We start from the raw sequence: 57,671 nt of genomic DNA on the forward strand, positions 1-57,671 counted from the left end.
TTTCGATTGCTACCACCAGCAAAGGCTCCACCAGGACGGATTTCCGCTCCATCCATGGTTACCATACGCACTTGAAACTTGGTTACCCGCGCTGCCTGATTGGCATGGTCAATGGTATCAAAAATTGCGATAGTGCCTAGCAAATTTTGGAAAATCGCATCTAAATTTGGCTGATAAGTCACCAAATCACTTGCAAGCCCCAAAAATCCATCGGAAGATTCTAGTAAAGAGATTTGCTGTCCAGAAAGCTGACGTGGCTTGATAGTTGTCAGAGGTAAGAAGGTTGCCCGCCCTTGCCGTTTTTCTTTCAAAAATGCGATAGCTCGTTTAGCAGTCGCTTCATCTTCAACGATGACGTTTTGACTTGCTCCGCCCAGAGCAATTTCCAGGGCTGTCTGGTAGCGAGTATCGAAGGTCAGTTGTTCACTGACTGCTCCAATAATTCCTCCTAAGCTTGGTGCCGCCTGTAAGACAGCCTTAACCCCCGCGTAGAAATTGGAGTGATTTTTCAAGATAGCTTCTAAACTAGATTGGCGAGCCTGTTTGCCTTTCAACTGATCCAGCAAATCAAACAAGCGACCTTGCTCAGCTTGATAAGCAGTCTGGGCTTGATCCAATTCTGTTTTTTGGGTCTGATAGCTCTCAAGTAACTGGCGTAAAACCTGATCAGCTTCTTCTAAACTTTTCCGACTCTTATCAAGTACTTCTTGAGCTGTTTGTTTTTCCGTCTGCAAGCGTGCCAAGTCTTCAGATTTACTCTCAGAAAGACTGATTTGATTGGCAATATCCTGCTGAATCTTGGTCAGACGGTTTGAAGCATCTGCCTCTTCCTGCATCAGAGCAACATACTGTTCCCGCAGATGATCTAAAACCTGATCAGGATCTTCTGAAAAGTAGGAAATTTCTTTGTCTACCACAGCAATATCTTCTTTCAAGCTAGACAAGGAACTATCTAATTGCGCAAGTGTTTCTTGCTTTTGCTCAATCTGTTCTGCCAACTGCTCTCGTCTAGTCAACAAGTTTTCCAAACGCGCCTGCGCTTCTTGACGACTTGATTCGTTTTGACTAGATTCCAGTTTATGGACCTCAATTTTTCGCTCCAAATCACTGATTAACTTGGTCAAATCCAGCAGAACTGCCTGTTCACGCTCCAATTGTTCTGACAGGCGGTGGCGCTTCTCTTTCAAGTTCTGATTTTCTTGCTCCAGCTCAGAACGTTGTTTGTAGTAGCTAGTCAATTCAGTTTTGACAGACTCTAGTTCGGCTTCTTTTTCCGATAACTTTTCCTTACCAAGCGACAACTGAGCCACCAAAACATCTAAGTATAATTCCTTACGTTGACCATCTAATTCTAGAAATTTCTTAGCAGTTTGTGCCTGTTTCTCCAATGGCTTGACCTGATTATCCAGTTCATAGATAATATCATCCAAGCGGTCCAAATTCCCTTGAGCCTGAGCCAGCTTACTTTCTGTTTCTTTCTTACGAGTCTTGTATTTTAAGACCCCTGCCGCCTCTTCAAAAATTGCACGGCGTTCCTCAGGTTTGGAATTAAAAATGGCTTCAACCCGCCCTTGAGAAATAATAGAGAAAGAATCCCGACCCAAGCCAGTATCCATGAAAAGGTCATGAATATCCCGTAGGCGAACCTTTTTCCCATCAATCAGGTACTCGCTATCACCAGATCGATAAATGTGGCGTTCAACCTTAATTTCCTTAGCCTTATCCGCGATAAATCCGCTAGAATTATCCAAGGTTACGACAACCAAGGCATAGTTAAGAGCCTTGCGGCTTTCCGTTCCTGCAAAGATAACATCGGGCATCTTGCCTCCACGTAAGCTTTTAGCAGACGACTCTCCCAAGGCCCAACGTAGACTTTCTGTAATATTGGACTTGCCAGAACCATTCGGCCCTACAACAGCAGTCACTCCACGGTCAAAGACGACTTTGGTCTTATCCGCAAAGGACTTAAAGCCCTGCATTTCAATTGATTTTAGATACATACCTATCCTCTAGCCTCCACAGCATTTTTGGCGGCGGCTTGTTCAGCTAATTTCTTAGAGCGACCACGACCACGACCAATCACACGCTGATCAGCAGATACCTCCACTTCAAAGGTCTTATCATGGGCAGGACCAGACTCAGCTATTACTTGATACGAAATAGCAATCTCACCATTGACCTGCAAAATTTCCTGCAAAGCAGTCTTATAGTCGGTCACGCGCTCAAAGTTTCCTTTTTCCAAGCGAGGAATCATGACCTTATGGATAAATTCCTCCACGGTCTTTTCACCCTTGTCCAATAGCAGAGCTCCTAAGAATGCCTCGAAAGCATCTCCTAAAATAGTATCGCGATTTCGCCCTCCAGACTTCTCTTCCCCCTTACCAAGACGAAGAAACCGATCAAAGCCACAGGCTCGAGAAAAACCAGCCAAAGACTCCTCACGTACAAAGGTCGAACGCAACTTGGACATCTCACCTTCGGGTCTATCAGGATATTTTTGATAGAGATATTTGGAAATCATCAACTGGAGAACAGCGTCTCCTAAAAATTCCAAGCGCTCATTATGTGAAATTTTTAGAAGGCGATGCTCATTGGCATAAGAAGTATGGGTAAAAGCCGTTTCTAATAAATTCAAATCCGAAAAATCAATCCCAAAATCAGCCAATAATTTTGCATGTAAATCTTTCATCTATATGCTCCTTTCTAACTTAAACGAAATAGATGGTTTACATTTACTCCGTCCTAACATTATACCATATTTTCCACTGGACTTCTCTTGTCAACTAAGTTTCAGCCAGCACCTCTCCACATCTTTTTGCAAACATTTACATATTCATCAGATTTCGATAAAATGGAAGAAAAAAGAAAAATATTAACATGCAAAATAAGACAAAACCACTCAATACATCACTGCTCTCCCTCATCCAGTTCATCGGAGCTATTTTAGTCATCGCCCTCCATTGTCGCAGACTATTTGAAGCAGATCCGCTCCACTTCATCCAAAAATCCATCTTTAGCCGCATGGTCGTTCCCTACTTCATGGTCACAGCCAGCTTCTTCCTCCGACGCAACTACCCCAGCCTCTCCAAACAATACCTGATCCGCTACAGCAAACAATACCTGACCTGGTCCATCCTCTACCTCCCCTTCTACCTCATCTACCTAACACTCCAAGAAATCCCCTTCCCCTACTATCCCCTCGCACTCCTAGTCGGACTGACCTACACCGGCACCAGCTACCAACTCTGGTACATGCCCGCTTTCTTTCTAGGTCTTGTCCTCGTTCATTTTTCCTTGGAGAAATGGGGCTGGCGCATCACAGGTTGTCTAGCCTGCCTTCTCTATCTCCTAGGCTCAGTCGAAACCTACTCCTCCTACCTGGCAGAATCGATTTTCCTGACCGCATTTGACAGCTACAAAACCTTCTTTTTCACCAGCCGCAACGGCCTCTTCTACGCACCGATTTTTGTCCTGACAGGCTTTTATCTAGCCGACAAACTCAATCAACCCATTTTCCAATACCGACAAAAGACCAAACTACTTGTCTGCATAGCTCTTTTAACTGTTGAGGCTACAATCATCTATCTCAATCAGGGCTACGATAAGAACTTTCTATTTAGCCTGATTCCATTCACAGCCTATCTAGTCGCCTGGACCCTGACCACAGACCTCTTCCGCCAGAAAAAATTCCAATTTCTCAAAGAATATGCCAGCTATTATTATTTTATCCATGTTATCCCAGTCGAAATCAGCTTTTTCTTCCTAGAAACTAGTGCCCTGACCAAAATACAGCAAGGTTGGTTAGTCTTCCTTATCACCATCATCACTTGCCAACTGCTCAGCTGGTTAATCATTAATACTCAATGAAAATCAAAAACAGACTAGCTCCAACAGTCTGGGAATAGACTGTTGGAGGTCGGAAATTAGACGAACTTGGTTCGTGACCGTAAGATGCGGATAGAACTGAAGTTCATCAAATCAAGTCAACAACGTCTGATTTTGATTTTCGAAGAGTATAAGCACAAAAGAACCTTGTAAGACTTAACTTACAAGGCTTTTTTACAAATCAAAATCCTCTTTCAACTTATCAATCACCTGTTGGAGTAAATCCCGATTGACACTGTATTTGACATTCTTGTCTTTGGCATTAAAGAGAAGCAGGTCGCCGTTAATCAGTTTCTGGGTGTGGAAGGATACTGCCGCCCCTGTAATAGCCAGACGTTCTGCGATATCCTTGCTCTTGGCATGGGGCTTGGTCAACTCCACCAAGACCTGATAACGCGTGCTATCACTGATGACTTTAAGAGCCGTTGTCAAATCATCCAGATCCAGCTCGTCATTTGAGAGCATAATCTGGTCAATTCGACAGGAAGCTAAAAGAGCGACTTTCATATGGTCAAATTCTTCGTTTCCATAATAAGCAAACCAAAAGCACCATGGACTGAGCACGAAGAATGGGGCATTTTCAACACCCAGAGTATCCAGGCTGGTCATGGCTAATTGCTTGGATTCTCGATAGAGTTTTTCAATATCAAACTCTTGTGCAAAGGCTTCACGCTCCGCCCTTGCCTCTTCAAAGTAAGGCTGATAGATAGGAAGCAGCTTGTCTAAGAGAGCGACAGACCGCTCAACAGTTTCCAAAGGATTGCGAATAGCCAGTGACCAATACCATTTATCAGCTGGCTTTTTACCCGTATTCTCCAAGAGCTCCATGAGGCTGAGGTCCTTCTCACGATGTCCGTCATTTTCAGACGCCAACATGGTCCGCATGGCATCTTCGACTTCATCTTGGGACAGCTTTAAAATCATTTGACAGGCTTCCTCAACCGTCTTTGGATCCTGTCCTTGATCCAAGAGGTAGAAATACAAGGTGTGCAAGATTGTAAAGATATGGCCCCAAACAAAGACCTCATTGACTTCCTGACGATAATCCGCCAGCTTTTCCTCTATTTCATCTCGAATGTCCAAAGCATCTTTGAGAATGTCTCTTTCTTTCTGTGACAAATCCGCCTCAAACGGCTCTTCACGTTCTGTGATAATTAAAGGAATAAAGAACTTTTCGACAATCTCGCTTCTATAATCTCGGTAATCTAATTTCATAGTTTTCTTTCTAAATATTCACTAATGACTTTTCAGGTTTAGATCCTGTAAGAACAGTATAGCCCAACAACCCCACAGAAAGCAAGAGGAAGATAAGGGAGATGCTTGTGACAGACAAAAGTGTCACAAGCAGAGCTACCAAGGCTTGACCTGCTACCATACCAATCTGACAGAAGGCATCAATCCCTCCACCAACTGTCGCCAATTTATCTTCAGGTAGTTCGTTCAACACAAGGGCATTCATTTTAGGATTGAAAACGCCCAAGGTCATTGCCGTTACGAAGAGAACTGCTAGCACCATATAGATATTGTGAAGAAAAATCCCTAAAAAAAGTAAGACTGGCATAAGAGTAGAGAACTTGAGCAGGTTGATTAGGCTGACATTTTTAAAGGCTGCCATACCCAAGCTTGAACCCAAAATACTACCAACTGAGAAGAGAATGGAAATCAAAGCCACCGTTGTCCCCGCATTGACAATGACAAAATCTGAAAACTCCTTCATATTTAAAACCACCAAGGGAGAGAGGGCTGTAAAGATGGCATTCAAGCTTGCAATGGTAATGATTGACGCTTTAAGTACGGGAATATTCTGCACAGCTTGGTAAGATTCTTTGATACTCTGACCAATTCCTTTAACAATACCAGCTTCCGTTTCTACTTGCTCGGCCTGCTGGATAGGATTTTCCTTCAATAGTTTAGCGATAGCAGGACGAATCACTAGCATAATAGCAAGACTAGCCAAGAAGGTCCCAGCGTTTAAGAAGGCAAGTTGTTGATAGGACATAAAACCAATCAGGATGGCTCCGCTAGCTTGAAAGGCAATTTGCAAGAGCGATTTGACTGTCATTTTGAAGGCCATGGCTGTTTCGCGATCCTCTGCTGCCACAACCCGCAGGCTGACAGGCAGATAAAGACCATTTTCATATTGACCTGCCAAATCAGACAAGAAGTTGATGACACATACGACTGCTACAATCCAAAGGGCTGGGGAAAAGCCCATTAAGAGACCAACAAGGGCATAAAGACCAACACGAACCAGCAGTGTTGCAAGAATGGTATCCAATTTATTTTTCATCTTATCTGCCCAAATCCCGATAAAGAGACCTGCCAAAATCGGCAAAGTTTCAGAAGCCGTAATCATAGCCAAGGCAAACTTGGTATCTGGTAGAAACAGGACATAGTTCATCAAAGCCAGATAGTAAAGCGTATCTCCAAAGTTAGAAATCAAGTCTGCCACAAAGCTAGATAGAAATAATTTATTGTTGACTAGTTTTTTCATAAACATCTCCTTAAACGTAGATTAAATATTTGTTTAATGTTATTTTACACTTTATTTTAATAAAGTCAATACTTAATTTTATAAAAATTAAATATTTTTTAAGTATTTGTTTAATTTTTGTTACATCTGACTTTTTCTTGACAAGATTAGCACAGTTTGTTATAGTATTGTTCGGGCACCTCTTTTGAGAGGTCAGAGAAAAGGCTCCCTAGTTTTAGGGAGCTATTTTTGTTTTTCCCAGAGAAAATTACACATTTGGAGGACTTATTGGATGAAGAAAATCGCATTTGATTCAAATAAATATTTGAATTTGCAACGTGACCATATTTTAGAACGAATTGCTCAGTTTGAAGGCAAGCTCTATATGGAATTTGGCGGAAAAATGCTGGAAGATTTCCACGCAGCTCGTGTTTTACCTGGCTATGAACCAGATAACAAAATCAAACTCCTCCAAGAGTTGAAAGACCAAGTAGAAATCGTCATCGCCATCAATGCTAGCAACATCGAACATTCTAAGGCACGTGGTGACTTGGGTATTTCTTACGACCAAGAAGTCTTCCGCTTGATTGACACCTTCAATGATATTGATATTTATGTTGGTTCTGTCGTCATTACCCAATACCGCAACCAACCAGCCGCAGACGCCTTCCGCAAGCAGTTGGAAAAACATGGTATCAAGTCCTATCTCCACTACCCAATCAAAGGCTATCCTTCTGATATTGACCACATCATCTCACCAGAAGGTATGGGCAAAAATGACTACATCGAAACCAGTCGCAATCTCGTCGTTGTTACCGCACCTGGACCTGGTTCAGGTAAATTGGCGACTTGTATCTCCCAACTTTACCACGACCAGCTGCACGGCGTAACATCAGGCTATGCTAAGTTTGAAACCTTCCCTGTCTGGAACTTGCCTCTCCACCACCCAGTCAACCTGGCCTATGAGGCTGCAACTGCCGACCTGGACGACCTCAACATGATCGACCCCTTCCACCTGCAAACCTACGGCAAAACTGCGGTCAACTACAACCGTGACATCGAGGTCTTCCCTGTCCTCAACCGTACCTTTGAACGTATTTTGAACAAATCACCATACGCCTCACCGACAGACATGGGCGTTAACATGGTGGGTTATTCCATCGTTGATGAGGAAGCGGCTATCGAAGCATCCAAGCAAGAAATCATCCGCCGCTACTACCAGACCTTGGTTGATTTCAAGGCAGAGCGGGTGAGCGAGCAAGCAGTTAAAAAGATTGAACTCCTCATGAATGAAGTCGGTGTGACACCAGCAGATCGTAAGGTTGTTATCGCTGCACGCGAAAAAGCAGAGCTGACAACTAGCCCTGCCCTTGCTATTCAGTTGCCAACTGGAGAGATTGTAACAGGTAAAACATCAGACCTCCTCAAACCAACTGCAACTGTTCTTCTCAATGCCATCAAGCAAATCGTACAAATCGATGATGAAACACTTCTCATCGAACCAAATTACATCCGCCCAATTCAAGAATTGAAGGCAGATTATCTGGATAAAACCAATACACGACTCGATGCAAGTGAGATTCTTAACGCCCTTGCCATCACTGCACAAGATAGCCCTCTTGCTGCAAGTGCCATGAAAGAATTGGGTCAATTAAATGGTAGCGAAGCTCATTCGACTGTTATCCTATCCGATGAAGATAAGAGTGTTCTTCGTAAATTAGGTATCAATCTTACCTTTGACCCTATCTATCAATACAACAAGTTTTATCAGAAAAACTAAGCACACAAAAAGACTTGCTCCGACAAGTCTTTTTGTGAACAGTAAAAAAGCAAGGATTCAATTCCCTGCTTTTTTCAATGATTAATCAAAATCAACATACTCTTTTTGAAGTTCAAGAACTTCTTCTGCCGTTGCACATTCTGTCAAGGCACGGTGAGCATATTCTTCCATCTTAGCTGTATCAAGTTTCTTCATAAGGCTACGTGTACGAAGTACAGATGTTGCACTCATAGAGAACTCATCCAAGCCCATACCTACAAGAAGTGGAACAGCTTGTTGGTCACCAGCCATCTCACCACACATACCAGCCCATTTGCCTTCTGCATGCGCAGCCTTGATAACGTTGTTGATCAAGCGAAGGATTGATGGGTTGTATGGTTGGTAGAGGTATGAAACTTGCTCGTTCATACGGTCTGCAGCCATTGTGTACTGGATAAGGTCGTTCGTACCGATTGAGAAGAAGTCAACTTCTTTGGCAAATTGATCTGCAAGCATTGCTGCAGCAGGGATTTCAATCATGATACCAACTTGGATATCATCTGCAACTGCTACACCTTCAGCCAACAAGTTTGCTTTTTCTTCATCAAGGATTGCTTTTGCTGCACGGAATTCAGTCAACAAGGCAACCATTGGGAACATGATACGAAGTTTACCATGTACAGATGAACGAAGAAGAGCGCGCAACTGAGTACGGAACATTTGGTTACCAGTCTCAGAGATAGAGATACGAAGGGCACGGAAACCAAGGAATGGGTTCATTTCGTGTGGAAGATCGAAGTAAGGAAGCTCCTTATCACCACCAATATCCATTGTACGAACCACAACAGGCTTGCCGTTCATACCTTCAAGAACAGCCTTGTAAGCTTCGTATTGCTCGTCTTCTGTTGGGAAGTCTTGTGAGTCCATGTACAAGAATTCTGTACGGTAAAGACCAACAGCTTCTGCACCGTTATCATTTACACCTTCAACGTCTTTTGGTGTACCGATGTTTGCTGCCAATTCAAAGTGTTTGCCATCAGCTGTAACTGTTTGAGCATCTTTCAAAAGTGCCCATTCCGCTTTTTGTTTAGCATAGGCTTCACCAGCTGCTTTAAATTCTGCAATCACTTCTTCAGAAGGGTTAATCACTACATCACCTGTGATACCGTTAACAGCCAATACATCACCGTCTTTAACGATTTCAGTAATGTTATTTGTACCCAAAACAGCAGCAATTTCAAGTGTACGAGCCATGATAGCTGAGTGACTTGTACGACCACCAATGTTCGTTACAAAAGCTTTTACAAACTGTTTGTTTAATTGCGCTGTATCTGAAGGTGTCAAGTCATGCGCGATAACGATTGACTCTTCGTCGATAGTTGCTGGGTTTGGCAGGCGAACACCAAGCAAGTGTGCCAACACACGTTTTGCTACGTCACGAATATCTGCGGCACGCTCTTGCATGTATGGATTATCTTCCATACCTTCAAAGATAGCGATAAACATATCCGTAACTTCTTTCAAACCAGTCTCAGCATTTGTTTTCTTCGCACGAATTGTTTCCTTAATCTGACCAATCATTTCTGGGTCAGCAAGAACCATCAAGTGTGCATCAAATACGGCTGCGGCCTCTTCACCTAGGCTAGCTACTGCGTTCTCACGAATAACAGAAAGCTCGTTTTGAGATGCTTCTAGAGCAGCATCCAAACGAGCTTCCTCTGCATTTGTATCTTCAACTGTAACAGTTTCGAAGGACAAATCTGGCTGAACGAGTAGATATGCCTTAGCAACAGCAACACCATCTGATGCTGCGATTCCTTTAAGCATTTCTGTCATATTCTTATGCCAATCCTTCTTTTTCCATTGTTTCAGTGATAGCTGCGATTGCGTCGTCAGCATCAGCACCTTCAGCAGAGATTGTTACGTCAGCGCCTTGACCAACACCAAGACTCATAACACCCATGATAGATTTAAGGTTAACAGACTTTTCTTTGTAGTTCAAAGTGATGTCTGAAGCAAACTTACTAGCTGTTTGCACAAGCAAAGTTGCCGGACGTGCGTGGATACCTGTTTCTGCCACAATGTGGAAGTCTTTTGAAGCCATATTTGGATTCTCCTTTATTTTTACAAAATTGTGAGTTATTTGTGATAACCCTTACAAAGGACATTATACCACTTTTTGAAATCATTTTCAAGATTTTTTTACCTTTCTTTCATGTTTCTGTCATAAAAAGAGAGGTTCATTTTACTTTTTCTTCATTAAATAGAATCTAGTAGAACTTCTGAAAATTGACTAGTAGATAGATGAGCAACGTCCAAAATTTTAGCAAAATCAAGCGTAACATTTTTATTTATAAAAGCATCTTCCAAGGCCTGAATAATTAAAGTTGCCGCTTCTTTCCAGCCTATATATTCCAACATCATACAAGCCGAAAGCAAGAGGGAACATGGATTAGCCAAATCCTTTCCTGTAATATCAGGAGCAGTTCCATGTGTCGCTTCAAAGATAGCATGACCTGTCTGATAATTAATGTTAGCACCTGGTGAGATGCCTATTCCTCCGACCTGTGCCGCAAGAGCATCTGATGCATAATCTCCATTTAGATTTGTAAGAGCAACCACTTGGAAGTTTTCCGGCGCCAATAAAATCTGCTGCAGAAAGTTATCCGCAATAATGTCATTTACTACCAAAGTCCCCTCTGCAAGCTCTGTAGCAAATTCTTCTTTCGCCAATTCATAACCCCATTTGCGGAAACCGCCTTCTGTAAACTTTTGAATATTTCCCTTATGAACTAAGGTCACTATCTTCAGTTGATGTTCTAAGGCATATTCTATTGCAGAGCGAATGAGGCGTTTACTCCCTTCTTCCGAAATCGGTTTGATACCAATACTTGAAGATTCTGGAAAACGAATATTTACCACTCCCATTTCTTCTTGCAGAAAGGAAATGACTTTGGCAACTTCATCTGAACCATCCTCCCATTCAATACCTGCATAAATATCTTCTGTATTTTCACGAAAAATAGTAATATCTGTCTTTTCAGGCTCTTTCAGCGGACTTGGCACTCCCTTAAAATAGCGAATCGGGCGCACACAGGCATACAAATCTAATTCTTGACGAAGTGCAACATTAAGAGAACGATGACCTTTCCCAATCGGCGTCCCCAAGGGACCTTTGATTGCAACTAAATACTCACGGATTATTGACAATGTCTCATTCGGCAAAGAAGTTCCCGTTAATTCATAAGCCTTTTCTCCTGCAAAAACCTCCCTCCACTGAATAGAACGTTGACCTGCATAGGCTTTTTTCACTGCAGCATCAATAACTTTTTGACTGACTGACCAAATATCCCTGCCAATACCATCTCCTTCAATATAAGGAATAACGGGACGATCCGGGATAATTAACCGTCCCTCTCTCATCAGGATTTTTTCTGCCATATTTACCTCTTTCCAATCGGGATGTAAACCAAATTCCTACCACCTAAGTAGGAAGAGCGCGGACGAATCAATTTATTATTTTTCCGTTGTTCCTGGACATGTGCAATCCACCCCGCCATACGGCTCATTGCAAAAATCAATGTAAAAATATCACTATCAATACCTAGCACATGGTAAACTGTCGCCGAATAAAAATCTACGTTTGGAATTAAACCTTTTTTGTTTTTAATAAAACTCTCTACTTCCTCTGACAATCTATAAAACGCCTCGTCGTCTGTTCCGAATGTCAAATCACGCGCCATCTCCTTCAAATACTCTTGACGAGGATCAACCGTTTTATAGACTCGATGACCAAATCCCATAATTTTTTCCTTCGAATCCAGCTTCTTCTGCAAATATCTCTCGGTATCACCACTCTCACGAATAGCCAGCAACATGTCAAACACTCGTTCATTTGCACCACCATGCAATGAGCCTTTCAGAGTCCCAATTGCCGTGGTGACACAAGAATATAAATCCGTTAACGTTGATGCCGTGACACGCGCAGCAAAAGTAGACGCATTCAATTCATGATCAGCATGAAGCACCAAAGCTTTGTTAAACGCTTTGATTTGCAAATCACTCGGCTCCTCACCGTTCAGCATATAAAGAAAATTCGCCGCAAAACCCAGATCAGCCCGCGGTTCGATTGGAACCAATCCGCGTCTCAAACGAGCAAATGTTGCAATAATCGTCGGAACCTTGGCCATAATCTGAATAGATTGTTCATACAAAGCTTCTAACGAATTCTCCTCAGCGTGTACATTATATACTCCAAGGAGAGATACTGTCGAACGCAACACGCTCATAGGATGCAAATGTCGCCGTGATTGAATCAGAATACATTGCTCTACCGCATCTGAAATCGCATATTCTTTTCGCAGGCTTTTCTCAAAATAATTTAATTCAATCTGAGTTGGCAAATGCAGGTTCCACAGAAGATAGATGACTTCCTCAAAAGAAGCGTTATTCTCCATCAATTCAGCAATGTCATATCCTGCATAGGACAAGCGGTCATTTTCAATTGCACTGATTCGCGTATCACAGGCAATCGCATCTTTTAACCCATTCGTTTCTGTCATACCTTTCCTCCTAGTTTCTTTCTTACTACCATAGGTAAAATACCTCCGTGGCGATAATAACGAATATCCGCCTCTGCATCAAACCGCACCAGAGCTTGAAACTCCTTTGTAACATCGTCTGTTTGCGCATGGACTGTTACAATTTGACCAACACCGACATCTTCTGGCAAGTCGATTGTATAGCTTTCGTGTCCAGTCAAGCCAAGACTTTCTGCCGACTGACCTTCTAAAAATTGTAAAGGAAGAACACCCATCATCACTAAATTTGAACGGTGAATCCGCTCAAATGACTCAGCAAGAACAGCCTTCACACCAAGTAAACTTGAACCCTTGGCTGCCCAATCACGGCTTGACCCCATCCCATAGTCTTTACCAGCAATAACAATACTACCGATACCAGCTTCCTTATATCTCATAGCCGCATCATAGATAGGAAGAATCTCATCACCAACTCTTGTCCAACCACCAATTTTTCCATCTGCCAGCTCATTCTTTATACGAATATTTGCAAAAGTCCCACGCATCATGACTTCGTGATTTCCACGACGACTTCCATAAGAATTAAAATCCTTATAAGCAATGCCATTCTCTTCGAGATAACGAGCGGCTGGACTCAATCGTGCAATATTCCCTGCCGGGGAAATATGATCTGTCGTTACAGAATCGCCAAATTTAGCCAAAACAGATAAATTTTTCAGTGGTTTTATGGATAAATCTGCCTGCATATTGTCAAAATAGGGCGGATTTTGAATATAGGTAGAAGAGGAATTCCAATTGTAATTCTTATCTGTCTTTGTTTCAATCGCATTCCAAGCCTGACTATCTGTAAATACCTGTTGGTATTCTTCCTTATAAAGGTCACGAGTCACATAACGCTCAATGTAGTCATCTACCTCCTCACGACTTGGCATAATGTCCGCAAGGTAGACAGCTTGTTGCTTCTCATCATACCCCAGCGGATCCCTTGTTAAATCTACATTCATATTTCCCGCAATAGCATAGGCAACTACTAGCGGAGGGCTCGCTAAGAAATTAGCTTTTACCAATGGATTAATCCGTCCTTCAAAGTTACGATTTCCAGATAATACCGCAGAAACCAATAAATCTTCTTCCTTAATCGCCTCCGCTACTTCGGGACGCAGATCACCTGAGTTACCGATACAAGTTGTACAACCATAACCAACCAAATTGAACCCTAAGGCATCTAGATAGGTCTGTAAACCTGATTTTTTCAAATAGCCAGTCACTACTTTTGAGCCTGGTGCCAATGACGTCTTGACTGTCTTAGAAACTGCCAGACCTTTTTCTACCGCATTTTTTGCCAGTAATCCTGCCGCCAAAAGGACATACGGATTGGATGTATTTGTACATGAGGTAATCGCCGCAATAGCAACATGACCTGTTTGAATTTGCTCCTCTCCTTCAACATACTTAACCGTGACTGTTTTATCTAACTCTGCTTCCTCCAAACCAAATCCACGCACACCTACTTCACGTATTAAACTAGCCTGAAACTCTGCTTTTGCATCTGTTAATTCTATCAAATCTTGTGGTCTTTTAGGACCAGAAATAGATGGAACTACTGTCGATAAATCCAATTCTAAAACCTTGCTATAAGACGGAAAACGTTCAGCATCATAGAATAAATAATTAGCCTTAGCATAGGCTTCTGTCAACTCCACGTGCTCCTCCGAACGGTTGGTCAATCTCATATAATGTAAAGTTTCTCCATCAATCGGGAAATAGCCACAAGTCGCACCGTATTCTGGAGCCATATTGGAAACAGTTGCTCGATCCGCTAATGTGAGAGAAGATAAACCTGGTCCAAAGAATTCGACAAACTTCCCAACTACATTTTCCTGACGTAGAAGTTGAGTGACTTTAAGCGCCAAATCCGTTGCAGTGGCAACCTTAGGCAATTGCCCAGCTAGGCGAACACCAATCACCTCAGGGATAGGAAAATAAGATGCTTCACCCAACATTGCAGCTTCCGCCTCAATACCACCCACACCCCAACCAAGTACACCAATACCATTAATCATGGTCGTATGACTGTCTGTACCAAACATAGAATCTGGATAAAGCAAGCCATCCTTGTTGATAATAACATCGCTTAGAAATTCAATGTTTACCTGATGGATAATTCCTGTCGCTGGAGGCACTGCACGATAATTTTCAAAGGAATTCTCTGCCCATTTCAGAAATTCATAGCGTTCATTATTTCTTTCGAACTCTAAGTCAATATTTTTCTCCAGAGCATCTTCAGTCCCAAAAAAATCAACTTGAACAGAGTGGTCGATGACTAAATCCACTGGAATTTCTGGGTTAATCAATTCAGGGTTTCCACCTGCTTTCACCACCGCATCACGCATGGAGGCTAAATCTACCACAACAGGAACACCTGTAAAATCTTGCAAAATAACACGACTAGGTTTAAAGGGGATTTCTCCTTTAGGAGATGCAGCCTGATAATGAAGCAACTCCATTATGTGATTTTTTGTAACGTCTACGCCATCTTCTTTTCTTAAAAGACTTTCTAATAAAATACGAATAGTATAGGGAAGTGAATGAATATCCACTTTTTCTTCCGTTGAAATCGAATCCAATGCATAATATGAATATTCTTTCCCTTTATGAAACAAGCTTTTTCTATGTAATTTTTCCATATTTTATAACCTCTTTCAGCATTATTGAATAGTATAGTACAAAATGTAATATATATTCAATACATGTATAACTATAAATGTTATATTTTGTGACAACGTATGTTTCCTTCAAAATATTATGACATTTGCAGAAAAGCTAATCTATATTTTACCGAGAGATTGTTAGGGTTATCAAACTAAATAGAAACAGCTATGTAAACGCTATTTTTCGACTTAGCGGCAATGAGCGGAGGTACAATATATGGTGTTTTATAAAAATATTATGCACTATATTTTGTGATTTTAAATAAACTTCCTTCTTGACTTTAACCTTAAAATCTTGTATCCTAGATTGGTAACAAAATTGGGATTTTTTATTAATCCCTCATGGACAAAGGAGAAATTGAATGGTAACGATCTATTCAAAAAATGATTGTGTACAGTGTAAAATGACCAAGAAATTCTTGGACCAACATAGTGTAGATTATAAAGAAATCAATCTAGATGAACAGCCTGAATTTATCGATCACGTAAAAGGTCTCGGTTTCTCAGCTGCACCTGTTATCGAAACTGAAAATGATGTTTTCTCAGGTTTTCAACCAGGAAAACTAAAAGCCTTGGTTTAACTCCCTACTGTTTATAGAAAGAGATTGCGACTATGAGTTTAAAAGAGCTAGGCGATGTGTCCTACTTCCGTTTAAATAACGAAATCAACCGTCCTGTTAATGGGCAAATCCCACTCCACAAGGACCAAGAAGCGGTTAAGGCCTTCTTTAAAGAAAACGTCCTCCCAAATACCAAGCAATTTGATAGTATTTTAGACAAGATTGCTTATCTATTAGAAGAAAATTACCTTGAAAAAGAGTTTTTGGACCAATACAGTCCAGAATTTATCATCAAAATTGATCAATTCTTGAAAGACCAAAATTTCCGCTTCAAGTCTTTCATGGCAGCTTACAAGTTCTACAATCAGTATGCCCTCAAAACAAATGATGGCGCCTATTACTTGGAAAGTATGGAAGATCGTGTTCTCTTCAACGCCTTGTATTTTGCAGAAGGAAATGAAGAGTTGGCCTTGAACTTGGCTAACGAAATGATTCACCTTCGTTACCAGCCAGCAACACCTTCTTTCCTCAACGCAGGTCGTGCCCGTCGTGGTGAGTTGGTATCATGTTTCCTCATCCAAGTCACTGACGATATGAACTCGATCGGACGTTCTATCAACTCTGCTCTGCAATTGTCCCGTATCGGTGGTGGTGTTGGTATTTCCCTCAGCAACTTGCGTGAGGCAGGTGCTCCAATCAAGGGCTATGAGGGGGCGGCTTCTGGGGTTGTTCCTGTTATGAAACTCTTCGAAGACAGCTTCTCCTATTCTAACCAGCTTGGGCAACGCCAAGGGGCTGGGGTAGTGTATCTGGATGTTTTCCACCCAGATATTATTTCCTTCCTTTCGACTAAGAAAGAAAATGCCGATGAGAAAGTTCGTGTGAAGACCTTATCACTCGGTATCACCGTTCCTGATAAATTCTACGAATTGGCACGTAAAAACGAAGATATGTACCTCTTCAGCCCATACTCAGTTGAGTTGGAATACGGTGTCCCTTATAGCTACCTTGACATCACAGAAAAATACGATGAATTGGTGGCAAACCCTCGCATTCGTAAGACAAAAATCAAGGCACGTGACTTGGAAACAGAAATTTCCAAACTCCAACAAGAGTCTGGCTATCCATACGTTATCAACATCGATACAGCTAACCGTAGCAACCCTGTTGACGGCAAGATTATCATGTCAAACCTCTGTTCGGAAATCCTTCAAGTTCAAACACCAAGCATTCTTAATGATTCGCAAGAATACTTGACCATGGGTACTGACGTTTCATGTAACCTCGGTTCAACTAATATCGTTAACTTGATGAAGTCACCTGATTTTGGACGTTCTGTTCGTACAATGACACGCGCTTTGACTTATGTCACAGATCATTCACACATTTCAGCTGTACCATCTATTGAAGCAGGAAACAGTCAGGCGCATTCAATCGGTCTTGGTGCCATGGGACTTCATTCTTACTTGGCTCAGAACTTGATTGATTACGGTTCAAAAACTGCCGTAGAATTTACCAACATCTACTTCATGCTCCTCAACTACTGGACTTTGGTAGAATCAAATAACATTGCCCGCGAACGCAAGGCAACCTTCCATAATTTTGACAAATCAAAATACGCAGACGGCACTTATTTCGATAAATACGTGACTGGTGACTACCAACCACAATCTGACCGTGTCAAAGAACTCTTTGAAGGGATTTTCATTCCAAGCGGACAAGATTGGGCTGACCTCCGTGAGAAAGTCATGGCAGATGGTCTTTACCACCAAAACCGACTAGCTGTTGCTCCAAATGGATCTATTTCCTATATCAATGATGTCTCTGCTTCTATTCACCCAATCACACAACGGATTGAAGAACGCCAAGAGAAGAAAATCGGTAAAATCTACTATCCAGCAGCTGGCTTGGCAACAGAAACTATTCCATTCTACAAGTCTGCCTACGATATGGATATGCGCAAGGTCATTGATGTCTACGCTGCTGCAACAGAACACGTCGACCAAGGTTTATCCCTCACTCTTTTCCTACGCAGTGAACTACCTAAAGCTCTTTATGAATGGAAGAAAGAGAACAAACAAACCACACGTGACCTCTCTATCCTTCGTAACTACGCCTTCAACAAAGGTATCAAGTCTATCTACTACATCCGTACCTTTACCGATGACGGCGAAGAAGTCGGCGCAAACCAATGTGAAAGTTGTGTGATCTAAGATGTGAGGACGTTAAAAGGACACAGCAAAAATAGGAAATACCATAGAGATGTCTTACATCTCGTAGGGATTTATCTTTTTTGCCAAGTCCTTAGTCCGAACTCGATTTCGACGTAGCAAGATTAGCTGTTGATAAATCAACTAGCTAATCTACGCTAACCGCTATCGGCGGATTAGCTAGCTACCTCACTAACTCCGAAACGGAAGAAATATCGTCTTCAGTTTCTACGTGTCGTAATATGTGAGGGCGTTTCAACAGTCTGATAGTCTGTTGAAAGTGGGATAGGAAACACCGCAGAGATGGCTTACATCTCGTAGGGATTTATCTTTTTTGCCAAGTCCTTAGCCCGAACTCGATTTTGACGTAGCAAGATTAGCTGTTGATAAATCAACTAGCTAATCTACGCTAACCGTTATCAGTGGATTAGCTAGCTACCTTACGACACTGTCGTTCATGATGTAAAGCAACTAATGAGCGCTCGATTAAAAATCCCTTTTAGGGGATTTTTTTACAGGCTACTATCTATTTGTGATATAATATTTGAAGTATAAGAAAAAGAAAGAGAATATGATGGAAACCTACTACAAAGCCATAAACTGGAACGCCATTGAGGATGTTATTGACAAGTCAACTTGGGAAAAGTTGACCGAGCAATTCTGGCTCGATACACGTATCCCATTATCAAACGACTTGGATGACTGGCGTAAACTTACTGCTGAAGAAAAAGACCTGGTTGGTAAGGTCTTTGGCGGTTTGACCCTCTTGGATACCCTTCAATCTGAAACAGGTGTCCAAGCTCTTCGCAACGATATTCGTACACCGCACGAAGAAGCTGTTTACAACAACATCCAATTCATGGAGTCAGTCCATGCCAAGTCTTACTCTTCTATCTTCTCAACCTTGAACACCAAGTCTGAGATTGAAGACATCTTTGAATGGACCAACAGCAACGAATACTTGCAACGCAAGGCAAAGATTATCAACGAAATCTACGAAACAGGTACACCACTTGAAAAGAAAGTAGCCAGCGTTTTCCTAGAAACCTTCCTCTTCTACTCTGGTTTCTTCACGCCACTCTACTACCTTGGTAACAACAAATTGGCCAACGTTGCGGAAATCATCAAGCTGATCATCCGTGACGAGTCTGTGCACGGTACCTACATCGGTTACAAGTTCCAACTTGGTTTCAATGAATTGTCCGAGGAAGAACAGGACAAACTCCGCGACTGGATGTACGACTTGCTCTACCAACTTTATGAAAACGAAGAAGGCTACACACGCTCCCTCTATGATGCAGTTGGCTGGACTGAGGAAGTCTTGACTTTCCTTCGTTACAATGCCAACAAAGCCCTCATGAACTTGGGACAGGATCCACTCTTCCCAGATTCAGCAGATGATGTCAACCCAATCATCATGAACGGTATCTCAACCGGTACATCTAACCACGACTTCTTCTCCCAAGTTGGTAACGGCTATCTGCTCGGTGAAGTAGAAGCCATGCAGGACGATGATTATCTTTACGGTTTGTAATCAAAAAAAGCAGTTCAATCTGAGCTGCTTATTTTTTATATTAAAAATACAATCATCAAATAAGAAATACCGTTATTAAGCATATGTAGCGCAATCGGATAACGAATATCACGTTTAATCAGATAGAGCCATCCTAGATTGAGTCCCATCGTGAAATAAATCAAAAATTGAGGAAGAGTTGCTGGCATATGGACCAGACTAAACAAAGCTCCCGTTACAACAAGATAGATTCCAACAGCCTTCATATCTGCCATTTTAGGGAAGAAATAGGTCGCTAAAAATCCACGGAAAATCAATTCTTCTAAAATAGGAGCAAAAACCACTACTGAGCTAAATGCAATCAAGGGATAAGCTGATACGAATTCGATTACAAGCTTTTGGTTTTCACTTTCTGGGACTGGTACAATAAATTGGAAGATAAAAAATGCAATATAGAGTAATATCGGCCATTGAATCTTATGGAACCATAAAGCTGTCACACGATAGTCAACAGAATGACGTGGATAGATATACTTCCATAACAGAATGATGAGCGCAATGGAGAGAACAAGACCAATTATCGCACAAATCCAAATTGTACTATCAATCAACTGGGCAGGAATGTCAGGAATCGTTTGTAAGGTTGGTCCTACCATTAGAAAACCTGAAGCAATTTGATAGGCAACAAAGTATAGAAATAGTAATGCAGCATGTTTGATAAATTTCAACATATTCCCTCCCTACAAGCTCAAGTCAATAATATTATCGACCCGAACCAACTTGGTTTCAAGCTCCCCATTCGCTAATTCATGAGAAATTTTAACCCATTCCTCATCAACTGCCAAAATGGTGTATTCATAAGTGATAGAAAATTCCTCATCAAAGCGGATTTTGGCTTTACTTCCGACCAATTCTTTCAATAAAACTGACATCTGATTTTCTCCTTTTGTAGTTTTCTGCAATTTTTTTACCCTAGCTTGCAATTGCTTCACTTTTTTCCTATCTGATAGAGAATTGAAAAATAGAAATCCTACTAGAATCCATAAAAATAATTCCAGCCTATCCTCCTATATCAAGCCCAGACTCTGCATCAGTAGCATCAACAAAAATCCGAGAAGATTATTCAGACTGTGTAGAATAAGTGCATTGATATATTTGCCAGAAATACGATAGGCGACTCCTAGGACCAGGCCCATACCTCCGTAGACAACCCAAGATCCGATATTGGTCGGATTGTGAATAAGTCCAAACAGAAAACTCGATAGCAATAATCCCACAATCGAATCCTTACCAAAGACTTTCCCCATAAGAATCCCTCTGAAAAGCAGTTCCTCCAAAACTGGAGCAAAGAAAACTGCAAAGAGAAATAAAATTAAGGTTGGCAAGCCTGAATTGTTGATAATTTCCTGATTGGCAGTCGTCTGACCGTATCCCTCTTCCAGCATAATCAATTGCCCACCAATTATTTTCAAACCAAACATAACGATAAAGGCAAGGGCTACAAAACCAACATTCGCACCCATCCCCCACTTCTGCTCACCTTTCCACAGACCTAATTTACCAGTCAAGATAAGACCAAGCACTACAGCAACCAACAAGAAGGCAGCAGCAATCAGAAGGTTATTCCCATCAAAATTTGGTAGAGTAAACATAGCCATCTGGGTCAATACATTAAGGGCAACGACAGCTAGTCCCACTAAGAGAAACTTCCAATTTTTAACCACATTCCAATCTTTGACATTTCCAAGTCTATTCATAGCAATCTCCTTCACATACACTAAGTCAGTTTTCATTACTTTCTTTTTCGATCAATAGCAGAGCTGGCAAGCCTAAAAGCATCGGTAATAGAATATTCAGATTTGACAAATCTATCTGCCCAGTAGCCAGCCACTCTCCAAAAATATAGCCAACTGCATACATACCAAGGCCAATTAATAGGACAAGATAAATTTTCATAAAGACTTTCATGAGCTAACTCCATTCAAACTAAATAAGCTTGATTTTCTTACGGTTAACAATATAGAAACTAAGGAATCCAACAAGAGTCAGCAGAACAACTGTCATAGGAGTGACAAACTGGAAATACTCGGCTGCAGATGTCCCGCTTTCCTGTGGAATTTGTAACTGCCAGAGACCAATACTAACTAGCAGACTGTATACTGCAATCTGTAGGGTTTGAAACAGAGTTCGTTTCATCATTTTCTTCCGAGCCAATTTCACATCAGCCTTTGCAACAAACAATTTATCCAGTCCCAACTGTTTGATAATGGCGTCCTGTTTGAATTGAGAATAAACCAATGTCAAGAAGAGGCTGATTCCCATGACATCTTCTCCCAGCGCAAAGCTAACTAGAAAGCTCACCAGTGTCACTGTCATAAAAAGCATATACATATTGTTGCCGAAATTGGTCAAGGTCGCATAAGATACCTCGTCTAACTCACCAACAATATCATAGAAATAACGAATTGCTTTGATGTGTACATTTTCCTTTTTCATAGCTATTACCTAAAAACCTTTCATAACATTCTTATTTGAAGTAACGACGGATCATGCGAACCTGCATAACATTGATGTAAACGTGAAGAAAGGCAACAACTAGAAAGGCTGTAATTTGTCGCTCCTGCAATAGCATGCTAAGTACAAATAGGAATAGATACAAACCTGGTAACACGATTTGATTCAAAGTGAAGACGATTTGAAAACTCATTTCGTAGTTTGCTTGTTTCTCACCCTCGTCCATTGCCTCCATAAAATCCTTCACTTCTTTTACCGTAGCAAAAGCAGACAACTGATAGTCACGAATTTTCTGAGTTAATTTCATGATAAAAATCTGACCAATGAGAAGAATAACATAGAAAACTGCATCAAATATTGATCCGTACATGATCGCACTCTCTTCTAAGAAGGCAACACCAAAACCTAATCCTAAATTTAAAAGAGTCAATGACGCAGCAATATTAAACATTATAATCGCATATTCTAGGTTACGATACATTTTCATATTTAGTTCATCTGCCCGTTCCTCATCCTCATCTGAAATCGAATGATAAAGTTTATACGATTGATTTGCCTTAAGCCCAAGATATACAGTTCCGGCGAAAATGACAAAAGTAACGATACGCAAACAAAATAGAAAGTTATCTAGATTGACAAAAGACGGCAATCCAAACTTATCAATCATTACTCCAAAAAAGCCACAAAATGCTCCAAAAATTGCCCCTAAAAACAAATAGGTAAGGTTCCTCATCCATCTTTGTTTTGTTGTAATTTGTTTCCCCTGTTTCATTCTTCAACCTCCACTAATTGAAAGACATTCTCCACATTTTCATTAAAAATCTGTGCTATACGCATGGCAATGACCACCGAGGGTGTGTATTCGCCCCGTTCAATCAAGCTAATAGTCTGCCGTGATACTTCTGCTAACTTTGCTAGCTCTGTCTGATTGAGACCATCTCTGGCTCGCAATTCCTTGAGCCGATTTTTTAAGACATATTCCATGAGTTTTCCTTTCTAGGCTTGGTATATAATCAAGCCTGTTTCTGTGTCTTCGACAGCTATATTTTCCTTGGCAAACTTAACCAATAAAAGATAACTATAGTAGAAATCCCCCGCACAAGATGCAGCGTGCATGGTTGCCAGCATGAAGTAAAGAGTACTATTCATCATCCCCAAACCTGCTAACATTGTCAATCCCAAACTAATCACAACAAAGGGTGCCAAGCTGATTACTAACATTTGCATCCGATTGTAGAGCGAACCTGGACTGGTCGCATAGGCCATGCCCGATTTCCATTTAAACCCGTATTTGACAGGATTTTCAGGACAAAAAACTTTGAAGAAGATGCCGTGGATAGCCTCATGTACAACTATTAAAAGAATATAGATAGGGAAAAGCAACCATACCTTAGATACAGCCAGTTCCGAGTATTGCGAACCGTTAGCTATCAACCAACTGCCTATCATTCCAAATACGAAGGCAAATGGAAAGATGAGTGCCACAGCAAGAATATTCAAACCCCAGACAAATTTCTTATTTTCCATGATATTAACTTCAAATAATTTCATTTTCGCTTCCATGTTTCTACTCCTTAGATTTATTTTTATAAAATAGCAGAGCTGTCACCAATGTCGCCAGCAATGGAGGAAATAGATAACTTATCCCAGTTAAACTCATCTTAAAGCCTAGCCAATATAAAACTTTAAACACCAGAATATTGATCAAAAATAAGCTTAGGAAAAGTACCAACACTTTCATTCCGTTTTTAATTGTCTGACTCATTTTTCTTCTCCTTTTTGCTGCTGAGAGAGACTTCCAAAATCCATATAGACCACATCATCATCAACAAGAGCGTCATGTCCATCTCCTGACCAAATACCATGGTTTGAAGCAAACTATAAATCAAATATAGTGCAACTAGAACCTGCACTCCTCGCACAACGCTTGTTCCTGTAATCAAAATTCCTTTTTTATTGCTATTGTTTTTCATAACTTTCCACCACTTACTTTCGACAAATTTTTCCTTTTACTCTTTTCTGCCAGCTAGTTTCTTCAAGCGCTCATCTGTCACTGCGATGGTGCAAATAGCAAGAACGACATGGGTTTTATCCAACTGCTGCCATTTCATAATGTCAGCCAGCAAGACAAAAACTAGATAGATGGTAGCGATAAGTTGTACAAAACGTGTAATGTCAATTTGATTTATCTTTTTCATATTTATTTCCTACTTTCTGTTTATTTACCCGATGAATTCGTTTTCATCTCTTTGTCTTGATATCATTGTAACACTTCCTTTTCTTTTTGACAAGTATCTTTGTCAAAAAGTGTATGAAATTTGTCAAAATGTAGCGAATGATGGTCAGAATGACTATAATAAGATACAAAAAAACTCTTCTACCCATTGGATAAAAGAGTTTTACGGTATAGATTATAAGTTGTCAGCTACGCTGTTCAAGAGGGTTTGGATAGCAGAAGCATCGCTACCACCTGCCATAGCCATGTCTGGCTTACCACCACCACGACCTGCTACGATTGGAGCAAGGACTTTGATGAGGTTACCTGCATGAACATCGCTTGATTTGCTAGCTACAAGGACATTGACCTTGTCACCGATTGCAGCAACCAGCACCAAGACATCTGAGTAGTCTTTTTGTTTCCAGTTGTCAGCAAAGGTACGGAGAGCACCTGCGTCTGATACTTGGACTTGGCTGGCAATGTAGCGAATGCCGTTAGCATCTTTGACATCTTTGAAGACATCACCAGCAGCGGCTGCCGCTGCTTTTTCTTTCAGAGCTGCATTTTCTTTTTGCAGGTCACGAACTTGCTGAGCAAGACTTTCAACCTTGTTTGGTACTTCCTTGATCTGCGGTGACTTGATGGTTGCCGCTACTTCTTTGAGGGCATCTTCTTGGTCACGGTAGGCAAGGAAGGCTTCACGGCCTGTTACCGCAATGATACGGCGAGTACCTGAACCGATACCTTCTTCTTTCAAAATCTTGAAGATACCGATTTCAGCGGTGTTGCCAACGTGGGTACCACCACAGAGTTCAACAGAATAATCACCAATTGTCACCACACGGACATTTTTACCATATTTTTCACCGAAGAGGGCCATGGCACCCATTTCCTTGGCTGTGTCAATATCAGTTTCAACCGTCACAACTGGAATGGCATTCCAAATTTGCTCATTGACTTCTTCTTCAATACGACGAAGTTCTTCCGCAGTAACTGCCTCAAAGTGCGTAAAATCAAAGCGGAGGAAGTCTTGCTCATTCAAGGAACCAGCCTGCGTTGCATGCTCACCGATAATATTGTGAAGAGCTGCATGGAGCAAGTGAGTTGCTGTGTGGTTCTTCTCAACACCCTTACGGCGTTTTGTTTCGATTTCAAGTGTGTAGGTTTGACCAACTGAAATGCTTGCGGACAGTTCAACTGTGTGCAATGGTTGACCATTTGGTGCTTTCTGCACATCGATGACAGTCGCAACAATGTCTCCAGCAGCATTTTTCACAAAACCATGGTCTGCAACCTGACCACCCATTTCTGCATAGAATGGTGTTTGGTCAAAGACAAGGAGAGCTTGACCTTCTGAGACTGCTTCTGTACGCTCATTATCAGCCACAATGACAGATAAGCTTGCCTCAAGAGCTGTTTGCCCATAAACAAAGGTAGACTCTTCTGTGATAGCAGCTAGGGTTTCATTTTGCATCCCCATTGAACCACCTTTGACAACTGAGGCACGTGCACGGTCTTGTTGCTCTTTCATAGCCGCTTCAAAGCCAGCAATATCAAGAGTCATACCACGGTGCTCAGCCAATTCTTCTGTCAATTCTACTTGGAAACCATAGGTATCATAGAGTTTGAAAATGTCACGACCATCAATCTCAGACTTACCTTCTGCTGCCAATTTGTCCATCAATTGCTCAGCAAATTGTGAACCTGTATGGATAGTACGAGCAAACGACTCTTCTTCACTCTTAACAATCTTCTCAATGAAGGCACGTTTTTCAAGTACTTCTGGATAGTAGCTTTCCATGATATTGCCAACTGTCTCCACCAATTTGTACAAGAATGGCTCCGTAATACCCAAACGTTGACCATGCATAGAAGCACGACGAAGGAGACGACGAAGGACATAACCACGGCCTTCATTTCCAGGAAGGGCACCGTCACCAATGGCAAATGAAAGAGCACGGATGTGGTCTGCGATAACCTTGAAGCTCATGTTGTCGCCATCTTGGTCATAGGTCTTACCAGAAATCTTTTCTACTTCACGAATGATTGGCAAGAAGAGGTCGGTTTCAAAGTTGGTCTTAGCCCCTTGGAAAATAGCTGCCAAACGCTCCAAACCAGCGCCCGTATCGATGTTTTTATTTGGCAATTCCTTGTATTCAGAACGCGGAACAGCTGGGTCTGCGTTAAACTGGGACAATACGATATTCCAAATCTCAATGTAACGGTCATTTTCAATATCTTCTTCCAAGAGACGGATACCAATGTTTTCAGGGTCAAAGTCAGTACCGCGGTCAAAGAAAATCTCCGTATCTGGACCAGAAGGACCTGCACCGATTTCCCAGAAGTTATCTTCAAGCGGAATCAAGTGGCTTGGCTCAACACCAAGAGCAATCCAGCGGTTATAAGAATCCACATCATCTGGATAGTAAGTCATGTAGAGCTTGTCTTTTGGAAAGGCAAACCATTCTGGGCTTGTCAAGAGCTCAAAGCCCCACTCAATCGCTTCATCACGGAAGTAATCACCAATCGAGAAGTTACCAAGCATTTCAAACATGGTGTGGTGGCGGGCTGTCTTACCAACGTTTTCAATATCGTTGGTACGGATAGATTTTTGAGCATTTGTAATCCGTGGATTGTCAGGAATGACAGAGCCATCAAAGTATTTCTTGAGGGTTGCCACACCAGAGTTGATCCACAAAAGAGTTGGATCGTTTACTGGGACAAGATTTGCTGAAGGCTCAACAGAGTGCCCCTTTGATTTCCAGAAATCCAACCACATTTGACGAATTTGAGCAGAAGATAAATTTTTCATAAATTTAAGATACTAAGGGCGTTAAGCGGACACCGTCAAAATAGGAAACCTGACGAAGACGCTTGCGTCTAGGAAGTGTTTCTCTTTTTGACAAAGTCCGTAGCCCGAGTTCATTTCAGAATAAACTCGATGCCCTTTCCTTTCATAAGTGATAGTTAGGCGGGTTCAATTTAACGAAACAGTTAAACTGAATGATTATTTCACGATTAATTCGATGCATCTTCCATCATTTCGATGTAGTCAATTGCGACCACCAAGGAAATGACCAAATCTGCATAGGAGTCCTCCAATACAGTAACGGAGTAATGAGAAGTTAAATGAAAGAGTTCTTTGGAGATTTCGGCTACGAGCATACCATCTGGCCTTTTCAAGCGAAAATCCAAATCCCAGATATTTCCGTCTAAGATTAAACCTAGATTTTCCAAAGTATAGCGATCCTTGAAAAAAGTAAATTCCTTTTGCAAGTAGAAAGAATGACCATTTGCCATATCAATGGTAAACTGGGGCAGGAAGGTCAAAAACTTCTTAGTAATCTGACAAACTTCCCCACCTCTGGAATCGGTCACGATAAAGCGTTTTGGAATTTCGAGAAAAGATCCCTCCACTTGATAAGCAAGATCCCCAAAACTATCACGAATATCAAATTTTTCACCACCAAAGGTAAAGCGTTGTTTGACTTGAAATTGCTTCATGATAACCTCAAAAAAATAACAAGAAACCAAACGAAGGGCGAAAAACCGCGGTACCACCTTCATTCAATGACTTGTCATTCTCATTTCATAACCTATATTCAATTGTTCTATTAAGTAGCAAGATACTTGGCTTAGATGGCTCGCAACAACCGCCAATTTTCTGAACTAAGTAATCAAGTATCTATTCTTAATAAGTAAAGCGTCAATTATTGACCTGAAGAACTAGAAGATTCTGTTGTAGAAGAAGAGCTTTCAGTCGACGAAGAGCTACTTTCCGTTGATGAAGAACTGCTTTCTTCTGTTGTCACATATTGTGAAAGAAGATTTTGGAAAGCACTGTCTTTAACCTTAACGTTTGCTTTTTGGAGCGCTTCTTTCAGCACAGTAGCAACAAATGTTGAATCACTTTGCTTTTGCGCCAAAATAATTTCCTTCAACTTATCCTTGTAGTCTTCCCATTTGGCAGATTTTTCTGACTTTGCTTCCAGTTTTACAACATAGTAGCTAGTTGTATAAGTTGTCATATCTACTACTGAAATAACGGATGCCCCTACTTGACCTGCATCCAAAGCAAAGACCGCTTTTTGAACTTCTGTAGGAACAGTTGTTGAAGTTGAATCGAATTTAACTTCGCCTCCATTGTCTTTTGTAGCAGTATCCGTAGAATTGTCTTTTGCCAATTGAGCAAAATCTGCACCTTCAGCTTGTGCTGCAGCTAAAACCTCTTTTGCTTTTGCTTCGTCTGTCAATTTAATGATACGTGCAGTCACTTCTGGTGTATAAGCGTCATAAGCCGCCTTGTAGTTCTCATCGGTCAATTCCTTCTCAGCAGCCTGTTTTACAGCATACTCAACTAATTTATTAGTACGGATTTGTTCTTTGTATGTTTCTTGAGTCAAGCCAGCTGAAGAAAGAGCTGTTGCAAATGAATCACCATATTGCTCTGCCATTTTGTTATAAGCCTCGTCGACTTCTTTCGCAGTCACTTTGTCACCATACTGCTCTTCAAATACATTACTAATAATCATTGACAATAGAACTTGTTGAGCTTGAGAGTTTGTTTTTACCTTCTCATAAAACTCAGACACAGTAATCGTGTTGCCTTTCATCGTAATGATATCTTTATCAGCTGCATTGGAACAAGCAGCGAGTGTTACCGCAGCAAAGAGTGTTACTGCTCCCGCGAGAATTTTTTTAGTTTGCTTCATTTAAAGACTCTCTCCTTTTTTTCGTTAACCCTTTCATTATAACACAAAAGCTTAAAAACTTCTTAAATTTCTGTATGTTTTAAGTCAACATTTTCCCTATTTTTTCTCAACATAAGGAGACCGTCACTCATGGAAACAAGACTAGCAGTCACATCTGGATTATCCAAAGTCGCATCGAATAAACGTTGCAATCCCTTATAAATAGTACGCTGCCCTCTTCTGACATCCTTGATGTCCTTGGCAACATCTCCTCCTTGGAAGATGTCATCCAAAATGATTAAACCGCCTACTTTGACCTTTTTCAAGACTTCTGGTAAAAATACAATATATTTTGATTTAGCAGAATCCATGAAAACAAAATCATATGTGTTATCTGGTAAAGTCGGAAGAATATCCATGGCTTCCCCTTCCAGCAATTCAATCTGCTGGCGCTGATCATATTTGGCAAAGTTTTCCTTTGCAAAGCCAATCATTTCTTCATTTCGATCAATCGTTGTAATCTTCGAATGCGGGCTATTATCAGCCATCAGTAACGCAGAGAAGCCAATAGCAGTTCCAATTTCTAAAATACGTTTAGGTTGAAGTGTCTGCATCAGCAAGCGGAAATAGGCTACCGTTTCATGAGGGATGACTGGAATATTTTCTTGACGAGCAAACTCTTCCAGTTCTTTCAAAAAACCTGTATTTTGCGCCTGACGTGTTCGCATAAAATCCACAATTTCTTCCTTAACGACAGGACGGCGCATATTGTGATTTGCGTTTTTGCTATATGATTCGACCATAGAATCCATTATATCATAAGCCGACAAGATTTTCTTCCTCAACACACTAAAAGGTAGGTTTCCCCACCTTTTCTTTACATATTTTTGGCGTAATCAATTCGATACCCTAAATTTCCAGCTAGTTCTTGAAGTCGAACAAAAGTCGCTTGCTTACTGAAAAAGAGATAGTAACTATCCGTGTCCATATCTACTGCCCCTAGACAAAAGTTTTCATCAAGATATTTGCTATCAACGACTCTTGCCCATTCTGAAATAGAGGCAGCTGGATTTAATCCATCTGAATCCAATTTGAGAGAAATCCCTGCATTGCGGACTTGATGAAGACGGTCAAAAAAGTAGATAAAATCTTCAAGATTATCCTTATAATCACGCACACAAATATAGTTCAAATGCTCTAGTAATTTTATCAAGATTAACCAAAGATTTTCCTTTTCAGACTCCCCAACACGGTCCAAGAAATCATCGAATGAATCTGGTTCTAGGATGCGTTCAATAGAGTTTAGAATCTGATTCGGATCACTAGCAAAAACCACATCTCTAAGTTGGAGAAATAGCTCCCTGTCACCATTTGACATGAGGTCCGCCAGTTCAAAAATGTCCTGTAGCTGTTCTTCCGTTAACATAATACCTCCATTATGAATTTGAAAAATCCCATCTTATATGCGGTGCCACTTGCTCTACAAAATGGTAAATATCATTAAAATCTGCACCATCAAGCTTATTCAAATTGACGACTGCAAGTAGTACTCCCTTATTTCCTACGATTCGCAAACGTTTCGACTGATAGCCACGATAGACGGGAGAAACGATGTATCGAATCTCCGCAATCTCTTCTAACGAATGGCGCTGATAGTCTCCTCCTGCTCTGCTTTGATATTCTAAATACTGCTCATTCAAGACAAAGACAGCTCCCTGTTTGCGCAAAAAATAAGCATATAATGCTGACGGAATATTCAGCAATAAATAACACAATCCTGAAACCACTGCTGGTTCCGGCTTTGTCATTAAGCCAATTCCAATCAAGACCAAACCAATACTGACTGCGACTGGTATCACAATCGAACGTTTATAGGAAATCATATTAGAGGTGCACACCTTTCTCAACGAGAGCTTCTAATTCTTCCAAACGAGCTTCAAATACCTTGAAAGCATCGTTGAGGTAATCTTCCTTGGTCATGTCTACGCCTGCTTTGGCAATGACATTGAGGGAATAATCTGAGCTACCAGCCTTCAAGTAGTTGAGATAGTTTTCTTTGTCTTCTGGACTACCATTGACAATCTTGTTTGCTAGAGCTGATGCTGCTGCGAAACCTGTCGCATACTGATAGACATAGAAATTATAATAGAAGTGTGGAATACGAGCCCACTCAAACTGGATTTCTGGATTTTCTTCTGCAGAAAGTCCGTAGTATTTCTCGTTTGTCTGACCATACAATTCATTGAGGAAATCAGCCGTCAAGACTTGACCTTCCTGGTCTGCCTTATAGATAGCCTGTTCAAACTCGGCAAATTGGGTCTGGCGGAAGACTGTACCACGGAATCCATCTAGGTAATGGTTGAGAATGGCAAAGCGTTCCTTGTCATCTTCTACTTCTGCCAAGAGTTTTTCTGTCAAAAGATTTTCATTGGTCGTTGAAGCAATTTCAGCCAAGAAGAGGGAATAATGTCCATAGACATAAGGTTGAGTCTTACGAGTCAACATAGAATGAAGTGAGTGGCCTGTTTCATGGATAAGAGTGTACATGTTATCCAAGTTATCCTGCCAGTTGAGAAGCATGAAGGCGTTTGTGTCGTAGGCACCGCCTGAATAGGCACCTGAGCGTTTTCCTTCATTAACATGGACATCAATCCAGCGGTTTTCAAAGGCTTCCTTCACAATAGCCGAATACTCCTCACCGAAAATTTCCAAGGTTTCTTGGCATTTTTTGAGAGCATCTTCATAAGAAATCTTGGTACTGAAATCTGACAATGGTGTGTACATATCGTACATCTTCAAGTCATCAATACCCAGGAGTTTCTTACGCAAATTGATGTAACGGTGCAAGAGCGGAAGGTGCTTGTTGACTGCCACCACTAATGTATCGTAAACGGATTCTGGAATGAAATTAGCTGCAAGTGATGCGTGACGGGCTGAATCGTACTTCCGCAAACGAGCTTTCAGGTTATTGACCTTGACATTAGACTGAAGGGTCTTAGCGTAGGTATGCTGGAACTGCTCGTAGGTTCCGTACATGGCCTCATAGGCTTCTTGACGGACGTCGCGGTTTTTAGACTCCATAAAGTGGATGTAGTTACCGTGTGAAAGTGGCACCAAGTGACCGTCTTCATCTGCGATTTCTGGGAAACGCAGGCTGGCATTGTCCAAGACTGAGAAGGTTTCAGCAGGTGATTCGAAAATCTCGCTGGTCGCTGCCAATACTTCTTCCACCTCTTGTGACAGGACATGGTCCTTAGCCGCTAAAAGTTTTTCAAATTGGTGGCTGTACTGAACAAGAGCTGGCTCTTCTGCCTTAAAGGCTTCCAACTGCTCTTCAGTAATGGCCATAAATTCAGGCTCATAGAAGGCAAAAGCCTGTGAAAAGACCGAATACAAGCCCATGGCTTTAGCTTGAAATTCCTGGTATTTGCCTTCACGAGTATCTTGGTCGTTCTTCATAGACGCATAGACATAGAGTTTTTCAATGCGACGCATTAGACCAAGTTGCGTTTCGCTGATTGTCAAAAGGCTCTTCGCTGAGTCGAGCAAGTGACCTGCAAATTCTTTTGTTTTTTCAGTTTCAGCTTGTAAATCTGCAAGTTCTGCTTCCCAGACTTCATCGGTTGGGAAAATAGTGGTCAAATCCCACTGGTATTTTTCTTCAATTTCGTAACGTTGTTTAGACATAATTAATCCTCCGTATCCTTTATTCTAACATAAAAAATCCCCTCTTTCCATAGGAAAGTGAGGGCTTATTGGTTACTATTCAACTGGAAAATAGTTTTTGGCATTCGCTATAGCAAGTCGCCACTAGGATAATAAAGTCTACAACCCTCACCAACAGTAGCATGACTAACATAAAATAACGAGCATATTTTCAAAAGCAATATATACACCTCCATCAGCTATCTCTATTTACATTGGTTTTCTATAAATTATAGGTGGATATAGAACCTGTTTCTGCTTGTCTTCAATACTGTCGTAATACTGGTCAAAATCCTGATAGACTGGGCTTAAATCTTTTTGTATTTGGGCAAAGCCAATGGCAGAGCGGGGTAGACGGATGTGGGGATACCATTCTTCTGCCGTCTTTGTCAGCAAATTCTCCCCTCGGCTATAAGACTCTGCCTGTAGGGCTAACCAATTGGGGGATTTGTAATAAAGCTGTTGAGCAATGTAGCGAGGCAAATCCCTATCTAACGGGCAAGTAAGATGCGATAAAGCTTGCTTGGCAAATGGCAGACGCAAGATTTCCAATAAATTTCCCTCGCCAAATGGAAAAACCTTTGTCAGACAGTGGACCTTACCTCGTAAGTCTTCATGAATAAGGTAACGAAGACGCAATTCTTTTTTCTCATCATCCAATTCCCAGAGGTGAAAACCCATGTTCATACTAAAAGAGAGGAATTGCTTGTGTAATTTGCTTAATCTTTCTTTTAACCATAGGCCTTTTCCCAACAGCCAGAGAACCTGAAGACCAGCTTCATGATAGGCTTGCGTCCTCGCCTGCAAACGAGAAATGGGTAGACTGGAACACTGTACTTCCAAAGCTAGACTATTATTAACAAATAAATCAGCGACCTGCCCTATACTAGGCAGGCATTTTTCAAGTTCAACTTGTTCGTCATTGATTAACCAACTGTACAGACAAGACTTAAGGGACAGGTGCTGGGCCGACTCATTCTCGGAAAAGTATGTGCAGTCCCGCAGGGTTACGTGGGCAAAGTGCGAACGCAGAACTTTTCCGGATTTGTATCGGACCAGTCCTCCACAACCTGGACAGCAAAAGCGACCTTGCGGCGCAGGATTTTCCAAGACATTAAAAACTTGTCCATCTTCATCAAGTGCAACTAACATAAAACCTCCTTTCTATATTAGTTCGCAAAAAAACACCCAGCTGTGCTGAGTGTTTGAACTTTCTTACCCAATCTGACTGCCGTTTGGTACTGATGGATCGACTGTTAAGAGTGTTAAATTGCCGTCGTGTTCGGCTGAGAGGATCATGCCCTGGCTGAGCAAGCCCATCATCTTACGTGGCTTGAGGTTAGCAACGATTTGGACTTTCTTGCCGACCAACTCCTGCTCATTTGGATAGTACTTGGCGATACCTGACAGGATTTGGCGGTCCTGACCGTCACCTGCGTCCAGGCGGAACTTGAGCAGCTTGTCCGAGCCATCCACCTTGGCGACTTCCTTGACTTCGGCCACGCGGATTTCCACCTTGTCGAAGTCCTCGAACTTGATCGCGGCTTTCTCATTTTTGAGTTCAACGTCAGCCGGGTTCCACTCTTTTTCTTCCTCTTGGGAAATAGCAGAGCTGCTACCCATTTGGGCTTGGATATAGGCGATTTCCTCTTCCATATCCAGACGTGGGAAGATAGGCGTACCTTTTGTGACCACTGTCAAACCAGCTGGAAGACCTGCAAAGTCAAGGTTTTCAAGATCAAATTCTGTTCCCAAACCAAGCTGTTCCATAATAGCATTTGACGTCGTCATCATAAATGGTTGAATGAGGTGTGCCACCACACGAAGACCTGCTGTCAAGTGAGCCATAACCGCTGCCAACTTGTCACGGTCTGCTTCTTCTTTTGCCAAGACCCACGGTGCTGTTTCATCGATGTACTTGTTGGTACGGGAGATGATATTCCAGACCGCTTCCAAGGCACGCGGATAGTCAACAGCTTCCATATACTTGTGGTAGCTTGCCAAGTTGTCAGCTACTACTGCCGCCAAGTCCGCATCAAAATCAGTCACGTTAGCAACAAAGGTTGGTACCTGACCGCCAAAGTACTTGTTAATCATCGCAACTGTACGGTTGAGCAAGTTTCCAAGGTCATTAGCCAGTTCATAGTTGATACGGCCAACGTAGTCTTCTGGTGTAAAGGTTCCGTCAGAGCCGACTGGCAGACTACGCATGAGGTAGTAACGGAGTGGATCCAGGCCGAAACGCTCGACCAACATTTCTGGATAGACCACATTGCCCTTAGACTTGGACATCTTGCCATCTTTCATGACAAACCAGCCGTGAGCGACCAAGCGGTCTGGCAGCTTCATATCCAACATCATGAGCATGATTGGCCAGTAAATGGAGTGGAAGCGAAGAATGTCCTTCCCAACCATGTGGTAAACTGTGCCATTCCAGAACTTGTCATAGTTGGCTCTTTCTTCCTGACCATAGCCCAAGGCCGTCGCATAGTTGAGCAGGGCATCAATCCATACGTAAACAACGTGTTTAGGATTGGACGGAACAGGTACGCCCCAAGTAAATGAAGTACGGGATACTGCCAAATCTTCCAAGCCTGGCTCGATGAAGTTTTTCATAATTTCATTGAGGCGGCCGTCTGGCTGGATAAAGTCTGGGTGAGCATTGAAAAACTCGACCAATTTATCCTGATACTTGCTGAGGCGGAGGAAGTAGGATTCTTCTGAAACCCAGGCAACCTCGTGACCGCTCGGAGCGATACCACCTGTTACCTTGCCGTTTTCATCTCGGAAGACCTCTTCTAATTGGCTCTCGGTGAAGAATTCCTCGTCCGATACGGAGTACCATCCAGAATACTCTCCCAAGTAAATGTCGTCCTGCGCCAGCAATTTTTCAAAAACAGCCGCCACCACTTCCTCGTGGTAATCATCAGTCGTGCGGATAAATTTGTCGTAAGAGATGTCTAGCAAGCTCCAGAGCTCCTTGACGCCAACCGCCATGCCGTCAACGTAGGCTTGCGGTGTTAGACCAGCCTCTTTTGCCTTCTCCTCAATCTTTTGTCCGTGCTCATCAAGCCCTGTTAGATAGTAGACTTCATGCCCCATAAGGCGTTTGTAACGAGCCAATACATCGCAGGCAATGGTCGTGTAGGCTGAACCGATATGAAGTTTTCCAGACGGATAATAAATCGGTGTGGTTATATAAAACGGTGTTTTTGTCATGCTTTTTTCCTTTCAAATTCAGAGCAAATGAAACCCTGTTATTGACAACATCCTATTTTATCATATTTTCAGCTAAATCACAAAGCGGTTCTAAATACAAGTCTTCCTTCGCATGCTATACATATGATATGATACAAGCCGAGTAGAAAGCTAATACTCAATGAAAATCAAAAGTAGCCTAGGAAACGAAGCCGAAGATAGAACTGGAGTTCATCAAGGCAAGTTGACAACGGATAATTTTGAGTTTCGAAGAGTATAAGGTCTATCTTCTCTATAAAAGAATAGTTTCAGTCTTATCTATTGACGAATAGCGAAAAACCGGAACCAGTTTGGAACTGTTTCCGGTGTTCTTATACGATATGGAGTTGTTCAAATACATTTCCCAAATCAGCTATCATTTCTCGATGAAAATCTAAATAATAGGTTTTCTGGTCAGAATCTGGTAATTTTTCAATATCAGCTAAGATTGCTTGATAACGTTGAAGAATGCTCTTGCCAGCTTCTTTATCTATCTCATTAATTTTACCAATACCTGCTGCTATTTCATCCAAACTGTCATATTTCGCAAGTACGCCCTCTGTCCACTCACGCTTGTCTTTGTTAAGTGTGACAATCTTTTTTGTCAGCCAGTCTTCATAACTTTCCTCTTCCGTCACTAATGACTGGCTCGCAGTGGTCTTAGGCACTTGGGCAATTCTGCTTGAACGAAGGTAATTCCGATAAAACCAGATTGCAAATAGGAGGGCTAGAATAATATTGACAGGGAAGATAAAACTAAGTGCAAAGAGCACGGTCAGCCACAAGATTAACTTTAAATTCCTAGCTTCTTTTTCAGCTCTGCTATTCCTCGCTTCCCAATCATCCAATATAGACTGGGCTTGGGCAGAATAGGTTTCAACTAATTTTGCCAGTCGTAGCTTTTTCTCTGGGTCGTCTTCCAGCTCCATAGCCAAATAGGCTTGGTTGGCACGAGCCTTGGCCGCCTCATAGGTCTGGACGGTCGCCAAATATTCCGCATTGCTATTCATTTGATTCAACAAGCGGTCCGTCTGCCCTTTGATAAAAGTCCGATCTCTTGATGTTAATTTACGGTAAGGCATTGATTTGCTCCCTAAAAATTAGTTATGTACTATAATATCCTAATTACTATAGAAGACGGTCATCAGATATACATTTTCTTCCTACCCCCTCACCCTTCTCTCCATCTCCTCCATATCATAGTCAAATAGGAGGTCATGGCAGTCTGTAAAGAGCTCCAAACGTTTGTCATCATCTAAAACAGCAATATCAACTCCCCGATCATCGTAGCAATGATAGATGATATTGTCCTGACTAGATAGGAAGAGAACAGAACTTGATAGATAGTTAAAACCTCCATGGTCAGCTTTGACAATCTCCCTCAACAAAGCGTTCAGGTCTTGGTTGGTAACTGGGAAAAGATAGCGCTCAAAGACTAGCACATCTCCCGTCCAGTCCTCCACTTCTATCAACTCAGGCTCAGGAACCTTGTCAAAGTTAAATTTCGATGAAAAATGCCAGAGGTAGGTGTCTATATCCCTATCTTCCTGTCGAAGGAGCGAAAGGAGCATATAGTCGTATTCTGAACTAGCCTGCTCAAAAAGTTCTACTGCACGTGCATAGGCTCTTTCAAGATAGATTGCTCTTGGTAATTCTTCTGCTTCGTCTGCAGGCCCGATTTCAAATCTAAGAGCAAGAGGTGTGCCATAGAAGAATGGGCCCACTAGTCGATTATCTTTCAATTGGAAGGACTTTAGCCATTGATTCAATTCCATATACTATTCTCCTTATATAGCTTTGTACTATTCTACCATATACTAGGAAATTAGGTCTAGTCTTCTTTGGAAAAATATGGTAGAATAGTGAACTAGTAAAGTATCTGGCAAAAGGAGGTCCTATGAAAACCGAATTTATCAATGAGAAGGCTCAATCAGCTTTCAATCTCAACATCATCACCTCTCCTATTGTAGCTATTATTTTGTTGCTAGTAGGAGATTCACTTGGAGCAGTTATTTTCACTCCAATAAGCTTTTTACTCCCATTTAACGAGACCCTTTCTGTAAGTTTTGAACTGTTCGCTTTCGCTTTTATCAGCCTGATGGTCATTTTATGGGCACGGTATATTGAAAAAAGCCCGTGGGCAGGACTTGGTTTTACTAAAAAAGGAGCGGGAAAAGATTTTCTACTAGGTTGGGGAATCGGAGCTGCAATGCTGACCACTTGTACACTCATCATGTGGGGATTAGGCGCAATTGAATTTACAAGCATCCAGTTCTCTACAAAATTAGTCGGAGAATTTATCATCCTTATCCTTGCCTGGTCTATCCAGGGTACGACAGAAGAAATTCTAACAAGAGGATGGATGTTCTCATCACTTTCAGCTAAACACAATATTCCTATTGGTATCATTGTTTCTTCCCTCTTCTTCACATTTCTCCACCTCGGAAACAATGCTATTTCACTCATTCCAATTTTGGATTTAACCCTATTTGCCGTTCTTGCCTGCCTCATTATGCTCAAAACAGGCAATATTTGGGTGATTGGTGGCTTACACGCTGCGTGGAACTGTTTCCAAGGGAATGTTTTTGCTTTCCCAGTCAGCGGCACCGATGCTGGTCAAGCCTTTGTTCAAATCGGTATCACTGGTCCTGAGTGGCTATCTGGTGGAAAGTTTGGTGTAGAAGGCTCCGTCATCAGCTTGCTTGTCCAAGGAATAATGATTTCCTGGTTGGTTTACGACCTCTATTTCAAGCCCAAAACAAGCTCCCTATAATCATAAAAGACTGTTAGCTACTCTACAGCTGACAGTCTTTGTTTTTCAATTTTTCGTAGAAAATAGTCCTAGATAAATGATAGTAAGGAGTCACAAAAAAAGATAACAAATGAAGGGTCAATAATTCCCCAATAAACCAACCTAAAAAGGATAAATCTAACCAAATACGTTGCCAATAGTTCCCTTTCATCAAGAAACGACTTTCCCTAAATACAGCCAGGGGACCAGTATAACTAGCATTATCCAAATGGTCATACAAGACAAATACAACCTGTGAGTAGGTATAGTAGACAAAAAGGTAAATAATCATTCCTAGCAGGAAAATCGGAGCCCCTATCTTCATTAATTGACTAGGCTGATGAACTGCCAGCTCTGCCATTGCCCCCGGAGATAAGACCATCAAACTACTCATTGTGAAACCTTTAATAAATAAAGCAGCCCCTAGATTAGCTGGAAGTCCAGCCATAAAAAGAAGCAAATAATAATAAAGAAAAGTGGTCCAGATAGGCTTCTTCCATTCTGTCTTTAGAAATGAAAAACTATCTTTTAAAGAAAACTCCTGTCTATCCCCTCTTAACAATTCCAATAAATGAAAACAGGACAGACCGATGAACAGCTGTAACAGCAGAGCGAAGCCGAACTCACCTAAATAGGTCAACCCGATTGAAGACACCAATCGCCCCTCCACAAAAGCACTGTTTTGACGGAGCTCTAGAAATGTCAGTAGACGAAAAATTGTTACTGGTATAGCATAAACAATAGATAGCAAAATGGAGGGCAAAAATAGTAGTGTTGTACCTCTTGTCCGCTCGCGAGTCATCATCGCTCTTGATACTATATCATTCGTCCTCATCACAATTCCCCTCCAATTTTCTCTCCTTATTTATAAAGTCACGTCGCAAATATTCTATCTACATCGGACTACTTTACCATCCTACTATTAGTATAAAACTTTATCCATTAATTTTCCAGAACATCTCTTAAAAACAGGAAAATCCCTCCAAAATACGAAGGGATTCCTAATAATTTGTTATCACCATACTCCCTAGGCTACTGTGGAAGAGATAGCTGATTTATAAGTTGAAAACACCAATGGATTCTTGGACTTCAAATCTTCATAAAATATAGTCTGACAAGTCCAATAGTAGGGATATACGTAAAGTCCCAAAAACCCAAACGTCAAAAGAACCCCAATAAACCAGCCAACAAAAGATAAATCCAAGAGGAAACGGCGCCATTTATTCCCCTTCATCAACTGCCAGCTCTGACTGAAGAGTTTAAATGGTGAAGAATAGGTATTGTTTTCCAAATAATCATAGAGAAGAAAAGAGACCTGACTGAGCCCATATCCTACAAATAAACTACAAATAATCCCTACACATACCAGTATAAATCCTGTTTGAAAATAAGACGAACTGAAAAAAGCTGAAAAATCAGGCTGATAATCAATAGGAGCACCAAAGATGACAATGGTACTATAGAAAACTAGGTTTATCAATATCATTCCAATAACAGCAGGGAAACTTGCTAAATACAAGACCAGCATTTTCAATAATGTCATACTAAAAACCGGTAAAAAATTCTTCCCATCTAGCAAAGTGAAACACTCCGTAAAGCTAACCTTGCTTCTTTGCTTTCTCACCAGTCTTATTAGTTGAAAACAAGCTGTCACAATTAAACATTGTGCAATAAAATCAAATATGATTGACGGACCAACAGAAATAAAATGATGGGTCCAAGTAACACCATCTTTCACAATAGTTGTGCCCCAGGAGAAAGTACTAGTTTGCCCCCAGATTTGTTTTAAGCCAAATTCCGCCACTCCTGACAGAAAAGAAATCAAAACAGGTGCCAAAAACAAGGTTATCATCCCATCTGTTTGTTCACGAATAACCGTTGCTTTAGCTCGAATATCGCTATTAGACATTGCGTTTCTCCTTTCATATATCTGTATCATTGTATATATTATACTATTTTATTTTTAAGTTTTCCATTATTTCTATAAAAAAATTGTACAAAAAATCCCTTCAAATAAAGAAGGGAAATCTATTATTTGGCTTCCGAATGACGATAACCATAAAAGAAGTAAATCAAAATTCCAATGACCACGGATACTCCGAATGCTAACCAAGTATCTAAACTATATTGGAACATAAATGAAAGACAAATGATAATCGAGAGGATAGGTAACAAGGGAACAAGAGGTGTTTTAAATTGTCCATCTTTTGGCAAACCTTCGACTTGACGCAGACGAATAATGCCCAGCGCCAGCATGATCAAATAAGCTAAGGTACAGATATTGAGGAAGGAAGCAATACTTGCTAGTGGGAAAATACCTGCACAAATGGCTGCAAAAATCCCCACAAGAATGGTCGCATTTTTAGGAACCTTGCTTGTTTGTGTCAATCGGCTCAATGATTTCGGTAGCAAACCATCACGACTGATGGAATAGACCATTCTCGACAAGGCGTAGGTCATCGAAATACATACTGTAATCAATGTTAGGATTGCTACAATAGAAATATAACTCGCTGCCCAATCCAATCCAACTTCTCGAAGTGCAAAGGCAACCGCATCTGCTACATTCAACTTAGTATAGTGAACCATACCAGTCAAGACTAATGTCACTACAATATAAAGAATTGTTACAATAGATAGAGACAATACGATTCCCTTTGGTACATTCTTCTCAGGTTTTTTCACCTCATCAATCGCTAATGAAATAGACTCAAATCCCAGGAAGGCAAAGAACATGAGAGACGCTCCCGCCATAATTCCCGCCTGTCCACCATAAATGGCACCAAATCCAAAAGGAGAGAAGTTCGACCAGTTTTCTGGTTTGATAAAGAATAACCCTACTAAAATAAATAATGCCAACGCTGAAAATTTCAAAACTACCAAGGCTGAATTGAAACGAAGAGCCGCCTTAGAATTAAGCAAGACCACTCCTACTACGAAAATTAAGACGATAACTGGTAAGAGGTCTACATAGGTACCAGCAGCGGGGTTAAAAGTTCCGCTCAAAGCTGTTGGCATAGCGATACCAAAATTAGCTAGGAGTCCTTTCAAATAAGCTCCCCAACCAGATGCAACGCTCGATACAGCAGTCAAGAATTCCATGATCGTCAGCCAGCCAGCAATCCAGGCAGGAAATTCACCAAAAACCGAGTAGAGATAACCATAGGCACCACCGTTAGTCGGTATACGAGAGGCAAATTCTGCGTAAAACAAAGCTGTTAGTCCGACTGAAATTGCTGCAATAACAATTGAGATGATCAGAGCTGGACCTGCATACTGGGCTGCTGCCAAACCAGTTACCGTAAAGATACCTGTTCCAACCATCGAACCGATACCTAAAAATATCAAATCAATCAAGCCTAAATGCCGACGCATTTGACTATTGCGACCGACTGCTTGTTTTTTTCTAAATAAACTCACAAAATACTCCTTCAGAATAAGAATAGGGATACTCGACAGAACAAGCTACCGATTCCTGTCAGAGAACCACAACGCCCCATTATACCATAAGTTGAAATATTTCGCATGGGTGATGACAAGCAAAAGAGCAAGGCTTGTCTACCTCACTCTTTCTTATGATTATTCTGGATTAACCTTAAAGTTTTTAAGATAATTTTTCTTATCTAACTGACCGCTAAAGTGATCTCCTACTTTGATAAACGGTAAACGATCTGTACTATCTTCCGTTGCTTTGACTTTATAAATCTTGCCCTCAGACTCAATATAGTAGATTGTCGTACCGCCAATTGTCTGACTCGCTAAAGCTTCTACTTTTCCACTGATAACCTCAGTCTGTTCACCAACTTCTCCATTTTCAGTCACCGTCAATCCTGAAAGGCTAGAAGCATCCGTTCCTGTGACTTGAGAAATTAAGAGCGCAATATCGTTGTTAACAGTAACCTGTTGATAATCTTCAGCATCAACAAGAGCGTATGATTTAACCAAGCCGGCATCATCTTTCAAGGATACTAAATAGTAGGCTGTATCTGCCAACTTAACCAGGCTTGGAGCAGTGGCTTTATAGCCTTTTTCCTGCACTTCACCTTCTGCGGACTCTTGCGCTGCTGTTTCAGTCGCCGAAGCCAATTTGTAGTTGGTAATTTCACGAGTTCTCATATTGACAAGAATAAATCCAAGGTTGGATGAATCAGCAGTTGCTGAGGTGATACCTGTGTAGAGATAAATATCTGAGCCGATAGAAATATAATTATAGCTGTCTGTTGTATTTTTCACACCAGTTTGACTGAAAATGGTATTCCAGAAACCATTTTGATAAGTATAGTGGTCATCTACACGGCTGATAACATTGTTTGCCGAATAAACACGGTCTACCCACTCTGGAATATCCTCCAGACTATACTTCTTACTTTCCCCTGTTACTGCATCCAATACAATAGCACCAATCGGATCATTTGATGAAAGTCCAAATTTTGGCTCGTAAATCGTTGCAATATAATATGGATTTCCTTGGTCATCCACTTCGAAGGATGGTTTCCCAAAAATAGTTGTCGGGTATTGCAGGCGAAGATGACGTAAGGTATCATTCAGCAAAAATTCGGAATCTGAATAGTGCATGGCTTTGCTCAACTTGGCAAGTTCTGCCTTCCCTGTTGTCTGATTAACCTTCACGTAGTAACCAATCCCATCTTGATGGTTGCTCAGCCATTTCCAAAAATTCTTATATTCCAAAGGCGATACACGGAATGGTTGCTGACCGATAGTAATCTGGCGATAATCATCCGAAATGCCAAACTGGGAGACCTTGTCAATGGTACCTAGATAAGTATCACCGATTTTTTCGGCTGAGGCGCGATCTAGGAGGGCCAATTTGGATATGTCTGTTTCAGGAAAATCTGCTTTAAAATCCGCATCCTTGACGCTTATGACAGCAGCGTAATCCTTAGCACGAAATACACGTGAGTTGATAAGCCCCAGCCCCAACAAAGCCAGGACAACCAATACCCAAATTCGTCCCAACCATTTTAAGTAAGCTGGCAGTTGCGAGGTTTTAATCTGATAGGTATCTACTTGTCTTTGGCGACCGGAAATCTTAGTCACCTTTTGAAAAGCACCTTTGGAGCTGAACATGGAAAGTATGAGCCAAACCAGTCCGACAGATTGAAGGAAAAATATCCAGAAGTCCACACTCAAAATATTTAAAGCAGGCAGCTGGTACCAGTAGTAGATTAGCATTTCCAAAACTAGGGCTAACCAGGCAAAAACAAATAATTTTCTTTTCATAATAACCTCCTTGACACAGATTTATTAGTTCTATTGTATCACAATTTTAATGTTATAATACAAGAATTATAAAATTTTTTTCAAGTTTCCATATTCGCCTGCAACTTTTATTTTTGGTATAATGTAAAACAGTAACAGACTAGAAAAGGAAAATTATGAAACTCATTTCTTGGAACATTGATTCTCTTAACGCTGCATTGACTGCAGAATCTCCGCGCGCCCTATTATCACGCGCAGTCATCGATACACTTGTGACAGAAGACGCTGATATTATCGCCATTCAGGAAACAAAATTGTCAGATAAGGGACCGACTAAAAAGCATCTAGAAATTTTGGAAAGCTACTTCCCTGGATATGCCAATACCTGGCGTTCATCTGTAGAACCAGCTCGCAAAGGCTATGCTGGTACGCTCTTCCTCTACAAAAACCATCTAACTCCAACCATTACCTTCCCTGAGATTGGTGCTCCAACAACCATGGATTCTGAAGGGCGTATCATCACGCTAGAATTTGACGACTTCTATGTCACACAAGTTTATACGCCAAATGCTGGTGATGGCTTGAAACGACTTGCTGACCGTCAAATCTGGGATGTACAGTATGCTGACTACTTAGCAAAACTTGATAGCCACAAACCTGTTCTTGCAACAGGTGACTACAACGTTGCTCACAAGGAAATTGACCTTGCTAATCCCGCAAGTAACCGTCAATCTCCAGGATTTACAGATGAAGAACGTCAAGGTTTTACAAATCTTCTCGCAAAAGGTTTTACAGATACCTTCCGCCACTTGCACGGTGATGTTCTCAACGCCTATACTTGGTGGGCACAACGTAGCCGCACCAGTAAAATCAACAACACAGGCTGGAGAATTGATTACTGGCTTGTCAGCGACCGCATCGCCGACAAAGTAAGTAAGTCAGATATGATTGACTCCGGTGCTCGTCAGGACCATACACCAATTGTAATGGAGATTTCATTCTAATAGTGGATATTAATACTCAATGAAAATCAAAATCAGACTAGCTCCAAAGGTTTGGGGAACCTTTGGAGGTTGGAGATAGAGCGAACGTAGTTCGTTTCTACTTACGCAGATAGAACCCTGTTACTATTTTGTTTCAAGGTAACAGGCTGAAAGGTTCCACTGGAGCCTTTCACTCATCAAATCAAGTCAACAACGTCTGATTTTGATTTTCGAAGAGTATAACATGATTTCAATTATCAGATAACAGATATTAAAGGCTTAAAACCCGTAGGTCTATTGCAAGGGTTTTAAGCCTTTATTTCTTATCACTCTACCTTGTTTTAATTTGCTTGATTTGAAAGCGATGTCATTTTATGATAAAATAAATATATAGATATACATTAAAAGGAGGGGTTATGGACCATAAAACTATCGAACGCAAATCTCTAACTGTTTCCTCTGTTGTGAACGGTTTATCTGGACTAGCAGGCATTGCCGTTTATATCATGACTGACCTAAATGCCCTCCTCCTAGACGGAGTCTTTTCTCTAATAGCATTTATTTCGTCCTTAGTTGCAGTTTACATATCGAAAAATAGCCATCGGAAAACCGAGACATTTCCTCAAGGACTGTATTTTCTAGAACCTCTCTACGCTATCATGAAATCTCTCGCAACTCTACTACTCCTTGTATTTGCTGTACTTGAAACTAGCGCGACAGCCTTTGCTTACTTTGTTCATGGAATCGGTCATCAAATGACTACAGGTCCCGTTCTACCTTATACCATAACCATGTTTTTTGTCTGCATGGGGCTTTACCTATACAACCGCCATATGAGTGCCAAAGTCAATCATCTGTCTACTATCATATTAGCAGAAGCAAAAGGCAACCTTATAGACGGACTCATTTCAGGTGCAATTGGAATTGCAATTCTTCTGCTCTATCTTGTTCCTATCAACTCTTGGTTAGGCTTCCTGCATTATACTGGTGACTTCTTTTTGACACTAGCACTAGCAATCATTTCATTTAAGGAACCTTGGAACTTATTAGTGGCATCTTTCAAGGAACTCGCCAACGGAACGATCCATTTCCCTGAAATACATGATTCTATCTATCAGCTATTGGAGCCTTACTTAAAGGAAGATAGCAATGATGTCGAAATCCATATTTTCAAACAAGGCATGAAGATTCGCGTTAAAATCCATCTCCACAATGTCCATCACGAAATTATCCAAAAACTCTTAGAAGATAAGCCTCAGATGCTCTATCTTTTGAAAAAACATCATGAATATATTTCAATAGAATATGCGCTATAATAAACAAAATCTCGGCTTATAAACCGAGATTTTCGTATTTTGTTCGATAGCCAATCTGTAAGATTTTACCATCCTGAATCAGTAGGGGACGCTTAATCAGCATACCATCATTAGCTAGAAGATTAAGTGCCTGCTCCAAGCTAAGACTATCAAACTTATCTTTCAAGCCTAATTCACGATAGCTATTACCAGAAGTATTAAAATACTTTTTCAATTCTAGTCCTGTCGCCTCCATCCAAGCTTTTAGCTCCTCTGCACTAGGCGGTGTTGACTTAATGTCAATAGCTTCAAATTCCAATCCCAAACTCTTCAACTCCGCTTTTGCTGCTCGGCAAGTCGAACATTTTGGATACTCATAAAATAAAATCATCTTTCACCTCAAATTCTGGATTCTCATGTCGCAAGAGCCAGATTTTCTTATCCAGTCCACCTGCATAACCTGTCAACTGTCCTTTCTGATTGAGAACTCGGTGACAAGGAACAATAATAGAATAAGGATTACGCCCAACTGCACCTCCTACTGCCTGACCAGAACGAAGGCCCAGTTGCTGAGCCAGTTGTCCATAGGTAGTCGTCTGACCAATCGGAATCATCTTCAATAATTGCCAGACATGCTCTTGGAAATTTGTTCCCACAGCTTCTAATGGAAGGGTTGAAAAGTCCACCTGATCCCCTGAAAAATACTTGTCAAGCAATCGAGCTGTCTGGTCTAAAATGGGATGGGAGGCTAAAATAGCTTTCTCGTTCAAGCCTCGTTCAAAATATTTTTGCCCTTCAAACCAGACCCCTCTTAATCCCTTATCACTAGCCATTAATGACATGGGCCCAAGTGGACTGTGATAGATTTGTTTATACAGCATGATTAGTTTTTATTCTGAATGACACGCACTTTGACAATTGCATCCGTTGCTTCAAATTTAGCAACCAACTGCTCAATTTTCACTTTATCCGCTTCATCCAAATCAAGTAAAGTATAGGCATAGTCACCTTTAGACTTATTGATGATATTATCGATATTGATTCCCAACTCAGATACAGCCGTTGTAATCGTCGCTACCATATTAGGAATATTCTTATTAATCAAGGTAATACGATACGGTGCATCTAGGAATTGTTTCACATTTGGGAAGTTAACTGAGTTGATAATTTCACCCGTCTCCATAAAACGACGAATGGTCTGACCAGCAGCAATAGCACAGTTGAGCTCTGCTTCCTCTGTTGACCCACCAACGTGCGGAAAGACGATAATGTTGTCCTTGTTGAGCACTTCTTCTGTCCCAAAATCCGTGATATAGTTCTTGATAACTCCTGCCTCAATTGCTTCAAACAAATCAGCATTATTAACCAATTCACCGCGGGCAAAGTTTATCAAGGTTGTTCCTTTTCTCATTTGACCAAAGCTATCCGCATTGAAGAGTCCTCGTGTCTTATCTGTCAAAGGAACATGAACAGTAATGTAATCCGCATTGGTAAAGATTTCTTTCAAGTCATCCACACGTTTGACATGGCTTGAAATGGTCCATGCAGTTTCTACTGATACATAAGGATCGTAACCGAGAACATTCATTCCCAAACGGCGGGCATCGTTGGCAATACGCGCACCAATGGCACCAAGTCCGATAACACCAAGAGTCTTACCTGAAATTTCTGTCCCAGCAAACTGCTTCTTACCTGCTTCAACCTGCTTAGGTACATCATCTCCTGACAATGTATTTGCCCATGCCGTCGCTCCGATATAGTCACGTGCTGACAAAAGGATGGAAGCAATGACTGCCTCTTTTACGGCATTGGCATTGGCACCTGGAGTGTTGAAGACAACAATACCTTTCTCTGTTGCCTCTTCGATTGGAATATTGTTAGTCCCTGCACCTGCACGAGCAATCGCTTTTAGATTTTCAGGAAAATCAAATCCATGCAAATTTTCAGATCGAATAATAAAGGCATCTGGATTTGCTGCATGATCTCCGTCAATCTGGAATTTATTACCTAATTCCTTAAGACCGATTTGATTGATATTGTTAAAAGTACGTACGCTAAATACCATTTATTTTTACCTAAAAAGGCGGAATAGCTACCGCCTTTTCTTTCTTTATTTCATTAATTATTTCCGAGTAACCAACGGTCGTCTTCACTGATTTCCTGGTAAAGACTCCGCTCGCTCTTGTGCTTGATTTTTTGATAGGCTAGACGTTCTCCATCTATTGGGACTTTACCACAATAGACATAGCCTAATTTTTTTAGAATGTGCTGCATTGTCTTATTCTGCTCGTGGGTATCACAGCGGAAATCCGGTCCTTTTTGACCTTCAATTAAACCTTGCAAAAAAGTTTGTATGATTCCTTGACCACGAAATTCGTCAGCTGCTGCAATTCTATGAAATGTTGTATATACAGGATGATTGTGCTGCCATTTTCCTTCATATATGGCTTCATATTCTGCTTCTTGACCACGATGAACGGCAGCATAAGCTGCCACCTTACCGTCCACTAGACCAACATAACCTTGGCCAGAAAGAATATCATCAAAGATATTCTCTTTATTTGGATACTCTCCCTGCCATTGATTAATACCAGAGGTTGCTAGAAACGTACGAGCATCTTCAAGAATATTGACAATAGCCTCCATCTCATTTGGATGTGCTAATCTAATTTCCATTAGGCATTCTCCGCTGCAAATTTTTTCATGAATTCAATCAATTCAACCACACCTTGACGTGGGAAAGCATTATAGAGCGACGCCCGCATCCCACCAACAGAGCGGTGACCTTTGATGTTTTTAAAACCTGCCGCTGTTGCTTCTTTGACAAACTTGGCATCCAATTCCTCACTTGGTGAAACAAAAGGAATGTTGGCTACTGAACGCTCTTCTTTTTTGCGAACAGGATTTGTATAGAAATTAGACTGGTCGATGTAGTCATAAAGCAAACCAGATTTTTCACGGTTGATTTTCTCCATCTCATCGACACCACCAATTTCTTTTACCCATTCAAAGACGAGTTTAGAAATATAGATAGAGTAAGCTGGCGGCGTATTATAAAGAGAGTCATTTTCTGCTTGAATACGGTAGTCCAACATGCTTGAAAGCATTGGTTGATCATTGAGGAAGTCCTCACGAACAATCACCACTGTCACACCAGCAGGACCAATGTTTTTCTGAGCGCCAGCATAAATCATGGCAAAATCTTCAACATTATAGCGAGCTGCTAAGATGTTTGAAGACATATCAGCAATAACTGGCACACCATTGGTGTCAGGAATATCATAAACTGCTGTGCCTTCAATGGTGTTATTTGTTGTCAAATGCACGTAAGCAGCAGTTGGATCAATATCATTTTTATCGAAGGTTGGCAATTCTGCATAGGTAATATCTTCAGTTGATCCAAGCAAAATTGGTTCAAAGGCAATTGTTTTAGACAGCTTCACAGCCTCAGTATAGGCTTTTTTACCCCATGAGCCACCTACAAGATAGTAGGCTTTCTTGCCTTGAGCGAAATTGAGGGGAATCATTGTGAATTCCAAAGAAGCTCCACCTTGCAAGAAAATAACCTTGTAATTATCTGGAATGGCCATCAATTCACGAAGCGTTGCTTCAGCACCTTTTATAATATCATCGAAGTCCTTGGAGCGATGCGACATCTCCAAAACGCTCATTCCCGAACCATTGTAGTCCAAGAATTCAGCTTGGGCGCGTTCAAGTACTGGTTTTGGCAATACTGCAGGACCTGCAGAGAAGTTGTAGATTGTCATAAAATCCCTCCATTAAGTTAGTCTGTTCATTATATCACAAATATTCAGACAATTCCATAAAATATGATTATTTTGTAAAAATATTCGGATTTCTTATATTTATTCTACTTTCTAAAGCTCTTCTTACTTTTAGCCATAAACGAGCCACTTACCTCACAGGGATTTATCAGTTTTCAATGAAAATGTTATGACCAGATTTGACTGTTTGGGGAGTGTCGCCAATTGTTATCTGCATATTAATACTCAATAAAAATCAAAAGTAGCTTAGCGGGGATATAGTTGAAGGCTGGAACTATAGAGAACTGTGTTCGCGTCATTAAGCCGACGATAGAACTCTGTTACTTTCTCATTTCAAGGTAACAGGCTGAAAAGATCCACTGGAGCTTTTCACTCATCAAGGCTCTTGACAACGGATAATTTTGATTTTCAAAGAGTATGAGCTTGCATAAACATACAAAAAACTAGGTCTTAACCTAGTCCATGATATATATCGTATACTTCTTGTTTTTTGAGTTGGTAGCGTTTGGCCACTTCTTTGATAGCCTGATTAGGTTTTATGCCACTTGCAATTTCCCTTTCTACCTCAGCCTTCAAGTCCACTTCGTCAGCAGAAGGATAGACTTCCTCACCAGCACCCTCGACAATAATCAAGCATTCTCCCTTAAGTGGATTTTCTTCCAAATACTCTAGTAATTTGGAAATGCTTCCTCTCTGGTATTCTTCGTATAACTTGGTCAATTCTCGAACAACCGTTACCTGACGATCACCATAAACTGTCAACATATTTTCTAAGGTATCTGCCACACGATATGGAGATTCATAGAAAATTTGCGTCTCAGGATAGGTCTTTTTTTCTTGGAAAAATTCTTTTTGCTGCCCCGCTTTTCTCGGTAAAAATCCATAAAAAATATGTGGCTGGGGTGCCAAACCAGATGCAATCAAGGCTGTAATTCCTGCCGATGCTCCTGGAAGTGCTACAACAGGAATATCTTCCGCAATCGCTGCCCGTACCAGGTCATGACCAGGATCCGAAATGGAAGGCAGGCCTGCATCAGAAACTTGCGCAATGGACTGACCAGATTTGAGCCAATCAATCAAAACTGGAATTTTTTCATGGGCATTGTGTTCATAAAAGGATATTTGCTTGGTTTCTACTTCAAAATGTTTGAGTAGGAGGCCTGTGTTTCTCGTATCTTCCGCTGCAATCATATCCACCTCTTTCAAGGTCTGAACAGCTCGGAATGTCATATCCTGTAAGTTTCCAATAGGCGTTGGCACCAGATATAAAGTCCCAAAACTCGTCTGTCCCTTAAATGATTTTTGTACTTTCATCCTAATCTCGATTCAATAATTCTACACAGAACATACAAGGTTCATCATTATCCCTACGTTGACCATAAGAGAAGGTACAAATATGGAAACCATCTTCGTAAATATTCTCCAAATTCTCCTTACCAAAGTTGGAAGATTTATGGCCTGTCTTATCTTCTTTTTCCAAACGTTCGCGCAACTTGGAATTTTCCAAACGGAGAGTCGTATTTTCATCAATAACTCCCTGTAAATGCTTTTTGATAGCATCCACTTCTGCCAACGTGGTTAGAAGATTCTGCGAAAAATCATCTAGGGCATCAAAAATTTCTTTTTTATCCATTATCTCCCTTTCTTTTATTTTACAGAGTTATGTACTCTAGACTATTTTGTAGACTTACGTTTGCCTGCCACATCTTCTTAGCCTTAAGAACAGCATCCATTTTTTCACGTACGTTTGCCGATTCCATCATTTTCTCAGATAATATCAGACTCAGAAGGTCAAACAAACGTCCCTGCTCAGCTTTTTCCACAGCTAAAGACACTAGGATTCCAACTTGCAAATAAGCACGTGTAGGCTCCACCAAGAGCAAGTCTGTAAATTTCTTTGTCTGTCCCATCAAATCTAAAAAGTTTTTATTTTCTGCTAACTTTTTCGCTTCTTCTTGACTTGAAACCAATTGAGCTAAGAGATTCGCTTGTCTTTTTAACAAGCCCTCCTCTTCTAACATTCGCTCCATGGCCGGAATATTTTTAGGAAAACCTATAATCTGTGTCCGACTCTTGATAGTAGGAAGGACAGCTTCTTCCTGATTGGTCAATAAGAAGATGTGAATGGCTGACTGAGGTTCTTCAATCACTTTTAGCAAAGAGTTGGCTGCGTTAGCATGCATTTTCTCAGCATCACGAATAATGAAAACCTGCTTATTGGATTCAAATCCAGATTGTGAAAAATTCTTAACTAATTCACGTATCGTATCTGTTTTGATAACATTTCCCTGCGGTGCAATAACAGTAAGATCTGAAAACTCATTTGCTTCAATTAGACGACAGGACCGACACTTCTGACAAGGAAGGACGCCTTCTTTCTCCTGACAAAATAACGATTGACTGAGAAAAATTGCCATATCAAAACTAGCAAAGTCACCTGAAAATAGATAGGCATGTGCCAAACGTCTCTGCTCTAAAATTGTCACAAAACGTTGAAATATACTGGGTTGTAAGTTTCTAAGTTCTTCAATCTTCATGTTCTTTCTGCAAACCGTTTCTTAATGACTGAAAGAGCATCTGCAACAACAGCCTCTAGTGGCTGACTGGCATCAATCTTTACCAACCGATCTGGTTCCTGCTCTAAAATACTAAGATAGCCTTGACGCACCCGTCTATGCATATCTGCTTTTTCCATATCCAAGCGATCCACATCACGGTCAGCATTGCGGGCAATTCGAGCCAGCCCCTCTTCTGTATCAATATCAAAATAGAGAGTTAAATCTGGTTTTAAACCATCTGTTGCAAACTGGTTGAGCCAATGAATGTCATCTATATCCAAACCCCGTCCAAATCCTTGATAGGCAATAGAGGAATCGATAAAACGATCAATCAAGAGCAATTTCCCCTGTGCCAAGGGAGGGAGAATCTTTTCTTTCAAATGCTGACGTCGTGCTGCAATGAACAATAACAGCTCCGTCTTATCATCCATCGCTGTATTTGCAGGATTCAGAATAATATTGCGAATTTCTTCTGCAATAGCCACTCCACCTGGCTCTCTAGTTGTGACTACTTCTGGCCCCAATTCCTGCAAGGCTGGCAATAACTGTTGCAATACAGTTGTTTTTCCAGCTCCATCTGGGCCTTCAAATGTAATAAAAAAACCGTTTCTCATCTTTCCCTCGCTCTTAGAACCTGTATGCACAGTTCAGCACTTCCATCTAAGGCTAGTTTTTCAACTAGTCTTCGTTAGTTTTTTTCAAAATACAGTCAGTATTCCCTCAAAAAAACTGCCCTGATTAGCGAAAAACTATCTCTTATAGTCGTTTAGTTTACTTTTAGTACTTGCTCCAACGATCTGAGAGATAGTTGGAGCTATGCGGGGGTGGGAGTAAAATAGTCCAGTGGACTATTTTAGCCCGAGCCAACTGCTTGGAAGTGAGGGGGAACTCTTTTTAGACCAGTCGAGTTCTTTCCCACTCCCGTTTGAACTTGAAAATAAGGAAACGACGCTTCCTCGCTCGTTGAAGTAACAAAAGAGAAACTAAATGACCATATATACAAGCATTTCACTTGTGAATACTGGTTCTTAGATATTCATTCCATTTTACCAAAAATTAGTCAAAAAATCACTTGAAAATTGACTTGTTTTTAAGGAGAAAATCTTTTAAAATTGATATATACACATATTCGGAGATGCTTATGGTTCGTTTGAAAAATATTTTACTTATTTTGCTTGGTGCAGGGCTATTTGCCTTTGGGCTAAATTATTTAATCATGCCCAACCGTCTATTCGAGGGTGGCGCGACTGGATTGACGCTGATTATTTACTACCTTTTTCATATTCAACCTTGGATAATGAACATTGTGATTAATATTCCATTGTTCATCCTCGGGTGGAAAATACTCGGAAAGAAGACTCTCTATCTCAGTATCTTAGGAACCTTTAGCGTTACCTTTTGGTTGGCCATTTTTGAAAAAATCCATTTTTCAATCAATCTACAACAGGATTTGATACTCGTTAGTATCCTTGGTGGGATTCTTATGGGACTAGGATTAGGAACCATCTTCCGTGCTGGCGGAACGACTGGGGGAAGCGATATTATTGCTCGTATCGGTCATAAATTCCTACCTTACTCCATTGGACAAATCATTCTTGCAGTTGATATCCTCATCCTAACTCTGATTGTTATTGTTTTTAAAGACCTCCGAACAGTTCTATATACTTTAATGATGGTTGCTATTGCTTCCAAGGTTATTGATTTTGTCACGGAGGGCGGATATGGTAGCAAGGGAGTTATGATTGTTTCCCAAAAATCTGACCAATTGGCTCAGGCTATTGATTGTGAAATCGAGCGTGGTGTCACCTTTATCAAAGCACAAGGTTTCTACAGCAAAGCCGATGTCAACATGATTTACTCAGTCATATATAAGAGCCAGCTCCAAGAGATGAAGGAGCTTATTCATCGCATTGACCCCCATGCATTTATCACCATTACAGACGCACATGAAGTACTCGGTGAGGGCTTTACTTTAGATCGAGATAAAAAACCAATAGAACGCCATTAAATAAAACCTGCAGTTTCGCTGAACTGCAGGTTTTATATTATGGATTGGTTTCAAGTGGTTGCTCTGCCTCAGACTGTGCTTCTTTTCCTTGCTCCAGCAAAGCAGCAATGATTCTTTGATCGCGTAGCTTAACAGAATCATTGATAGTCTCTGCAGATCGTACAATAGCTGCTTCCAACTCCCGACGTTTCTGACGCCCTTCATCAATAGCTGCAATAATGCCATTATTTTGGGCAACCAAACTTTCTGCCAATTTGGTAACAGATGCTACTGAAAGGGTCGGATTCTGTGCTGTGCGTTCCATCATCGGGATGGCTTCTTTTGATGTATCCGCAAGCATTTGAAGGGCAGCATTATTAGCATTGACAATCGCATCTGCCGTCTGGCTAGACTTGATAGATTGTTGTAAGATGCCCAACTGTGCAATGGACAATTTCATTGTTGGAATAGTATTGCGACGTAACATCCCAAGGCGCTGTTTCATATCCGAAGAAACCTTGACCAGATTACGCATCTGCGGTGTCGTTGTCCACGCGACATACAAGCGACTCATATACTCAGAATGTTGTTGTTCGAGGATATTAGCAACCTCTGTTACACGTGCCAACTTCTCAGAAGCTACTTGATAATCGACTGTAGTCGGTACTAAAGTTGCGAGGTTTTCTTGTGCCAATTTTGCACGCTCTGCAGCTTCCTGACCAGTCGCTTCAATAAAGGCGATGACCCCAACCAAATTCTCGATAGACTTGGTATTATTTTCAATCAAAAGCTCTGCAGAAACAATATTGCGTGCCAACACTTCTTCCTGCTTGACCACACTGGCTGCCATGCTATCCATTTTCTTTTCAATGGTCTGCGAATCAAAATAAAATTCCTGCAAATCATTCTTGGTCTGCTTGAACAGACGTTGGAAGAAACCTGGTTTCTTTTCTAATTCAGCAGTTGTGGAAATGTCCTTATACTTAGCCACAAAGCCATTCAATTCACGGTTGGTATTAGCCAAAAGCTCATCCACCTGTGGAATTTCAATCTTCTTCTGTTCTGACAAAATGTGATTGACCGTTGCATTGACTTCTTCTACCGCTTCCTTACCAAAATCCAAGAGGGCATTTTGATTAGCTAAAAAGTTATCCACCAATTGTGGTGCTTTAGCGCGAATGCCTGTCTGTTGTTCTGGGGTCAATTGAGCCAAGAAAGAAACTTTTGAATTATCTCCAGTCGGAGTCGCTTGAATAAGCTCTGTTGTCTTATCTTTGGTTGATAAACTATTATTAGCAATCTGATCAATATCGAAATTAAATCCTGACATCTTCTCTATTCCTCTTCTCTTTTCATCATACGCAGACTGACTTCAAAATCTTTCATATCAGCTTCGTTAAATTGTTTGATGGTATCATCCAAATCCTTATCAAAAATTTCCATGGCTGATTTTGCCTGCACCAATCGTTCTTCTGCGTTGAAATAATCTTTCGGTGATTTTTTGATTTTCAAATAGCCCTGTAAAATATCGTTAAACCGATTCATATTAGCCTCATGGATAGCTGTCAATTCTTCCCGCTTATCTGTCGCCTTTTCCAGCTTTTCAAGAATAACAAGATTGTCTCTTTGAATATTACAATAGGTTTCTAGAATTTCAGGAGCTAAATCCGCTATCATGCCTTGTTCATCCATCACAGCATTACCACCAGTAGAAACCTGTGTGTCAGTATTTTCTTCTGTTTTAGCTTCTGGCAGTTTTAAATGATATTTTAGTTGCAAGGTATCTACAACTTCTTTACTTTCATATCCATTCAGATATTTTCCAACTTTTTGATAGAGCTGATCTAATTCAAATAATTGTCCTAACAGTCTGCTTCGCAACTGTAACACAACCTTATCCTCACCCTTTTCCACCAAGAGCTCTTGATGCTTTTCATAGCCCGAACGAATAGATAGCGCTAATACCTGCAAGCGTTTTATAGAATCTCTATTCAAAAAACGCTGGATAGCCTCTCTCTTGTAAAAATAGCCAATTAAGAGTCCAATGGGCAATAAGATATACCAGAAACTCATGACAAAACCGATTGCCAATAAAACAAGGAGGGCCACAAGTCCTGAATTATTTTTACCATATTTCTTATACTTTTTATATTTGTGCCCCATAGAGCCTCCTCATACGTGATATACTTTATTATATCACATTCCCCTAAAATACTAGAATGATAGCTAAAGAAAAAAACCGAGAAATCTCGGTTTTTAAATATTTTTAGCAACAGTCGGAACCAAACTATCCACTTGGATACCTGCACCCTCGAAAAGAGTTCGAACTTCTTCAACATCAACTTTTCCGTCAATCTGCACTTCGATAACAACTTTTCCAGACTTGGTAGCAAGTTGCACAGTAGACACGATATTATAATCCTTATCTGCCACCAATCGAATAATTTTTTCTAACTCCCCTGCCTTATTTTCAACAAGGAACCGAGCGCGTACTCCTTCTTCTCCATAACCTGAGACATGAAGAAAAGCTGCAAAAATATCACGATCAGTAATGACCCCATACAGTTGACCGTTATCAACAACTGGAAGAATCCCCACTTTGTTTTTATACATGAGATAAGCAGCATCTTCAAGGCTAGCATAACCTGAGACTGTGATAACATTCTTAATCATCACATCCTTGACCTTAGTCTTATTCAAAAGGTAGTTCATCTCGTAAATAGATAGGCTAGTTGCTTTCGATGGACTAGCTTCTGCGATCGTTCCCTCAGTGACCAAACCAACCAACTTATCATTTTCAATAACAGGCAGACGGTGCAAATCCTGTTCACGCATAATATCTGCAGCGTGTGCAATGGTTGTATCTGGTGAAATATAAACAACTTTACGGGTCATAAAATCTTTAACAGACATAGGACTTCCTCCTTTGGTAAATCATACTTTATTATACCACAAATCCGAAAACGATTTCAATATTTAATGAAAAGAAATGAAAATCAATTCTTATCCAGTACCTTGAAAGGGATATGTGAATA

The 57,671-nt window shown here is 41.0% G+C and carries 57 protein-coding genes (2 of these 57 only partly in view); 9 read left to right on the forward strand and 48 right to left on the reverse strand.

Annotation, left to right across the window (positions count from 1 at the left end; all coding sequences use genetic code 11):
• Both smc and rnc read right to left on the reverse strand, forming a co-directional pair.
• Nucleotides 1-2,000, reverse strand: the 5' portion of a protein-coding gene (gene smc, locus ODU46_RS02985) for a chromosome segregation protein SMC (RefSeq protein ID WP_398579204.1). 1,534 nt of this gene lie to the left of the window's left edge; the window shows 2,000 of its 3,534 coding nt (coding positions 1-2,000); its start codon is at nucleotides 1,998-2,000; its stop codon lies off the left edge, out of view.
• A gap of 2 nt (nucleotides 2,001-2,002) precedes the next feature.
• The gene (gene rnc, locus ODU46_RS02990; RefSeq protein WP_012028264.1) at nucleotides 2,003-2,689 is read right to left on the reverse strand and encodes a ribonuclease III; all 687 of its coding nucleotides are present in this window, start codon (nucleotides 2,687-2,689) and stop codon (nucleotides 2,003-2,005) included.
• Nucleotides 2,690-2,877: 188 nt separating this feature from the next.
• Here rnc and ODU46_RS02995 point away from each other — a divergent pair, with 188 nt between their 5' ends.
• On the forward strand, nucleotides 2,878-3,867 hold the full coding sequence (locus tag ODU46_RS02995) for an acyltransferase family protein (RefSeq protein WP_222812396.1): 990 nt from the start codon (nucleotides 2,878-2,880) through the stop codon (nucleotides 3,865-3,867).
• 192 nt (nucleotides 3,868-4,059) lie between these two features.
• Here the strand turns inward: ODU46_RS02995 and ODU46_RS03000 are convergent, their stop codons facing one another.
• Both ODU46_RS03000 and ODU46_RS03005 read right to left on the reverse strand, forming a co-directional pair.
• On the reverse strand, nucleotides 4,060-5,100 hold the full coding sequence (locus ODU46_RS03000) for a helix-turn-helix transcriptional regulator (protein ID WP_205040967.1): 1,041 nt from the start codon (nucleotides 5,098-5,100) through the stop codon (nucleotides 4,060-4,062).
• A gap of 10 nt (nucleotides 5,101-5,110) precedes the next feature.
• Entirely contained in the window at nucleotides 5,111-6,379 is a 1,269-nt protein-coding gene (locus ODU46_RS03005) for an MFS transporter (RefSeq protein ID WP_208498460.1), read from the reverse strand.
• A 271-nt stretch (nucleotides 6,380-6,650) separates the two neighbouring features.
• Between ODU46_RS03005 and ODU46_RS03010 the strand changes: the two genes are divergently transcribed.
• Entirely contained in the window at nucleotides 6,651-8,138 is a 1,488-nt protein-coding gene (locus ODU46_RS03010; RefSeq protein WP_398579205.1) for a DUF1846 domain-containing protein, read from the forward strand.
• Between the two features lie 81 nt (nucleotides 8,139-8,219).
• Here ODU46_RS03010 and ptsP read toward each other — a convergent pair whose 3' ends face one another.
• From ptsP to acnA, 5 genes are all read right to left on the reverse strand, one after another.
• Nucleotides 8,220-9,953, reverse strand: coding sequence for a phosphoenolpyruvate--protein phosphotransferase (gene ptsP / locus ODU46_RS03015; protein ID WP_014637790.1), 1,734 nt, complete (start codon nucleotides 9,951-9,953; stop codon nucleotides 8,220-8,222).
• A gap of 4 nt (nucleotides 9,954-9,957) precedes the next feature.
• Entirely contained in the window at nucleotides 9,958-10,221 is a 264-nt protein-coding gene (locus ODU46_RS03020; protein WP_002936050.1) for a phosphocarrier protein HPr, read from the reverse strand.
• A 155-nt stretch (nucleotides 10,222-10,376) separates the two neighbouring features.
• Nucleotides 10,377-11,558, reverse strand: coding sequence for an NADP-dependent isocitrate dehydrogenase (gene icd / locus ODU46_RS03025; RefSeq protein WP_205028381.1), 1,182 nt, complete (start codon nucleotides 11,556-11,558; stop codon nucleotides 10,377-10,379).
• 2 nt (nucleotides 11,559-11,560) lie between these two features.
• Entirely contained in the window at nucleotides 11,561-12,679 is a 1,119-nt protein-coding gene (locus ODU46_RS03030; protein ID WP_029171369.1) for a citrate synthase, read from the reverse strand.
• On the reverse strand, nucleotides 12,676-15,345 hold the full coding sequence (acnA, locus tag ODU46_RS03035) for an aconitate hydratase AcnA (protein WP_398579206.1): 2,670 nt from the start codon (nucleotides 15,343-15,345) through the stop codon (nucleotides 12,676-12,678). Before acnA ends, ODU46_RS03030 begins: the two co-directional genes overlap by 4 nt.
• A 386-nt stretch (nucleotides 15,346-15,731) precedes the next feature.
• Here acnA and nrdH point away from each other — a divergent pair, with 386 nt between their 5' ends.
• The 3 genes from nrdH (at nucleotide 15,732) to nrdF (ending at nucleotide 19,673) form a co-directional block, all read left to right on the forward strand.
• Nucleotides 15,732-15,950, forward strand: a complete 219-nt coding sequence (nrdH, locus tag ODU46_RS03040) for a glutaredoxin-like protein NrdH (protein ID WP_004299071.1) — start codon at nucleotides 15,732-15,734, stop codon at nucleotides 15,948-15,950.
• Nucleotides 15,951-15,982: 32 nt separating this feature from the next.
• Nucleotides 15,983-18,142, forward strand: coding sequence for a class 1b ribonucleoside-diphosphate reductase subunit alpha (gene nrdE, locus ODU46_RS03045; protein WP_398579207.1), 2,160 nt, complete (start codon nucleotides 15,983-15,985; stop codon nucleotides 18,140-18,142).
• A 571-nt stretch (nucleotides 18,143-18,713) separates the two neighbouring features.
• The gene (nrdF, locus tag ODU46_RS03050; RefSeq protein ID WP_004299066.1) at nucleotides 18,714-19,673 is read left to right on the forward strand and encodes a class 1b ribonucleoside-diphosphate reductase subunit beta; all 960 of its coding nucleotides are present in this window, start codon (nucleotides 18,714-18,716) and stop codon (nucleotides 19,671-19,673) included.
• A gap of 35 nt (nucleotides 19,674-19,708) precedes the next feature.
• Here the strand turns inward: nrdF and ODU46_RS03055 are convergent, their stop codons facing one another.
• The 22 genes from ODU46_RS03055 to ODU46_RS03160 form a co-directional block, all read right to left on the reverse strand.
• Nucleotides 19,709-20,383, reverse strand: coding sequence for a lysostaphin resistance A-like protein (locus ODU46_RS03055; protein ID WP_398579208.1), 675 nt, complete (start codon nucleotides 20,381-20,383; stop codon nucleotides 19,709-19,711).
• A 9-nt stretch (nucleotides 20,384-20,392) separates the two neighbouring features.
• Nucleotides 20,393-20,710 carry a hypothetical protein gene (locus ODU46_RS03060; RefSeq protein ID WP_398579249.1) on the reverse strand — a complete coding sequence of 106 codons (318 nt, stop codon included), beginning with the start codon at nucleotides 20,708-20,710 and terminating at the stop codon, nucleotides 20,393-20,395.
• Nucleotides 20,711-20,719: 9 nt separating this feature from the next.
• Nucleotides 20,720-21,409 carry a lysostaphin resistance A-like protein gene (locus ODU46_RS03065; RefSeq protein ID WP_398579209.1) on the reverse strand — a complete coding sequence of 230 codons (690 nt, stop codon included), beginning with the start codon at nucleotides 21,407-21,409 and terminating at the stop codon, nucleotides 20,720-20,722.
• A gap of 25 nt (nucleotides 21,410-21,434) precedes the next feature.
• Complete coding sequence (locus ODU46_RS03070) at nucleotides 21,435-21,620, reverse strand: hypothetical protein (RefSeq protein ID WP_044771275.1); 186 nt, start codon at nucleotides 21,618-21,620, stop codon at nucleotides 21,435-21,437.
• 18 nt (nucleotides 21,621-21,638) lie between these two features.
• Complete coding sequence (locus tag ODU46_RS03075; protein WP_044771276.1) at nucleotides 21,639-22,148, reverse strand: DUF3278 domain-containing protein; 510 nt, start codon at nucleotides 22,146-22,148, stop codon at nucleotides 21,639-21,641.
• Nucleotides 22,149-22,179: 31 nt separating this feature from the next.
• Nucleotides 22,180-22,938, reverse strand: coding sequence for a DUF3169 family protein (locus ODU46_RS03080; RefSeq protein WP_044763778.1), 759 nt, complete (start codon nucleotides 22,936-22,938; stop codon nucleotides 22,180-22,182).
• Complete coding sequence (locus tag ODU46_RS03085) at nucleotides 22,935-23,150, reverse strand: helix-turn-helix transcriptional regulator (RefSeq protein WP_012028279.1); 216 nt, start codon at nucleotides 23,148-23,150, stop codon at nucleotides 22,935-22,937. The genes ODU46_RS03080 and ODU46_RS03085 overlap by 4 nt, the downstream gene beginning before the upstream one ends.
• 12 nt (nucleotides 23,151-23,162) lie before the next feature.
• Entirely contained in the window at nucleotides 23,163-23,729 is a 567-nt protein-coding gene (locus ODU46_RS03090; RefSeq protein ID WP_230333700.1) for a DUF3267 domain-containing protein, read from the reverse strand.
• Nucleotides 23,730-23,733: 4 nt separating this feature from the next.
• Nucleotides 23,734-23,931: a hypothetical protein gene (locus tag ODU46_RS03095; RefSeq protein WP_230333702.1), complete on the reverse strand. Its 198-nt coding sequence runs from the start codon at nucleotides 23,929-23,931 to the stop codon at nucleotides 23,734-23,736.
• Complete coding sequence (locus tag ODU46_RS03100; RefSeq protein WP_230333704.1) at nucleotides 23,915-24,139, reverse strand: hypothetical protein; 225 nt, start codon at nucleotides 24,137-24,139, stop codon at nucleotides 23,915-23,917. The genes ODU46_RS03095 and ODU46_RS03100 overlap by 17 nt, the downstream gene beginning before the upstream one ends.
• A 36-nt stretch (nucleotides 24,140-24,175) precedes the next feature.
• Nucleotides 24,176-24,364: a hypothetical protein gene (locus ODU46_RS03105; protein WP_158457022.1), complete on the reverse strand. Its 189-nt coding sequence runs from the start codon at nucleotides 24,362-24,364 to the stop codon at nucleotides 24,176-24,178.
• A 213-nt stretch (nucleotides 24,365-24,577) separates the two neighbouring features.
• Entirely contained in the window at nucleotides 24,578-27,196 is a 2,619-nt protein-coding gene (alaS, locus tag ODU46_RS03110; RefSeq protein ID WP_398579210.1) for an alanine--tRNA ligase, read from the reverse strand.
• A gap of 206 nt (nucleotides 27,197-27,402) precedes the next feature.
• Nucleotides 27,403-27,951: an LURP-one-related/scramblase family protein gene (locus ODU46_RS03115; protein ID WP_398579211.1), complete on the reverse strand. Its 549-nt coding sequence runs from the start codon at nucleotides 27,949-27,951 to the stop codon at nucleotides 27,403-27,405.
• A gap of 143 nt (nucleotides 27,952-28,094) precedes the next feature.
• Nucleotides 28,095-29,096: a peptidylprolyl isomerase PrsA gene (prsA, locus tag ODU46_RS03120; RefSeq protein WP_109371642.1), complete on the reverse strand. Its 1,002-nt coding sequence runs from the start codon at nucleotides 29,094-29,096 to the stop codon at nucleotides 28,095-28,097.
• A gap of 62 nt (nucleotides 29,097-29,158) precedes the next feature.
• Nucleotides 29,159-29,878 (reverse strand): O-methyltransferase, encoded by a 720-nt coding sequence (locus ODU46_RS03125; RefSeq protein WP_043034995.1) that lies wholly within the window; start codon nucleotides 29,876-29,878, stop codon nucleotides 29,159-29,161.
• A 74-nt stretch (nucleotides 29,879-29,952) separates the two neighbouring features.
• Entirely contained in the window at nucleotides 29,953-30,501 is a 549-nt protein-coding gene (locus ODU46_RS03130) for a DUF6630 family protein (RefSeq protein WP_024384845.1), read from the reverse strand.
• A 10-nt stretch (nucleotides 30,502-30,511) separates the two neighbouring features.
• Nucleotides 30,512-30,958, reverse strand: coding sequence for a hypothetical protein (locus ODU46_RS03135; protein WP_205028372.1), 447 nt, complete (start codon nucleotides 30,956-30,958; stop codon nucleotides 30,512-30,514).
• Nucleotide 30,959: 1 nt separating this feature from the next.
• A complete protein-coding gene (gene pepF / locus ODU46_RS03140; protein WP_398579212.1) occupies nucleotides 30,960-32,762 on the reverse strand; it encodes an oligoendopeptidase F in 1,803 nt (600 codons plus the stop codon).
• A 228-nt stretch (nucleotides 32,763-32,990) separates the two neighbouring features.
• The gene (locus tag ODU46_RS03145) at nucleotides 32,991-33,932 is read right to left on the reverse strand and encodes a competence protein CoiA (protein ID WP_398579213.1); all 942 of its coding nucleotides are present in this window, start codon (nucleotides 33,930-33,932) and stop codon (nucleotides 32,991-32,993) included.
• 63 nt (nucleotides 33,933-33,995) lie between these two features.
• Nucleotides 33,996-35,999 carry a methionine--tRNA ligase gene (gene metG, locus ODU46_RS03150; RefSeq protein WP_398579214.1) on the reverse strand — a complete coding sequence of 668 codons (2,004 nt, stop codon included), beginning with the start codon at nucleotides 35,997-35,999 and terminating at the stop codon, nucleotides 33,996-33,998.
• 350 nt (nucleotides 36,000-36,349) lie between these two features.
• Complete coding sequence (locus ODU46_RS03155) at nucleotides 36,350-37,099, reverse strand: hypothetical protein (RefSeq protein ID WP_336372530.1); 750 nt, start codon at nucleotides 37,097-37,099, stop codon at nucleotides 36,350-36,352.
• 81 nt (nucleotides 37,100-37,180) lie between these two features.
• Nucleotides 37,181-37,792, reverse strand: a complete 612-nt coding sequence (locus ODU46_RS03160) for a DUF3885 domain-containing protein (RefSeq protein WP_336372529.1) — start codon at nucleotides 37,790-37,792, stop codon at nucleotides 37,181-37,183.
• A gap of 122 nt (nucleotides 37,793-37,914) precedes the next feature.
• On the opposite strand from ODU46_RS03160, the gene ODU46_RS03165 reads away from it, so the two are divergent.
• The gene (locus ODU46_RS03165; RefSeq protein WP_253215326.1) at nucleotides 37,915-38,790 is read left to right on the forward strand and encodes a CPBP family intramembrane glutamic endopeptidase; all 876 of its coding nucleotides are present in this window, start codon (nucleotides 37,915-37,917) and stop codon (nucleotides 38,788-38,790) included.
• Between the two features lie 22 nt (nucleotides 38,791-38,812).
• Here the strand turns inward: ODU46_RS03165 and ODU46_RS03170 are convergent, their stop codons facing one another.
• The 4 genes from ODU46_RS03170 to ODU46_RS03185 form a co-directional block, all read right to left on the reverse strand.
• Nucleotides 38,813-39,463, reverse strand: coding sequence for a DUF975 family protein (locus tag ODU46_RS03170; RefSeq protein ID WP_398579215.1), 651 nt, complete (start codon nucleotides 39,461-39,463; stop codon nucleotides 38,813-38,815).
• Nucleotides 39,464-39,835: 372 nt separating this feature from the next.
• Complete coding sequence (locus ODU46_RS03175) at nucleotides 39,836-40,717, reverse strand: DUF975 family protein (protein ID WP_398579216.1); 882 nt, start codon at nucleotides 40,715-40,717, stop codon at nucleotides 39,836-39,838.
• Between the two features lie 122 nt (nucleotides 40,718-40,839).
• Complete coding sequence (locus ODU46_RS03180; protein ID WP_398579217.1) at nucleotides 40,840-42,228, reverse strand: amino acid permease; 1,389 nt, start codon at nucleotides 42,226-42,228, stop codon at nucleotides 40,840-40,842.
• A 159-nt stretch (nucleotides 42,229-42,387) separates the two neighbouring features.
• Nucleotides 42,388-44,049 carry a hypothetical protein gene (locus ODU46_RS03185; RefSeq protein WP_105115666.1) on the reverse strand — a complete coding sequence of 554 codons (1,662 nt, stop codon included), beginning with the start codon at nucleotides 44,047-44,049 and terminating at the stop codon, nucleotides 42,388-42,390.
• Nucleotides 44,050-44,204: 155 nt separating this feature from the next.
• Here ODU46_RS03185 and ODU46_RS03190 point away from each other — a divergent pair, with 155 nt between their 5' ends.
• Together ODU46_RS03190 and ODU46_RS03195 are read left to right on the forward strand one after the other, a co-directional pair.
• Complete coding sequence (locus tag ODU46_RS03190) at nucleotides 44,205-45,032, forward strand: exodeoxyribonuclease III (protein WP_012775042.1); 828 nt, start codon at nucleotides 44,205-44,207, stop codon at nucleotides 45,030-45,032.
• 395 nt (nucleotides 45,033-45,427) lie between these two features.
• Complete coding sequence (locus ODU46_RS03195; protein WP_114866662.1) at nucleotides 45,428-46,327, forward strand: cation transporter; 900 nt, start codon at nucleotides 45,428-45,430, stop codon at nucleotides 46,325-46,327.
• Nucleotides 46,328-46,343: 16 nt separating this feature from the next.
• Here the strand turns inward: ODU46_RS03195 and ODU46_RS03200 are convergent, their stop codons facing one another.
• The 9 genes from ODU46_RS03200 to tmk all read right to left on the reverse strand — a co-directional run bounded on the left by ODU46_RS03200 (nucleotide 46,344) and on the right by tmk (nucleotide 53,263).
• Complete coding sequence (locus ODU46_RS03200; RefSeq protein ID WP_002935368.1) at nucleotides 46,344-46,697, reverse strand: arsenate reductase family protein; 354 nt, start codon at nucleotides 46,695-46,697, stop codon at nucleotides 46,344-46,346.
• Complete coding sequence (locus tag ODU46_RS03205; protein WP_114866663.1) at nucleotides 46,681-47,187, reverse strand: methylated-DNA--[protein]-cysteine S-methyltransferase; 507 nt, start codon at nucleotides 47,185-47,187, stop codon at nucleotides 46,681-46,683. The genes ODU46_RS03200 and ODU46_RS03205 overlap by 17 nt, the downstream gene beginning before the upstream one ends.
• 2 nt (nucleotides 47,188-47,189) lie before the next feature.
• Nucleotides 47,190-48,371: a phosphoglycerate dehydrogenase gene (locus tag ODU46_RS03210; RefSeq protein ID WP_014638089.1), complete on the reverse strand. Its 1,182-nt coding sequence runs from the start codon at nucleotides 48,369-48,371 to the stop codon at nucleotides 47,190-47,192.
• A 53-nt stretch (nucleotides 48,372-48,424) separates the two neighbouring features.
• Nucleotides 48,425-48,982 (reverse strand): GNAT family N-acetyltransferase, encoded by a 558-nt coding sequence (locus ODU46_RS03215; protein WP_105095471.1) that lies wholly within the window; start codon nucleotides 48,980-48,982, stop codon nucleotides 48,425-48,427.
• Nucleotides 48,982-50,073 (reverse strand): 3-phosphoserine/phosphohydroxythreonine transaminase, encoded by a 1,092-nt coding sequence (gene serC, locus ODU46_RS03220; RefSeq protein WP_015646952.1) that lies wholly within the window; start codon nucleotides 50,071-50,073, stop codon nucleotides 48,982-48,984. The genes ODU46_RS03215 and serC overlap by 1 nt, the downstream gene beginning before the upstream one ends.
• Before the next feature lie 468 nt (nucleotides 50,074-50,541).
• Nucleotides 50,542-51,405 carry a 16S rRNA (cytidine(1402)-2'-O)-methyltransferase gene (gene rsmI, locus ODU46_RS03225; protein WP_114866664.1) on the reverse strand — a complete coding sequence of 288 codons (864 nt, stop codon included), beginning with the start codon at nucleotides 51,403-51,405 and terminating at the stop codon, nucleotides 50,542-50,544.
• 1 nt (nucleotide 51,406) lies between these two features.
• Nucleotides 51,407-51,724: a DNA replication initiation control protein YabA gene (gene yabA, locus ODU46_RS03230; protein WP_002935361.1), complete on the reverse strand. Its 318-nt coding sequence runs from the start codon at nucleotides 51,722-51,724 to the stop codon at nucleotides 51,407-51,409.
• Between the two features lie 19 nt (nucleotides 51,725-51,743).
• A complete protein-coding gene (locus ODU46_RS03235; RefSeq protein ID WP_114866665.1) occupies nucleotides 51,744-52,628 on the reverse strand; it encodes a DNA polymerase III subunit delta' in 885 nt (294 codons plus the stop codon).
• Nucleotides 52,625-53,263: a dTMP kinase gene (tmk, locus tag ODU46_RS03240; RefSeq protein WP_114866666.1), complete on the reverse strand. Its 639-nt coding sequence runs from the start codon at nucleotides 53,261-53,263 to the stop codon at nucleotides 52,625-52,627. Before tmk ends, ODU46_RS03235 begins: the two co-directional genes overlap by 4 nt.
• Before the next feature lie 527 nt (nucleotides 53,264-53,790).
• On the opposite strand from tmk, the gene ODU46_RS03245 reads away from it, so the two are divergent.
• Complete coding sequence (locus ODU46_RS03245; protein ID WP_002935357.1) at nucleotides 53,791-54,657, forward strand: YitT family protein; 867 nt, start codon at nucleotides 53,791-53,793, stop codon at nucleotides 54,655-54,657.
• A 37-nt stretch (nucleotides 54,658-54,694) separates the two neighbouring features.
• On the opposite strand, the gene ODU46_RS03250 is transcribed toward ODU46_RS03245, so the two are convergent.
• The 4 genes from ODU46_RS03250 to ODU46_RS03265 form a co-directional block, all read right to left on the reverse strand.
• Nucleotides 54,695-55,966, reverse strand: coding sequence for a toxic anion resistance protein (locus ODU46_RS03250; protein ID WP_167786913.1), 1,272 nt, complete (start codon nucleotides 55,964-55,966; stop codon nucleotides 54,695-54,697).
• Between the two features lie 5 nt (nucleotides 55,967-55,971).
• Nucleotides 55,972-56,799 (reverse strand): hypothetical protein, encoded by an 828-nt coding sequence (locus ODU46_RS03255; protein ID WP_044671605.1) that lies wholly within the window; start codon nucleotides 56,797-56,799, stop codon nucleotides 55,972-55,974.
• 93 nt (nucleotides 56,800-56,892) lie between these two features.
• Complete coding sequence (locus tag ODU46_RS03260; RefSeq protein ID WP_002935353.1) at nucleotides 56,893-57,549, reverse strand: CBS domain-containing protein; 657 nt, start codon at nucleotides 57,547-57,549, stop codon at nucleotides 56,893-56,895.
• Between the two features lie 83 nt (nucleotides 57,550-57,632).
• Nucleotides 57,633-57,671: the 3' portion of an epoxyqueuosine reductase QueH gene (locus ODU46_RS03265; RefSeq protein ID WP_105115674.1), read on the reverse strand. The gene runs 717 nt beyond the window's last position; the window shows 39 of its 756 coding nt (coding positions 718-756); its start codon lies off the right edge, out of view; the stop codon is at nucleotides 57,633-57,635.

Source organism: Streptococcus sp. 2020WUSS089, assembly GCF_044427405.1.
GTDB lineage: Bacteria > Bacillota > Bacilli > Lactobacillales > Streptococcaceae > Streptococcus > Streptococcus hashimotonensis.

What these genes read in the sequence shown, in the direction of transcription:
- rnc (WP_012028264.1), bottom strand. Translation starts at nt 2,689, where the DNA reads ATGAAAGATTTACATGCAAAATTATTGGCTGATTTTGGGATTGATTTT.
- ODU46_RS02995 (WP_222812396.1), top strand. Translation starts at nt 2,878, where the DNA reads ATGCAAAATAAGACAAAACCACTCAATACATCACTGCTCTCCCTCATC.
- ODU46_RS03000 (WP_205040967.1), bottom strand. Translation starts at nt 5,100, where the DNA reads ATGAAATTAGATTACCGAGATTATAGAAGCGAGATTGTCGAAAAGTTC.
- ODU46_RS03005 (WP_208498460.1), bottom strand. Translation starts at nt 6,379, where the DNA reads ATGAAAAAACTAGTCAACAATAAATTATTTCTATCTAGCTTTGTGGCA.
- ODU46_RS03010 (WP_398579205.1), top strand. Translation starts at nt 6,651, where the DNA reads ATGAAGAAAATCGCATTTGATTCAAATAAATATTTGAATTTGCAACGT.
- ptsP (WP_014637790.1), bottom strand. Translation starts at nt 9,953, where the DNA reads ATGACAGAAATGCTTAAAGGAATCGCAGCATCAGATGGTGTTGCTGTT.
- ODU46_RS03020 (WP_002936050.1), bottom strand. Translation starts at nt 10,221, where the DNA reads ATGGCTTCAAAAGACTTCCACATTGTGGCAGAAACAGGTATCCACGCA.
- icd (WP_205028381.1), bottom strand. Translation starts at nt 11,558, where the DNA reads ATGGCAGAAAAAATCCTGATGAGAGAGGGACGGTTAATTATCCCGGAT.
- ODU46_RS03030 (WP_029171369.1), bottom strand. Translation starts at nt 12,679, where the DNA reads ATGACAGAAACGAATGGGTTAAAAGATGCGATTGCCTGTGATACGCGA.
- acnA (WP_398579206.1), bottom strand. Translation starts at nt 15,345, where the DNA reads ATGGAAAAATTACATAGAAAAAGCTTGTTTCATAAAGGGAAAGAATAT.
- nrdH (WP_004299071.1), top strand. Translation starts at nt 15,732, where the DNA reads ATGGTAACGATCTATTCAAAAAATGATTGTGTACAGTGTAAAATGACC.
- nrdE (WP_398579207.1), top strand. Translation starts at nt 15,983, where the DNA reads ATGAGTTTAAAAGAGCTAGGCGATGTGTCCTACTTCCGTTTAAATAAC.
- nrdF (WP_004299066.1), top strand. Translation starts at nt 18,714, where the DNA reads ATGGAAACCTACTACAAAGCCATAAACTGGAACGCCATTGAGGATGTT.
- ODU46_RS03055 (WP_398579208.1), bottom strand. Translation starts at nt 20,383, where the DNA reads ATGTTGAAATTTATCAAACATGCTGCATTACTATTTCTATACTTTGTT.
- ODU46_RS03065 (WP_398579209.1), bottom strand. Translation starts at nt 21,409, where the DNA reads ATGAATAGACTTGGAAATGTCAAAGATTGGAATGTGGTTAAAAATTGG.
- ODU46_RS03070 (WP_044771275.1), bottom strand. Translation starts at nt 21,620, where the DNA reads ATGAAAGTCTTTATGAAAATTTATCTTGTCCTATTAATTGGCCTTGGT.
- ODU46_RS03075 (WP_044771276.1), bottom strand. Translation starts at nt 22,148, where the DNA reads ATGAAAAAGGAAAATGTACACATCAAAGCAATTCGTTATTTCTATGAT.
- ODU46_RS03080 (WP_044763778.1), bottom strand. Translation starts at nt 22,938, where the DNA reads ATGAAACAGGGGAAACAAATTACAACAAAACAAAGATGGATGAGGAAC.
- ODU46_RS03085 (WP_012028279.1), bottom strand. Translation starts at nt 23,150, where the DNA reads ATGGAATATGTCTTAAAAAATCGGCTCAAGGAATTGCGAGCCAGAGAT.
- ODU46_RS03090 (WP_230333700.1), bottom strand. Translation starts at nt 23,729, where the DNA reads ATGGAAGCGAAAATGAAATTATTTGAAGTTAATATCATGGAAAATAAG.
- ODU46_RS03095 (WP_230333702.1), bottom strand. Translation starts at nt 23,931, where the DNA reads ATGAGTCAGACAATTAAAAACGGAATGAAAGTGTTGGTACTTTTCCTA.
- ODU46_RS03100 (WP_230333704.1), bottom strand. Translation starts at nt 24,139, where the DNA reads ATGAAAAACAATAGCAATAAAAAAGGAATTTTGATTACAGGAACAAGC.
- ODU46_RS03105 (WP_158457022.1), bottom strand. Translation starts at nt 24,364, where the DNA reads ATGAAAAAGATAAATCAAATTGACATTACACGTTTTGTACAACTTATC.
- alaS (WP_398579210.1), bottom strand. Translation starts at nt 27,196, where the DNA reads ATGAAAAATTTATCTTCTGCTCAAATTCGTCAAATGTGGTTGGATTTC.
- ODU46_RS03115 (WP_398579211.1), bottom strand. Translation starts at nt 27,951, where the DNA reads ATGAAGGTGGTACCGCGGTTTTTCGCCCTTCGTTTGGTTTCTTGTTAT.
- prsA (WP_109371642.1), bottom strand. Translation starts at nt 29,096, where the DNA reads ATGAAGCAAACTAAAAAAATTCTCGCGGGAGCAGTAACACTCTTTGCT.
- ODU46_RS03125 (WP_043034995.1), bottom strand. Translation starts at nt 29,878, where the DNA reads ATGGTCGAATCATATAGCAAAAACGCAAATCACAATATGCGCCGTCCT.
- ODU46_RS03130 (WP_024384845.1), bottom strand. Translation starts at nt 30,501, where the DNA reads ATGTTAACGGAAGAACAGCTACAGGACATTTTTGAACTGGCGGACCTC.
- ODU46_RS03135 (WP_205028372.1), bottom strand. Translation starts at nt 30,958, where the DNA reads ATGATTTCCTATAAACGTTCGATTGTGATACCAGTCGCAGTCAGTATT.
- pepF (WP_398579212.1), bottom strand. Translation starts at nt 32,762, where the DNA reads ATGTCTAAACAACGTTACGAAATTGAAGAAAAATACCAGTGGGATTTG.
- ODU46_RS03145 (WP_398579213.1), bottom strand. Translation starts at nt 33,932, where the DNA reads ATGTTAGTTGCACTTGATGAAGATGGACAAGTTTTTAATGTCTTGGAA.
- metG (WP_398579214.1), bottom strand. Translation starts at nt 35,999, where the DNA reads ATGACAAAAACACCGTTTTATATAACCACACCGATTTATTATCCGTCT.
- ODU46_RS03155 (WP_336372530.1), bottom strand. Translation starts at nt 37,099, where the DNA reads ATGCCTTACCGTAAATTAACATCAAGAGATCGGACTTTTATCAAAGGG.
- ODU46_RS03160 (WP_336372529.1), bottom strand. Translation starts at nt 37,792, where the DNA reads ATGGAATTGAATCAATGGCTAAAGTCCTTCCAATTGAAAGATAATCGA.
- ODU46_RS03165 (WP_253215326.1), top strand. Translation starts at nt 37,915, where the DNA reads ATGAAAACCGAATTTATCAATGAGAAGGCTCAATCAGCTTTCAATCTC.
- ODU46_RS03175 (WP_398579216.1), bottom strand. Translation starts at nt 40,717, where the DNA reads ATGTCTAATAGCGATATTCGAGCTAAAGCAACGGTTATTCGTGAACAA.
- ODU46_RS03185 (WP_105115666.1), bottom strand. Translation starts at nt 44,049, where the DNA reads ATGAAAAGAAAATTATTTGTTTTTGCCTGGTTAGCCCTAGTTTTGGAA.
- ODU46_RS03190 (WP_012775042.1), top strand. Translation starts at nt 44,205, where the DNA reads ATGAAACTCATTTCTTGGAACATTGATTCTCTTAACGCTGCATTGACT.
- ODU46_RS03195 (WP_114866662.1), top strand. Translation starts at nt 45,428, where the DNA reads ATGGACCATAAAACTATCGAACGCAAATCTCTAACTGTTTCCTCTGTT.
- ODU46_RS03200 (WP_002935368.1), bottom strand. Translation starts at nt 46,697, where the DNA reads ATGATTTTATTTTATGAGTATCCAAAATGTTCGACTTGCCGAGCAGCA.
- ODU46_RS03205 (WP_114866663.1), bottom strand. Translation starts at nt 47,187, where the DNA reads ATGCTGTATAAACAAATCTATCACAGTCCACTTGGGCCCATGTCATTA.
- ODU46_RS03210 (WP_014638089.1), bottom strand. Translation starts at nt 48,371, where the DNA reads ATGGTATTTAGCGTACGTACTTTTAACAATATCAATCAAATCGGTCTT.
- ODU46_RS03215 (WP_105095471.1), bottom strand. Translation starts at nt 48,982, where the DNA reads ATGGAAATTAGATTAGCACATCCAAATGAGATGGAGGCTATTGTCAAT.
- serC (WP_015646952.1), bottom strand. Translation starts at nt 50,073, where the DNA reads ATGACAATCTACAACTTCTCTGCAGGTCCTGCAGTATTGCCAAAACCA.
- rsmI (WP_114866664.1), bottom strand. Translation starts at nt 51,405, where the DNA reads ATGAAAGTACAAAAATCATTTAAGGGACAGACGAGTTTTGGGACTTTA.
- yabA (WP_002935361.1), bottom strand. Translation starts at nt 51,724, where the DNA reads ATGGATAAAAAAGAAATTTTTGATGCCCTAGATGATTTTTCGCAGAAT.
- ODU46_RS03235 (WP_114866665.1), bottom strand. Translation starts at nt 52,628, where the DNA reads ATGAAGATTGAAGAACTTAGAAACTTACAACCCAGTATATTTCAACGT.
- tmk (WP_114866666.1), bottom strand. Translation starts at nt 53,263, where the DNA reads ATGAGAAACGGTTTTTTTATTACATTTGAAGGCCCAGATGGAGCTGGA.
- ODU46_RS03245 (WP_002935357.1), top strand. Translation starts at nt 53,791, where the DNA reads ATGGTTCGTTTGAAAAATATTTTACTTATTTTGCTTGGTGCAGGGCTA.
- ODU46_RS03250 (WP_167786913.1), bottom strand. Translation starts at nt 55,966, where the DNA reads ATGTCAGGATTTAATTTCGATATTGATCAGATTGCTAATAATAGTTTA.
- ODU46_RS03255 (WP_044671605.1), bottom strand. Translation starts at nt 56,799, where the DNA reads ATGGGGCACAAATATAAAAAGTATAAGAAATATGGTAAAAATAATTCA.
- ODU46_RS03260 (WP_002935353.1), bottom strand. Translation starts at nt 57,549, where the DNA reads ATGTCTGTTAAAGATTTTATGACCCGTAAAGTTGTTTATATTTCACCA.